Origin of the sequence: Brevundimonas sp., assembly GCF_036677305.1 — a bacterium.
In the GTDB taxonomy this organism is placed as follows: Bacteria; Pseudomonadota; Alphaproteobacteria; order Caulobacterales; family Caulobacteraceae; genus Brevundimonas.
In genome coordinates, this window is record NZ_JAKFEB010000045.1 from 1 (window position 1) to 52628 (window position 52628).

General features: G+C 69.0%; 45 protein-coding genes and 1 tRNA gene. 22 read left to right on the forward strand and 24 right to left on the reverse strand.

Annotated elements, in window-relative coordinates; translation table 11 throughout:
- Positions 1 to 83 precede the first annotated feature (83 nt).
- The 3 genes from V6M42_RS02570 (at position 84) to V6M42_RS02580 (ending at position 3596) form a co-directional block, all read left to right on the forward strand.
- The gene (locus V6M42_RS02570) at positions 84 to 1529 is read left to right on the forward strand and encodes a PQQ-like beta-propeller repeat protein (RefSeq protein ID WP_332660537.1); all 1446 of its coding nucleotides are present in this window, start codon (positions 84 to 86) and stop codon (positions 1527 to 1529) included.
- A 32-nt stretch (positions 1530 to 1561) separates the two neighbouring features.
- Positions 1562 to 3184, forward strand: coding sequence for a ribosome biogenesis GTPase Der (gene der / locus V6M42_RS02575; RefSeq protein WP_332676938.1), 1623 nt, complete (start codon positions 1562 to 1564; stop codon positions 3182 to 3184).
- Between the two features lie 61 nt (positions 3185 to 3245).
- Entirely contained in the window at positions 3246 to 3596 is a 351-nt protein-coding gene (locus V6M42_RS02580; RefSeq protein WP_332676939.1) for a hypothetical protein, read from the forward strand.
- Positions 3597 to 3617: 21 nt separating this feature from the next.
- Here V6M42_RS02580 and V6M42_RS02585 read toward each other — a convergent pair whose 3' ends face one another.
- The 5 genes from V6M42_RS02585 to radA form a co-directional block, all read right to left on the reverse strand.
- On the reverse strand, positions 3618 to 4370 hold the full coding sequence (locus V6M42_RS02585) for an SDR family NAD(P)-dependent oxidoreductase (RefSeq protein WP_332676940.1): 753 nt from the start codon (positions 4368 to 4370) through the stop codon (positions 3618 to 3620).
- Positions 4371 to 4407: 37 nt separating this feature from the next.
- Positions 4408 to 4752 (reverse strand): VOC family protein, encoded by a 345-nt coding sequence (locus V6M42_RS02590; protein WP_332676942.1) that lies wholly within the window; start codon positions 4750 to 4752, stop codon positions 4408 to 4410.
- A 30-nt stretch (positions 4753 to 4782) separates the two neighbouring features.
- The gene (gene purF, locus V6M42_RS02595; RefSeq protein ID WP_332658156.1) at positions 4783 to 6297 is read right to left on the reverse strand and encodes an amidophosphoribosyltransferase; all 1515 of its coding nucleotides are present in this window, start codon (positions 6295 to 6297) and stop codon (positions 4783 to 4785) included.
- 27 nt (positions 6298 to 6324) lie between these two features.
- Positions 6325 to 6921 (reverse strand): CvpA family protein, encoded by a 597-nt coding sequence (locus tag V6M42_RS02600; RefSeq protein WP_332658158.1) that lies wholly within the window; start codon positions 6919 to 6921, stop codon positions 6325 to 6327.
- A 147-nt stretch (positions 6922 to 7068) separates the two neighbouring features.
- On the reverse strand, positions 7069 to 8439 hold the full coding sequence (gene radA, locus V6M42_RS02605) for a DNA repair protein RadA (protein WP_332658160.1): 1371 nt from the start codon (positions 8437 to 8439) through the stop codon (positions 7069 to 7071).
- 619 nt (positions 8440 to 9058) lie between these two features.
- Between radA and V6M42_RS02610 the strand changes: the two genes are divergently transcribed.
- Positions 9059 to 10339, forward strand: coding sequence for a Xaa-Pro dipeptidase (locus V6M42_RS02610; protein ID WP_332676943.1), 1281 nt, complete (start codon positions 9059 to 9061; stop codon positions 10337 to 10339).
- 6 nt (positions 10340 to 10345) lie between these two features.
- On the opposite strand, the gene alr is transcribed toward V6M42_RS02610, so the two are convergent.
- The 4 genes from alr to V6M42_RS02630 all read right to left on the reverse strand — a co-directional run bounded on the left by alr (position 10346) and on the right by V6M42_RS02630 (position 15015).
- A complete protein-coding gene (alr, locus tag V6M42_RS02615; protein WP_332676945.1) occupies positions 10346 to 11383 on the reverse strand; it encodes an alanine racemase in 1038 nt (345 codons plus the stop codon).
- Between the two features lie 46 nt (positions 11384 to 11429).
- The gene (locus tag V6M42_RS02620) at positions 11430 to 12512 is read right to left on the reverse strand and encodes an ABC transporter ATP-binding protein (protein WP_332676947.1); all 1083 of its coding nucleotides are present in this window, start codon (positions 12510 to 12512) and stop codon (positions 11430 to 11432) included.
- An 82-nt stretch (positions 12513 to 12594) separates the two neighbouring features.
- Positions 12595 to 12912, reverse strand: a complete 318-nt coding sequence (locus tag V6M42_RS02625) for a hypothetical protein (RefSeq protein WP_332676949.1) — start codon at positions 12910 to 12912, stop codon at positions 12595 to 12597.
- Between the two features lie 21 nt (positions 12913 to 12933).
- On the reverse strand, positions 12934 to 15015 hold the full coding sequence (locus V6M42_RS02630) for a DEAD/DEAH box helicase (protein ID WP_332676951.1): 2082 nt from the start codon (positions 15013 to 15015) through the stop codon (positions 12934 to 12936).
- A 185-nt stretch (positions 15016 to 15200) separates the two neighbouring features.
- Here V6M42_RS02630 and V6M42_RS02635 point away from each other — a divergent pair, with 185 nt between their 5' ends.
- Positions 15201 to 17222: a caspase family protein gene (locus tag V6M42_RS02635; RefSeq protein WP_332658166.1), complete on the forward strand. Its 2022-nt coding sequence runs from the start codon at positions 15201 to 15203 to the stop codon at positions 17220 to 17222.
- A gap of 43 nt (positions 17223 to 17265) precedes the next feature.
- Here V6M42_RS02635 and V6M42_RS02640 read toward each other — a convergent pair whose 3' ends face one another.
- From V6M42_RS02640 to V6M42_RS02650, 3 genes are all read right to left on the reverse strand, one after another.
- Complete coding sequence (locus V6M42_RS02640; protein WP_332676953.1) at positions 17266 to 18348, reverse strand: hypothetical protein; 1083 nt, start codon at positions 18346 to 18348, stop codon at positions 17266 to 17268.
- 152 nt (positions 18349 to 18500) lie between these two features.
- Positions 18501 to 18575, reverse strand: a tRNA-Val gene (locus V6M42_RS02645).
- A gap of 55 nt (positions 18576 to 18630) precedes the next feature.
- The gene (locus tag V6M42_RS02650) at positions 18631 to 19314 is read right to left on the reverse strand and encodes an HAD hydrolase-like protein (protein ID WP_332658170.1); all 684 of its coding nucleotides are present in this window, start codon (positions 19312 to 19314) and stop codon (positions 18631 to 18633) included.
- 66 nt (positions 19315 to 19380) lie between these two features.
- Here V6M42_RS02650 and glmU point away from each other — a divergent pair, with 66 nt between their 5' ends.
- Both glmU and rpiA read left to right on the forward strand, forming a co-directional pair.
- Complete coding sequence (glmU, locus tag V6M42_RS02655; protein ID WP_332676955.1) at positions 19381 to 20736, forward strand: bifunctional UDP-N-acetylglucosamine diphosphorylase/glucosamine-1-phosphate N-acetyltransferase GlmU; 1356 nt, start codon at positions 19381 to 19383, stop codon at positions 20734 to 20736.
- Entirely contained in the window at positions 20733 to 21419 is a 687-nt protein-coding gene (gene rpiA, locus V6M42_RS02660; protein ID WP_332676956.1) for a ribose-5-phosphate isomerase RpiA, read from the forward strand. Before glmU ends, rpiA begins: the two co-directional genes overlap by 4 nt.
- A 21-nt stretch (positions 21420 to 21440) precedes the next feature.
- Here rpiA and V6M42_RS02665 read toward each other — a convergent pair whose 3' ends face one another.
- A complete protein-coding gene (locus tag V6M42_RS02665; RefSeq protein WP_332676957.1) occupies positions 21441 to 22415 on the reverse strand; it encodes a hypothetical protein in 975 nt (324 codons plus the stop codon).
- A gap of 178 nt (positions 22416 to 22593) precedes the next feature.
- Here V6M42_RS02665 and gor point away from each other — a divergent pair, with 178 nt between their 5' ends.
- The 4 genes from gor to V6M42_RS02685 all read left to right on the forward strand — a co-directional run bounded on the left by gor (position 22594) and on the right by V6M42_RS02685 (position 27001).
- Complete coding sequence (gene gor, locus V6M42_RS02670; protein WP_332676958.1) at positions 22594 to 23976, forward strand: glutathione-disulfide reductase; 1383 nt, start codon at positions 22594 to 22596, stop codon at positions 23974 to 23976.
- Positions 23977 to 24030: 54 nt separating this feature from the next.
- Positions 24031 to 25404 carry a class II 3-deoxy-7-phosphoheptulonate synthase gene (locus V6M42_RS02675; protein ID WP_332658176.1) on the forward strand — a complete coding sequence of 458 codons (1374 nt, stop codon included), beginning with the start codon at positions 24031 to 24033 and terminating at the stop codon, positions 25402 to 25404.
- Positions 25405 to 25406: 2 nt separating this feature from the next.
- The gene (locus V6M42_RS02680; RefSeq protein WP_332676960.1) at positions 25407 to 25988 is read left to right on the forward strand and encodes a prephenate dehydratase domain-containing protein; all 582 of its coding nucleotides are present in this window, start codon (positions 25407 to 25409) and stop codon (positions 25986 to 25988) included.
- 227 nt (positions 25989 to 26215) lie between these two features.
- The gene (locus V6M42_RS02685; protein ID WP_332676961.1) at positions 26216 to 27001 is read left to right on the forward strand and encodes a chorismate mutase; all 786 of its coding nucleotides are present in this window, start codon (positions 26216 to 26218) and stop codon (positions 26999 to 27001) included.
- Here V6M42_RS02685 and V6M42_RS02690 read toward each other — a convergent pair.
- The 3 genes from V6M42_RS02690 to V6M42_RS02700 all read right to left on the reverse strand — a co-directional run bounded on the left by V6M42_RS02690 (position 26998) and on the right by V6M42_RS02700 (position 31918).
- Positions 26998 to 27780 (reverse strand): DsbA family protein, encoded by a 783-nt coding sequence (locus tag V6M42_RS02690; RefSeq protein WP_332658181.1) that lies wholly within the window; start codon positions 27778 to 27780, stop codon positions 26998 to 27000. The genes V6M42_RS02685 and V6M42_RS02690 overlap by 4 nt on opposite strands.
- 20 nt (positions 27781 to 27800) lie before the next feature.
- Positions 27801 to 29216, reverse strand: a complete 1416-nt coding sequence (locus V6M42_RS02695; RefSeq protein ID WP_332658182.1) for a M48 family metalloprotease — start codon at positions 29214 to 29216, stop codon at positions 27801 to 27803.
- A 65-nt stretch (positions 29217 to 29281) separates the two neighbouring features.
- A complete protein-coding gene (locus tag V6M42_RS02700; protein WP_332676962.1) occupies positions 29282 to 31918 on the reverse strand; it encodes an Rne/Rng family ribonuclease in 2637 nt (878 codons plus the stop codon).
- A gap of 435 nt (positions 31919 to 32353) precedes the next feature.
- On the opposite strand from V6M42_RS02700, the gene V6M42_RS02705 reads away from it, so the two are divergent.
- The gene (locus tag V6M42_RS02705; RefSeq protein ID WP_332676964.1) at positions 32354 to 33574 is read left to right on the forward strand and encodes an N-acetylmuramoyl-L-alanine amidase family protein; all 1221 of its coding nucleotides are present in this window, start codon (positions 32354 to 32356) and stop codon (positions 33572 to 33574) included.
- 65 nt (positions 33575 to 33639) lie between these two features.
- Here V6M42_RS02705 and V6M42_RS02710 read toward each other — a convergent pair whose 3' ends face one another.
- On the reverse strand, positions 33640 to 34488 hold the full coding sequence (locus tag V6M42_RS02710) for a prolyl hydroxylase family protein (protein ID WP_332676966.1): 849 nt from the start codon (positions 34486 to 34488) through the stop codon (positions 33640 to 33642).
- Between the two features lie 427 nt (positions 34489 to 34915).
- On the opposite strand from V6M42_RS02710, the gene V6M42_RS02715 reads away from it, so the two are divergent.
- From V6M42_RS02715 to prfB, 4 genes are all read left to right on the forward strand, one after another.
- Positions 34916 to 37159, forward strand: a complete 2244-nt coding sequence (locus tag V6M42_RS02715; protein ID WP_332676968.1) for a TonB-dependent receptor domain-containing protein — start codon at positions 34916 to 34918, stop codon at positions 37157 to 37159.
- 57 nt (positions 37160 to 37216) lie between these two features.
- Complete coding sequence (locus V6M42_RS02720) at positions 37217 to 37942, forward strand: exonuclease domain-containing protein (protein WP_332676970.1); 726 nt, start codon at positions 37217 to 37219, stop codon at positions 37940 to 37942.
- Positions 37943 to 38003: 61 nt separating this feature from the next.
- Complete coding sequence (locus V6M42_RS02725; RefSeq protein WP_332658232.1) at positions 38004 to 40391, forward strand: penicillin-binding protein 1A; 2388 nt, start codon at positions 38004 to 38006, stop codon at positions 40389 to 40391.
- 76 nt (positions 40392 to 40467) lie between these two features.
- Positions 40468 to 41590, forward strand: a protein-coding gene (prfB, locus tag V6M42_RS02730) for a peptide chain release factor 2 (RefSeq protein ID WP_332676972.1) whose coding sequence is annotated in 2 segments (ribosomal slippage) — positions 40468 to 40536 and positions 40538 to 41590 — 1122 coding nt in all. Because the reading frame shifts where the segments join, the coding sequence is not laid out codon by codon here.
- A gap of 12 nt (positions 41591 to 41602) precedes the next feature.
- On the opposite strand, the gene V6M42_RS02735 is transcribed toward prfB, so the two are convergent.
- From V6M42_RS02735 to tyrS, 6 genes are all read right to left on the reverse strand, one after another.
- A complete protein-coding gene (locus tag V6M42_RS02735; protein ID WP_332676975.1) occupies positions 41603 to 41863 on the reverse strand; it encodes a hypothetical protein in 261 nt (86 codons plus the stop codon).
- Between the two features lie 201 nt (positions 41864 to 42064).
- The gene (locus V6M42_RS02740; protein WP_332676977.1) at positions 42065 to 42460 is read right to left on the reverse strand and encodes a hypothetical protein; all 396 of its coding nucleotides are present in this window, start codon (positions 42458 to 42460) and stop codon (positions 42065 to 42067) included.
- A 206-nt stretch (positions 42461 to 42666) separates the two neighbouring features.
- On the reverse strand, positions 42667 to 43194 hold the full coding sequence (locus V6M42_RS02745) for a bactofilin family protein (protein ID WP_332676980.1): 528 nt from the start codon (positions 43192 to 43194) through the stop codon (positions 42667 to 42669).
- Positions 43178 to 44329 carry a M23 family metallopeptidase gene (locus V6M42_RS02750; protein ID WP_332676982.1) on the reverse strand — a complete coding sequence of 384 codons (1152 nt, stop codon included), beginning with the start codon at positions 44327 to 44329 and terminating at the stop codon, positions 43178 to 43180. The genes V6M42_RS02745 and V6M42_RS02750 overlap by 17 nt, the downstream gene beginning before the upstream one ends.
- A gap of 199 nt (positions 44330 to 44528) precedes the next feature.
- Positions 44529 to 44993 carry a peroxiredoxin gene (locus tag V6M42_RS02755; protein ID WP_332658201.1) on the reverse strand — a complete coding sequence of 155 codons (465 nt, stop codon included), beginning with the start codon at positions 44991 to 44993 and terminating at the stop codon, positions 44529 to 44531.
- A gap of 13 nt (positions 44994 to 45006) precedes the next feature.
- Entirely contained in the window at positions 45007 to 46266 is a 1260-nt protein-coding gene (gene tyrS / locus V6M42_RS02760) for a tyrosine--tRNA ligase (protein WP_332676984.1), read from the reverse strand.
- Between the two features lie 94 nt (positions 46267 to 46360).
- On the opposite strand from tyrS, the gene V6M42_RS02765 reads away from it, so the two are divergent.
- Genes V6M42_RS02765 through V6M42_RS02775 form a run of 3 tightly spaced genes read left to right on the forward strand, consistent with a single transcriptional unit; the run spans position 46361 to position 49049 of the window.
- Complete coding sequence (locus V6M42_RS02765; protein WP_332676988.1) at positions 46361 to 46897, forward strand: DOMON-like domain-containing protein; 537 nt, start codon at positions 46361 to 46363, stop codon at positions 46895 to 46897.
- Positions 46894 to 48099, forward strand: a complete 1206-nt coding sequence (locus V6M42_RS02770; protein ID WP_332676990.1) for an exo-beta-N-acetylmuramidase NamZ family protein — start codon at positions 46894 to 46896, stop codon at positions 48097 to 48099. Before V6M42_RS02765 ends, V6M42_RS02770 begins: the two co-directional genes overlap by 4 nt.
- Positions 48096 to 49049: a DMT family transporter gene (locus V6M42_RS02775; RefSeq protein ID WP_332676992.1), complete on the forward strand. Its 954-nt coding sequence runs from the start codon at positions 48096 to 48098 to the stop codon at positions 49047 to 49049. Before V6M42_RS02770 ends, V6M42_RS02775 begins: the two co-directional genes overlap by 4 nt.
- Before the next feature lie 55 nt (positions 49050 to 49104).
- Here the strand turns inward: V6M42_RS02775 and V6M42_RS02780 are convergent, their stop codons facing one another.
- Positions 49105 to 49755: an alpha/beta hydrolase gene (locus V6M42_RS02780; RefSeq protein WP_332658210.1), complete on the reverse strand. Its 651-nt coding sequence runs from the start codon at positions 49753 to 49755 to the stop codon at positions 49105 to 49107.
- Positions 49756 to 49913: 158 nt separating this feature from the next.
- On the opposite strand from V6M42_RS02780, the gene V6M42_RS02785 reads away from it, so the two are divergent.
- From V6M42_RS02785 to sufB, 3 genes are all read left to right on the forward strand, one after another.
- Positions 49914 to 50381, forward strand: a complete 468-nt coding sequence (locus tag V6M42_RS02785) for an Rrf2 family transcriptional regulator (protein WP_332676994.1) — start codon at positions 49914 to 49916, stop codon at positions 50379 to 50381.
- Positions 50378 to 51517, forward strand: coding sequence for a cysteine desulfurase family protein (locus V6M42_RS02790; protein WP_332676996.1), 1140 nt, complete (start codon positions 50378 to 50380; stop codon positions 51515 to 51517). Before V6M42_RS02785 ends, V6M42_RS02790 begins: the two co-directional genes overlap by 4 nt.
- A partial coding sequence (sufB, locus tag V6M42_RS02795) for a Fe-S cluster assembly protein SufB (protein WP_332676998.1) occupies positions 51517 to 52628 on the forward strand: 1112 nt, incomplete at its 3' end. The genes V6M42_RS02790 and sufB, both read left to right, overlap by 1 nt.

A 52628-nucleotide genomic window follows, 5' to 3' on the forward strand; every position in this document is an offset into this window, starting at 1 on the left:
GCGGCGGCCCCGCCGGCCGCTCCGGCCGCCGCCGCTCCCGCCGCCCCGGCCCGCCCGTGATCCCCGTTTCCAGGACGTCCGCCATGAATCGCGTGCTTAAAGTCGCCCTGCTGGGTGGTGTGGCCGTCTCCCTCGCCTCGTGCAGCACGGTGCGGGACGCCCTGCCGTTCGGCCTCGGCGGCGACAAGGAACCCCAGGCTACGGCCACCGAGGGCCAGCGGATCTCGGTTCTGGAGTTCGAACAGCAGCTGGCCCCGTCGGCCGCCCTGTCCGGGCGCGATTTCTTCATCCCGGGCCCCCAGGCCGCGACGGCCTGGACCCAGCCCGGCGGCAACGCCGAGAACTCGGTCGAACACGTCATCGCCGCGCCCGAGTTCAAGGTCGCCTGGCGTCGCGGCGCCGGCGCGGGCTCGTCGCGCACGCGTCAGGTCATGGCCCCGGTCGTGGCCGACAACGGCCGCGTCTTCGTTCTGGACGGCGAGTCCACGGTCTCGGCTCTCGACGCCGGCACGGGCGCCCAGGCCTGGAAGGTCGACATCAAGCCCGAAGAGCGTGAAGGCGGCGGCCGCGGCATCCTGGGTCTCGGCTTCGGCCTCGGCATCAGCGGCGGCGGCACGGCCGGCGGCGGCTTCGGCGGCGGCGTCGCCGTGGGCGGCGGCAAGGTCTTCGTCTCGTCCGGCTATCGCATCATGACGGCGCTCGACCAGGCCACGGGCGCGGTCCTGTGGACGACGCCGGTCGACGTGCCGATCCACGGCGCGCCGACCGTCTCGGGCGGTCGCGTGTTCGTGGTCGACGTCGAGAACCAGATCCAGGCTTTCGACGTCAACACCGGCGCCCAGGTCTGGTCGTATCGCGGCATCCCCGAGCCGGCCCGCATCATGCGCGCCTCCAGCCCGGCGGTCGTCGGCGACACCGTCATCGCGCCCTTCTCCTCGGGCGAGGTCGTGGCCCTGCGCGCGTCCACCGGCCAGGCCGTCTGGCAGCAGGTCCTGTCGCGCACCAGCCGCACCAGCGCCCTGTCGGAAATCCGCGACATCGCCGGCCGTCCGGTCGTCAGCCGCGGCACGGTCTACGCCGTCAGCCACTCGGGCGTCCTGTCGGCCATGGACATCCGTTCCGGCCAGCCCAAATGGGCGCCCCTGCCGATCGCCGGCGTCAATGCGCCCCTGCCGGTCGGCGACGTCATCTATGTCGTCTCCAAGGACGGCGAACTGACCGTCGTCAACCGCGACAGCGGCCAGATCTACTGGAGCCGCGACCTCAACGAGGGCCGCGTCCGCCAGGAAGGCGGCTATTTCGGCATGTGGGACCGCACGGTGCGGCCGGAGTGGTCGGGTCCGCTGCTGGCCTCCAACCGTCTGGTCCTGACCAATTCGGACGGCGAACTGGTCGCCTATGATCCCAAGACCGGCGCCCAGACGGCCTCGATCAAACTGGGCGGCGGCGCCGTCTATCTGGCGCCGGCGGCCTACAACGGCGCGCTGTACGTCCTCACCGACAATGGCGACCTCGTCAGCATTCGCTGACGCCGGACCACAAACTGCGTTAGAAGGCCGACATGGCTCTCAAAGTCGCCATCGTCGGCCGCCCCAACGTGGGCAAGTCGACACTGTTCAATCGTCTTGTCGGCAAGCGCCTTGCGCTGGTCGATGACCGCCCGGGCGTGACCCGGGACCGGCGCTATGCGGACGGCAATATCGGCGACATGGATCTGACGCTGATCGACACCGCCGGCTATGAGGACGTCACCGACGACAGCCTCGAATCCCGGATGCGCGAACAGACCGAGGCGGCGCTGGAAGACGGCGACCTGATCCTGTTCATGATGGACGCCCGCGAAGGCGTGACCTCGCTGGACCGCATCTTCGCCGACCGTCTGCGCAAGCAGCACAAGCCCGTCATCCTGCTGGCCAACAAGTCCGAGAGCCGCGAGAGCGGCGGCGGCATCGGCGAGGCCTACGCCCTGGGCTTCGGCGAGCCGGTCGCCATCTCGGCCGAGCACGGCGAGGGCATGGCCGACCTGTACGCCGCCATCGTCGCCGCCAGCGCCGACATCTTCATCGAAGAGGTCGACGAGCCCGACAAGCCGATCCGCATCGCCATCATCGGCCGCCCCAACGCCGGCAAGTCGACCCTGATCAACCGCCTGATCGGCGAGGACCGCATGCTGACCGGCCCCGAGGCCGGCATCACCCGCGACTCCATCTCGGTCGACTGGGAATACGAAGGCCAGAACATCCGCCTGGTCGACACCGCCGGCATGCGCCGCAAGGCCCGGGTGCAGGAGAAGCTGGAGAAGCTGTCGGTCGCCGACACCATCCGCGCCATCACCTTCGCCGAGGTGGTCGTTCTGGTCATGGACAAGGACGACGCCTTCGACACCCAGGACCTCCAGCTGGCCGATCTGGTCGAGCGCGAGGGCCGGGCGCTGGTCTATGTCGCCGCCAAATGGGACCTCGAGACCGAGCCGCAATCCAGGCTCGCCAAACTGACCCAGATGGCCGAGGACAAGCTGCCCCAGCTGAAGGGCTCGCCCTTCGTGGCCCTGTCGTCGCACAGCGGCCGCGGCGTCGAGCGGCTGATGCCCGCCGTGCTCCAGGCCCACGCCACCTGGTCGGTCAAGGTCAAGACCAAGGACCTGAACACCTGGCTGTCTCTCGCCACCCAGAGGCATCCGCCCCCCGCCGTCGACGGCAAGCGGATCAAGCCCAAATACATGGCCCAGACCAAGGCCCGGCCGCCGACCTTCGTCCTGATGGCCAGCCGCGCCGAGGCCATGCCCGAGCAGTACAAACGCTATCTGGTCAACAACCTGCGCGAATCCTTCGACCTGCCCGGCACGCCGATCCGCCTGATCGTCAAATCGGGCAGCGAGAACCCCTATGCGCCGGGCGGCTCCAAGTCGGGCCCCGAACGCTACAAGGGCGACGCCAAGACGGCGCCGCGCCGGGTGATCAAGAAGGCCGAGCGCGAGGAGATGCTGTCCAACCTGCCCGGCAAGGCGCTGGAGCAGAAGAAGGCCGGCAAGACCAAGCTGAAGCCGCTGGCCGGGCTCAAGGCCAGCGCCAACAAGAAGGCCGGCTCATCCGTGGCGGTCCAGAAGGGCGCCCGCGGCGGGGCCCGTCAGGTTTCCCGTTCGGGCCGCGTGCGGACCGGGCAGAAGCACCTGCCGAAGAAGTAGGCAGGCCGTTGACGGCAAAGGGTTTCGTCGCCGATCCTCTCGCGAAAGTGGAGGGGGATTCGTGGCGTTTTCAACCGGACTCATGGCCGTTCTGGCGCTTCTGACGGCGGGCCTGGCGGCCCAGGAAACCACCTGCGCGGCGCCGGTCGCGCCGGCCGTCGAGCGGCCGGTGAAGCCTACGCGTCCGGCGATGCCGTCCTGTATCGACGAGGCGCGCAACCGCCACACCTGCAATAACCGGACGATCAACGCCTACAATGCCGAGATGGAGCGCTACGGTGCGGCGTTCGACGCCTATGTGGCCGAGATCAATGGCTACGCCGCGAAGCTGGGGGCCTATATGGAGGCCGCGAACGCCTATGCGCAGTGCGAACAGCGCGTGGTCATGCCCCGGACCCTGATCCAGGGCTAGGGGTCGAGCGGCGCCGCGTCCCTAGATCAGCGCCGCCACGTCCGGCCCGCCGCTCCAGTCCCTGAACTTCACCTCCGGCGCCGGCTCCAGATCGCCGCGCGCCAGCTCCACCATCAGGGGGCCGATGGCCGAGGGATGGACGACGTCCTGCGGATCCTCGCCCGGATAGGCCTGGGCCCGCATCGCCGTGCGCATCCGGCCCGGATCGACGATGGAGACCCGCACCGGCGTGGACTCGATCTCGTCGGCCCAGCATTTGACCAGCGCCTCGGCCCCCGCCTTGGAGGCCGCATAGGCGCCCCAGAAGGCCTTGGGCGCGCTCGCCACGCTGGTGGTCACATAGACGGCGCGCCCGGCGTCCGACGCCTTCAGCAGCGGCTCCAGCGAGCGGATCAGCCGGTAGACGGCGGTGAAATTGGTCTTCTCGACCTTGGCCCAGACGCGCGGATCGGCGTGGCTGACCGGCGTCAGGCCCGAGGCGCCCATGGTCGCCGCCGCCTGCACCCACACATCCAGTCGTCCGAACCGCTCGTAGATGGCCCCGCCCAGCCGGTCGATGGCCCCGCCGTCGACCAGGTCGAACGGGATCAGGGTCGCGTGCTTGCCGGTGGCGGCGAAGACGGCGTCGTCCAGTTCCTCCAGCCCGCCCACCGTCCGCGCCGTGGCGATGACGTGCGCGCCCGCCTTCGCCAGCGCCAGGGCGGTCTCATAGCCGATGCCGCGCGAGGCCCCGACGACGAGGGCGATGCGGTCTTTGAGGGGGAGGTCGGTCATGCGGGGCCTGATAGCCCGCCCGCCGGTCCGGCGAAAGTCAGAAGCCGGGGGCGGGTTGCCACAGGCTGAAGCTGACGCCCTGGTCGTCGCTGACCACGGCGGTCCGCCCGCTGGCGCTGTCCGCCGGAACCGCCGCCTTGCCGCCCAGCTCGGTGGCCCGCCTGCACAGGGCGTCCACGTCGTCGACGCGGAAATACAGGTGCGGAAACTGGCCGGCCCGCTCGACCTTGGTGAAGCCGAAGGCCGGATCGCTGCCCGCCACATGGGCGTAGGTCGGCTTGGAGGCGTCCTCGTCGAAGGTCCAGCCGAACAGGGCCGAATAGAAGGCCCTGGCCTTGTCGACGTCCTGGGTGTCGATCGTGAAATAGCCGAGCTGGATCATCCGCCGCCTCTGAAAGGGACCGTATGACCCTTAAGCGCTGACCAGCAGCGAAAGTTGCCGCGCCGCCACCTCGCGTCCGCCTTCCTCGATCTCGCGATCCAGCAGGCGCGTCGGGTATTCGCCGGTGAAATAGTGGTCGGTGAACTGCGGATTGCGCGGATCGCGCGGACCGGCCTCCATGGCGTCGTACAGGCCGTCGACCGACAGGAAGCCGAGGGAGTCGACCTCCAGATGGGCCCGCATCTCCTCCAGCGTCTTGTTGGCGGCGATCAACTGGTCCCGCTCGGGCATGTCGATGCCGTAGAAGTCCGGCCACAGGATCGGCGGCGAGGCCGAACGCAGGTGCACCTCGGTCGCCCCGGCGGCGCGCACGGCGCGGACCAGCTTCACCGAGGTCGTGCCGCGCACGATGGAATCGTCGATCAGCACGACCCGCTTGCCCTCCAGCACCGAGCGGTTGGGGCTGTGCTTCATGCGCACGCCCTTCTGCCGGGCGCCCTGGCTGGGCTGGATGAAGGTGCGGCCCAGATAGTGGCTGCGGATGATCCCCATCTCGTAGGGAATGCCGCTTTCCTGCGCGTATCCCAGCGCCGCCGGCACGCCGGAGTCCGGCACCGGAACCACCACGTCGGCCTCGACCGCATGCTCGCGGGCCAGACGCATGCCCATCCGCTTGCGCACGCCATAGACCGAGCGGCCGTTCACGACGCTGTCGGGGCGCGAGAAATAGACATATTCGAACAGGCACGGGCGCGCCGCGCGGGTCGGGAAGGGCTTCAGCGACTTCAGGCCCTCGTGGTCGATCACGACCACCTCGCCATGCTCGACGTCGCGTTCGAAGGTCGCGCCGATCGTGTCCAGCGCGCAGGTCTCGGACGCCAGCACCCAGGCCTCGCCCAGACGGCCCAGCACCAGCGGACGGATGCCCAGCGGGTCGCGGGCGCCGATCATCTTGGAGCGCGTCTGGCAAACCAGGGCGTAGCCGCCCTCGATCCGGCCGATGGCGTCGATGAAACGGTCGACGATCTTGGCCTTACGGCTCCGCGCGATCAGGTGAAGGATGACCTCCGAGTCCGACGTCGACTGGAAGATGGCGCCTTCGCCGACCAGCTGGTTCCGCAGGTACAGGAAATTGGTCAGGTTGCCGTTGTGGGCGATGGCGATGCCGCCCTGGTCCAGATCGGCGAACATCGGCTGGATGTTGCGCAGGAAACTGCCGCCGGCGGTGGAATAGCGGGTATGGCCGACGGCGGCCGATCCGGGCATCCGCGTCGACAGGTCCGCGCCGCCGAAGGCTTCGCCGACCAGACCCATGTGGCGTTCGGTGTGGAAGCGGGTCTCATGGACGCTGGCCATGCCGCAGGCTTCCTGGCCGCGGTGCTGCAGGGCGTGCAGGCCGAGCGCGACGACCGAGGAGGCGGCGTCCTTTTCCGCGCCCCAGACGCCGCAGACGCCGCATTCCAGACGCGGACGATCGTCGTCGGCGTCGCGATAGTGCTCCCGGTGTACGACCGGGGCGGCGATGGAATGCTCAAGGCGGCTCATCGTGGGGCTCCGATGAAGCGGGGAACGCTAGCGTGCGGCGGACGGCGGCGAGGTATTGCTTGTTTGGGGCGAGGGCAAGGCTTTCTCGTCGGAAAACCCTTTGCTCACGGACGAACTGACGACGGGGGACAGGGCGTCGGCGCCGCGGCCGATGCCGGGCAGGACGATCTGGATCACCCGGGCCGCGCCCGCGGTGACGGGCCGCAGGGCCGCCTCGCTGAGCCAGCGCGGCGTCTTCTCGCCCGGCATGGCGGCGACGATGACCAGGTGGATGGCCCCCAGCAGGACCAGCGACCGCGCCGCGCCGACGAAGACGCCGACGATCCGGTCGATCCCGCCCAGCTGCGGATGAGCCTGCGCCCGCTTCGACAGGATCGAGCCGAAGATGCGGATGCCGAAATAGATCAGCAGGAAGGAGGCGATGGCCGCCGCGATGGTCCCCATCCAGTCAGGATCGACCAGCATCCGCCCCAGCGGCGCGGTCAGCGGCAGGGCGACCAGGGCGATGAAGGCCGCCAGCACGAAGCTCAGCAGGGTGATGACCTCGCGCGTGCCCCCGCGCACCCAGCCGGCCGCGGCGGAGGCGAGGATGACCAGAATGGCGATAACGTCGAAACCGGTCATGCGCGCTCGTTCAATATCTTCCGTCATTCCGGGGCTTCGCGCAGCGAAGAACCCGGAACCCAGGACCGCATCTCGACCCCCTGGGTTCCGGGTTCCGCTGCGCGGCCCCGGAAAGACGGAAATGAGAAGGCGGCCCTGCGTCGGTGTTCAATAGCGGTTTTGCGAGATTCGTTCGACCGCTTCGGTCAATCGCGTGACGGATGTCACCTTGACCCCCTTGTCCTTGACCGTCAGCGGCGGGGTCAGGGCCTGGTCGAAGCCCAGCTTCTGCGCCTCCCGCAGCCGCGCCTCGGCCCGGCCGACGGCGCGAACCTCGCCCGACAGGCTGATTTCGCCGAACACGACGCAGCCCTGGGGCAGGGGGGTGTCGGTCGCCGAACTGATCAGGGCCGCCGCCGCCGCCAGATCCGCCGCCGGCTCGTTGATGCGCAGGCCGCCCGCGACGTTCAGATAGACGTCCTGATCCCCGAAGCCGAAGCCGCAGCGCGCCTCCAGCACGGCCAGCACCATGGCCAGCCGTCCCGTGTCCCAGCCGACCACGGCCCGGCGCGGCGTGCCGTAGGCGGATTTCGACACCAGCGCCTGCATCTCGACCAGCACGGGGCGCGAGCCCTCGATGCCCGCGAACACCGCCGCGCCCGGGGCCCGATCCCGGCCTTCGCCGAGGAACAGGGCCGAGGGGTTGGCGACCTCGCGCAGGCCCGCGTCGCCCATCTCGAACACGCCGATCTCGTCGGTGGCGCCGAAGCGGTTCTTGCCGGCGCGCAGGATGCGGAACGGATAGCCGCGCTCGCCCTCGAAGCTCAGCACGGCGTCGACCATATGCTCGACCACCCGCGGCCCGGCGACCTGGCCGTCCTTGGTGACGTGGCCGACCAGCACCACCGCCACGCCCTGCGACTTGGCCAGCCGCACCATCTCGCCGGCGCAGGCGCGCACCTGGGTCACGGAGCCGGGTCCCGCCTCATGGGCGTCGGACCACAGGGTCTGGATCGAATCGACGATGACGATGTCGAATTTCTCGCGCTTCAGCGTGCCGAGGATGTCGCGCAGGGCGGTGGCCGAGGCCAGTTCGACCGGCGCCTTCTCCAGCCCCATCCGCTTCGCCCGCGCCCGGATCTGCTCGACCGCCTCCTCGCCCGAGATATAGGCCACGCGCCGCCCCGACAGGGCCGCCCGCCCGGCCACGTCCAGCAGCAGGGTCGACTTGCCGACGCCGGGATCGCCGCTCAGCAGGATGGCCGAGCCGGGCACGACCCCGCCGCCGCACACGCGGTCGAACTCGGCCACGCCGGTGATGATGCGCGGCGGCTCCGGCGTCTCGGACTGCAGGCCCTCGAAGGTCACGCCGCGTCCTCGCCCCGCCGCGCTGGTCGCCGGCTTCATCGCCCCGGGGGGCGCGGCGCGGCTTTCCTCGACGATGGAGTTCCACTGGCCGCACGCCCCGCACTGGCCGGACCACTTGCCGTGGACCGCCCCGCAGGACTGACAAACATAGATCGCGCCGTCTCTCGCCATGGGTCCGGCTTACAGGAGTCGCACGCGGCGGGGCAGGGGGTGGTCCGGGGGCTACGTCCAGTTTTGACGTATACCTCGATGCGCGCCCGATGGTCGTTTGTGTTTTCTGATCGAGTTATTTTCCGTGCATCCCCGCGAAGGCGGGGACCCAGGCTTTAGCCTCACCAACGGTGTTTGAATGAGCGTTGGCTAGCTCAACCCGCTTTGCGGCCGCTCAAACCTGGGTCCCCGCCTTCGCGGGGATGAACGGTGGTGTGGAGGGCGGGACAGGGACAGTCATGGTGAGGACTCTCGCCCTTCCGGACTCGAGACTCTCGAGACATTTTTCCGCCCGTTCCGCCCCCCGGATCTCGCGCCCGGACCGCGTGCGTCCGCTTTTGACGCCTCCCCGTGCATACTGGATCAAATCCCCACGGGGCCGGGTCTTTGACAGCAGCAAACCCCGCCCGGAGCCGCTTCAGGCGCCGGCGTACCCGCCCGGCGATCCGGCCCGGTCGTCATGATGATTTTTTCTTGTGAAGATGGAGACTCTCGCCCCTCCGACATATGCGCAGCAGGGGCGCCGGTTGCTCCCCCCACCTCGCCGTGCCAGCCTTGCCGCCTCAGGGGAGTTACCGCCATGTTGAACCGTCTGGCCGCCGCCGCCATCGCCCTCACGCTCGGCCTCGCCGCGCCCGCCCACGCCGAAACCCTGGTGGTCACCGCCGCCCGCATGGTCGATGTCGAGCGCGGCCGCTACGTCGACAATCCCGTCGTCGTGGTCACTGACGGCCGGATCACGGCGGTCGGGACGGCCGTGCCGGCGAACCTGCCCGCCGATGCGCGCCGGCTGGACCTGCCGGGCCTGACCCTGCTGCCCGGCCTGATCGACATGCACGTCCATCTGGCCGGCACCCCCTATGTCTCCGGCTTCAAGGTGCTGGAATACGCCGACGACTTCGAAACGGTGCTGCAGGTGCCGAACGCCCGCGCCAACCTGATGGCCGGCTTCACCACCGTGCGGAACCTCGGAGGCCCCGACTTCGCCGACGTCGCCCTGCGTCAGGCCATCGACGCCGGCTTCATCGAGGGGCCGCGCGTCATCCCCGCGGGCGTGTCCTTCGGCGCCACCGGCGGCCATTGCGACCACACCGGCCTGCCGCGTTCCATGGCCCAGGCCAATGACTACAACGCCGACAGCGTCGACGCCGCCCGCCACAGCGTCCGCGAGGTGCGCAAATACGGGGCCCAGGTGATCAAGGTCTGCGCCACCGGCGGCGTCTTCTCGCGCAACACCGAGCCGGGCCAGCAGCAGATGACCCTGGCCGAACTGACCGCCGTCGCCGACGAGGCGCACATGTGGGGCATCAAGGTCGCCGCCCACGCCCACGGCGCCTCGGGCATCGCCGACGCAATTCGCGCCGGCATCGACACCATCGAACACGCCTCGCTGATCGACGCCGAGGGCATCCGTCTGGCGGTCCAGCACGGAACCTGGCTGTCGATGGACATCTACAACACCGACTTCACCCAGGCGACGGGCACCGAGTTCGGCGTCACCGAGGACAATCTGCGCAAGGACCGCGAGATCGGCCAGCTGCAGCGCGACAATTTCCGCGCCGCCCATCGCGCCGGGGCCCGGATGGTGTTCGGCACCGACGCGGCCATCTATCCGCACGGCCAGAACGCCCGGCAGTTCGCCGTCATGGTCGAATACGGCATGACCCCGGCCGAGGCGATCCGCGCCGCCACCTGGAACGCCGCCCAGGCCCTGGGCCGGGAAGGGGACGTGGGCGCCATCGCGGCGGGCCGCTACGGCGACCTGATCGCGGTGTCCGGCGACCCGCTCGCCGACGTGCGGATGCTGGAGACCGTGCCCGTCGTCATCAAGGGCGGAGCGGTGGTCCGGGACGCGCGCTAGGCCGGATCAGCCGACGTAGATGCGCGGAACCCTTGCGGTGATCGCGCTGAGCAGTTCGTAGCCGATGGTTCCGGCGGCCGCGCCCGCGTCGTCCAGCATCCGGTTGGCGCCGAACAGCTCGACCCGGTCGCCGACGGCCACATCCAGTCCCGTCACGTCCACGGCGCAGGCGTCCATCGACACCCGGCCGACGATCGGCCGCAGTTCGCCCCCGACGAAGACCTGTCCCCGCGGGCTGTAGCTGCGCAGAACGCCGTCGGCGTAGCCTCCGGCGCAGGTGGCGATCCGCCTGGGGGCCGGGGCCGTGAAGGTCCGGGAATAGCCGACGGTCTCGCCGGCCGGAACCTCGAGCAGTTGAAGCACATCCGCCGCCAGAGTCGCCACGGGCCGGATGCGGGCGTCCGGACGGCCTTCCGGTCCGCCGCCATACAGGCATATGCCGGGCCGGGCGGCGTCGAAGGCGTAGCCGGCTCCGAGGAAGACGCCGCCGGAATTGGCGAACGACCTCACGGCGCCGGGATAGCGCGCCGCCGCCGCCGCGAAGGCGTCCCGCTGGCGCCCGTTCATCGGCTCGGCCGGATCGTCAGCGCAGGCCAGATGGCTGAGCACCAGATCCAGCCCTTCGAACGGCTCGGGCGCCGCCTCGGCCCGGAACCCCAGCCGGTTCATGCCGGTGTCGATCTGGATGCCGCAGGCCCCGCCGCCCGCGGCGCGCCATTCGGCCAGCTGCTCGCCGGTGTTCAGCACCGGGCGCAGGTCGGCGGCGCGCAGCCGCGCGGCCCGCCCGGTCGGGCAGCCGTCCAGCACATAGATCGCGGGGACCGGGCCGAGCGCCCGCCGCAGCCCCTCTCCCTCGCTGGTCCGGGCCACGAAGAAGGTCCGGGCCCCCTCGGTCATCAACCGGCCTGAACAGGCCGCGGCGCCAAGGCCGTAGCTGTCCGCCTTGACGACCGGGTGCACGGGCACGCCGCCGACCGCTTCCAGCGTATGGAAATTGGCGGCGAGGGCGCTCAGATCGACGGTCAGGGTGGCCGGTGCGGACATCGCCGTCATCTAGAGGCGATCTGTTGTGCGATGCAACACGCGGCGTCTACAGGCGCGCGAAAGCCTCGCCGTCCGCATCGAACAGGTGCGCCTGGTCCGCCGGGACCTTCAGGCCCAGCGTCTCGCCCGCCGCCGGCCGCGCGTCGCCCGGCAGCAGCACCGTCACCGGCGTCTCCCCGGCGGTCAGATAGGCGTAGGTGGCGTGGCCCAGCGTCTCGACGAAGACGACGTCGGCGCGGATCGTGTCGCCCTTGCCCGCCGTCGTGAGATGCTCGGGCCGCACGCCCAGGGTGACCTTGTCGCCCGCCTTCGCCCGGGCGGCGTCGACCGCCACCTTCAGCGTCTCGCCCGCCGCCGTGCGCACCGTCGCGCCCTTCGCCGTCGCCGTGACGATCTCGGCGGCCAGCAGGTTCATCTTCGGACTGCCGATGAACTCGGCCACGAACAGGTTGCGGGGCCGTTCGTACAGCTCCATCGGCTTGCCGACCTGTTCGATCCGGCCGGCGTTCAGCACCACGATCCGGTCCGCCAGGGTCATGGCCTCGACCTGGTCGTGGGTGACATAGACCATGGTCGTCTTCAGCCGCTCGTGCAGGCTGGCGAACTCGTAGCGCATCCGCACCCGCAGGGCGGCGTCGAGGTTGGACAGCGGCTCGTCGAACAGGAAGACCTGCGGCTCGCGCACGATGGCCCGGCCGATGGCGACGCGCTGCCGCTGGCCGCCGGACAGGGCCTTGGGCTTGCGGTCCAGATAGTCGGTGATGTTCAGCGTTGCGGCCGCGCCGCGCACGCGCCGGTCGATCTCGGCCTTGTCCGCCTTCGCCAACTTCAGCCCGAACGCCATGTTCTCGTAGACGCTCATATGCGGATAGAGGGCGTAGGACTGGAACACCATGGCGATGCCCCGGTCGGACGGGCTCAGGTCGTTGACCGACCGCCCGCCGATGGCGATGTCGCCGCCGGTCTGCTCCTCCAGACCCGCGATGGTCCTCAGCAGGGTGGACTTGCCGCAGCCGGACGGGCCGACGAAGACCACGAACTCGCCGTCGGCGATCTCGAGGTCGATGCCCTTGAGGACCTCGGTGGTTCCGAAGCTCTTGGTCACGCCGGTGAGCCGGACGTCCGCCATATGTTTCCCTGCCCGCAGCTTTCTTGTTTTGCGGTCACCGTAAACGGTTACAGGGACCGATCAATCCTCACCGCCGGAGACTCTAGATCCAGAAACCGTAGACCCGTCGGTTCAAGAACGCGGCGAGGCCACCCAGAATGAACAGGGCCATGAGGACGCCGCCCTCCATCGGATACAGGTCCATGTTCCGACGATGCGCCGCCATCACAAGAGCCGACACCATCGCGACACAGGACAGGGTGGTGAGTACCCGCGAAGCCAGTGGCCGGGGCTTGTGATCGACGGGCGCGCCAGCAGGGGCAGCGCGATCCATTCGTTTCCCTATCCGCGCACCGATGACGGCAGCGAGGGCGATAACGGCGAGTGCGGGAATGGCCAGAACCCAAAAAAAAGCGGTCATTGCGAATCCCCTGGAGTGTCCCTAGCCGCGCGGTCCCTTGCCCTTGTACGGCGCCCTGGCCTCGGCCGGCTTGCCGCGCGCGTCCTTGGCCGCCCACGGACGGTCGCCGCCCTTGGGTTTGCCCTTCCACGGCTTGTCGCCGGCGGCTGCGGCCGGGGCTTCAGCGTCGGAGCGCGGCGTCCAGGGCGTCTTGCCCTCGGCCGGGGGCTTCTTGACCCAGGGCTTCTTGCCCGGAGGCGTCGGATCGTTCGGCGTGCGCTTGACCCAGGGCTTCTTGCCTTCAGCAGCAGGCGCCGCGTCGTCGCGCTTCACCCAAGGCTTCTTCTCGCCCTGCGGACGGTCCTCACGGGCTTTCCATGCGGGCTTGTCGCCGCCTTCCTCGCGCTTGGCCCACGGCTTCTTGTCGGGGCGGTCGCCGCCGGCGGGCTTCTTGTCCCAGCGGCTGACGGGCTTCTCCTGCGGGCCCGGCTTGACGGCCGGATCGATCTTGACGCCTTCCTCAAGGCCCAGGGCGATGGCGGCCTCGAATTTGGCCTTCATCTCCAGGGTGATCTCGAACTTGGTCTCGCGTTCGAAGATCTTGATCGAGCCGATGTCGCGCTTGGTCACGTGACCCAGACGGCAGATGGTCGGCATCAGCCATTTGGGGTCGGCGTTCTTGTCGCGGCCGATGTTGATCCGGTACCAGGCCATGTCGCCGCCGCGGGCGAAGTCCGTGTACGGAACGTCGGCCTGACCCTTGTCGTTCTTGCCGCTCTCCTGCTGACGCTTCATGCGGTCGTCGTCATAGACGTCTTCCGGCGCCGGCAGTTTCGTCTGGTACAGGCGAATCAGGGCCGCCGCGATCTGCTCGGGCGTGCTCTTCTCCAGCAGCTGTTTGCCCAGCGCCAGCGTGTCCTCGTCCTCGACCGGCGCGGTCAGGACCGGATCGGCCAGCATCCGCTTGCGGTCGTTCTCGAGGATCATGTCGGCCGAGGGCGGACCCGACCATTCGGCCTTGATGCCGGCGGAACCCAGCATCAGCTCGACCTTGCGGCGGCGCGTATAGCTGACCAGCAGGACGGAGACGCCCTTCTTGCCGGCGCGGCCCGTACGGCCCGAACGGTGCAGCAGCCCGGCCTTGTTGACCGGGATTTCTGCGTGGATGACCAGACCCAGATCGGGCAGGTCCAGACCGCGCGCCGCCACGTCGGTGGCGACGCAGACGCGGGCGTGGCCGTCGCGCAGGGCCTGGAGCGCTTCCGAGCGCTGGCTCTGGGTCAGTTCGCCGGACAGGCCCACGACCGAGAAGCCGCGTTCACGCAGCGACGAGGTCAGGTGCTTCACCCGTTCGCGCGTGTTGGCGAAGACGAGCGCGCCGGGGGCCTCGAAATAGCGAAGCACGTTGACGACGGCCAGTTCGACCTCGTTCGGGGCGACGCGGATCGCCTTGTATTCGATGTCGGCGTGCGAGCCGGCGCCGGCGACCGTGTCGATCCGCAGCGCGTTCTTCTGATAGGTCTTGGCCAGTTGCACGATGTCGCGCGCCAGGGTCGCCGAGAACAGCAGGGTGCGGCGTTCGGCCGGGGCGGCGTCGAGGATGAAGGTCAGGTCTTCCTGGAAGCCCATGTCCAGCATCTCGTCGGCTTCATCCAGCACCACGGCCTGAAGCGTCGACAGGTCCAGCGAGCCGCGTTCGACGTGGTCGCGCAGGCGGCCGGGGGTGCCGACGACGATGTGGCAGCCGCGATTCAGGGCCTGACGCTCGACCTTGGGGTCCATGCCGCCAACGCAGGAAACGATGCGGGCGCCGGTCTGGGCGTACAGCCATTGCAATTCGTTCGAGACCTGCAGGGCCAGTTCGCGGGTCGGGGCGATGACCAGAGCCACCGGAGCGCCGTATTCGGCGAATTTCTCCGCCTCGCCCAGCAGGGTGGGAGCCAGGGCCAGGCCGAAGGCGACGGTCTTCCCCGAACCCGTCTGGGCGCTGACCAGCAGGTCGCGCCCGGAGCCGTCCTCGTTCAGCGAGGCTTCAAGGACAGCGGACTGGACCGGCGTCGGCTCGGCGTAGCCGCGATCGGCGAGGGCGCGGTCGAGCGCGGGATGACTGGCGGGGAAAGGCATGGGGCAGTCCGTAAGGCGCCAACGCGGCGCGCGCCAGCCTCGCCCCGGGGAGGGGGCGACCGGCGAAGGGCGGGGCATGTGCGCCCGGAACAAGGCCGAAGGGTGGCCCTGCCTGTCCTGAAGCCATGAGAATGACCGCTGACAGACCGATGTTTCGCGGGCACAGTGCAGTTTCGGGGGATCACATGTTCAAATCCATACTTGCCGCCACCACAGCCTTGACGCTCGTCTCCATGGTCGGAGTCGTCTGTGCGCAGGAGCTGACCCCGCCGCAGAGACCGGTGGGCGGACGACCTGCCGCACAGTCTCCGGCTCCGGTCGCGCAGGGAGGGAGCGCCCTCACCAGCGGGCGACCCGTGCGCGGCCAGCTGGCGCGGGGCGACGGCACGCTTCAGAGCGGTGAATACGCCGACGAGTTCACATTCCCGGTCCGGCGCGGGCAGACCTATGAACTGACCCTGTCGTCCTCGGCCTTCGACCCCTATCTGCTCGTGCGCGGTCCCGGCGGGCTCAGCGAGGATAATGACGACGATCCGGCCGCACGCGGCTCGCAGGACAGCCGTCTGCGTTTTACCGCCCCGGCCGACGGCCAGGTCGAGGTGTCGGCGACCAGCTATCAGCCCGGTGAAACGGGCGCCTACACCCTTACGCTGGGCGGAGCCGCGGCCCGGCCCGCCGCATCACCGGCGGCCACAGCGGCCTCTGGAGGGGCGGTTCGCGTCGGCCAGACGCTGGACGGGCGGCTGGGCGCCGGCGACCGTCAGCTCGAGGGCGGCGAATATATGAACAGCTATGTGCTGCGCGGCCGGCGCGGCCAGACGCTGGATCTGCGGCTGACGTCGACGTCCTTCGACCCCTATGTCGCCATCAGCGGTCCCGGCGATTTCTCGGCCTTCAATGACGACGATCCGGCGGTCGCCGACGGGCGCAACAGCCGGCTGGTCGTAACCCTGCCGGCCGACGGCGACTACCGCATCACCGCCACCAGCTACGCCTCGGGCGAGCAGGGCGGCTACCGGCTGGCGGTGCTTGACGGGGCGGGAGCCGCAACGCCGGCGCCGTCTCCGGTGCGTCCGTCCGAACGCGCTTCGGCCGACGGCGGCATCTCGATCGGCCAGACGGTGAGCGGCTCGCTGGCGGCGGGCGATGAAACCCTCGAGTCGGGCGAATACGTCGATCATTTCCGCTTCACTGGCCGGCGCGGTCAGCGGGTGGCGGTGGAACTGACCTCCTCGGCCTTCGACGCCTACACCATCCTGACCACCCCGTCGGGCGAACAGCAGGACAATGACGACGCCCGCGACGGCACGCACGACAGCCGGCTCGACACCGTCCTGGCCGAGGATGGCGAATACGAGGTCATGGTGACCTCCTACGCCCCCGGCGAGACCGGCTCATATCGCTTCAGCGTCAGCCCCAGCCAGGGTTCGCCGCGGCAGGCCTCGGTGCAGGGCGGGGCGCGGGTGTTCGCGGTCATGGTCGGGGTTTCCGACTACGGCGGCGCCCAGTCCCCGCTGGAATTCACCGACGAGGACGCCCGCAAACTGGCCGAGACCCTGCGCGCCGACGGTTCGCTGAACGACGCCAGCCTGGTGCTGACCAACGCCGAGGCCACGGTGGCCGGGGTGCGCCGCGCCTTCGCCCGGGTCGCGGCCCAGGCCGGGCCGCAGGACACCTTCCTGTTCTTCTTCTCGGGACACGGCGACCAGTCGGACGCAGCGGTCAGCGGACTGGAGCCTGACGGCAAGTCCGAATCCATCGTGCTGCGCGACGGCGAAATCACCGACACCGAGATGGCGAGCCTGTTTGACTCGCTGAACACGCGGCTGTCGCTGCTGGTGATCGATTCCTGCTTCTCGGGCGGTTTCGCGCGCAACGTCGTGGACCGGCCGGGCGTCATGGGCCTGTTCAGCTCGGAAGAGGACCTGACCAGCGCCGTGGCCGACAAATTCCAGGCCGGCGGCTATCTGTCCCACTTCCTGCGCACGGGCATGGGCGGCGAGGCCGACGGCGACGGCGACCGGCTGGTCACCGCCGGCGAACTGGCCACCTATCTGCGCCGCCAGTTCCGCGAGCAGGTCGAGAACGTCGAGTCCGAAACCCAGGACGGCCAGCGCAACTACCAGAACCTGGTCGTCGACCGGGGCGGGGTGCAGGTCGACGACGTGATCGTGCGTCTGCCCGCGACGGCCGCCGGCGGACACTGATCCGGAGCGGCGGCGCCGCAGCGCCGCCGATCACAGGCATGGATCACTCGAGCATCGCTCCCAGGCGATAGCGCCCCATCGCCTCCGACGCGCTGCGGGCGCGGATTGAATAGGCCCCCGCATCGGGCAGGCGATAGCCCAGTTCGACCTTGCCCGGTTCCGGGATCATGGCGACGTTGCGGACCTCCCCGTCGCACGTGGCGCCTTGGTGGACGAGCAGCGCGGGCGGGAAGTCGGGGGTAACCAGGACGGCGCGGATAACCTTGCCGGACGCGTTCTGGATCACGAAACAGTCGAACAGTCCGACCTCGGCCGCGCGGTCGCCGACCTCCAGCAGGCCTATGATCATGTCGCCCCCCGACAGGCGGTACGACGCCCCTGCCGCGTTCGCCTCCGAGATGTTGACGAACTGGAGCGAATACTGACCTGCGCTGCTGCTGGCGTTGCCGAGGGCGCGGATGGAATATTTCCCCGACCTGTCGAGCCGCCTGGTGAGGGAGGCCCTTCGATTGATGAAGGACCGTTCGCTCTCGGCGATATCGCTGTACTCGCCGCAGCCTTCCCCCTGGTGGAGCGAAACTCCGGTATTGAAGCTGTCCCCGTCGATGTTCACCATGACGGTCTGGCCGGCCACGCCGTCGAAGACATGGCAGTCGTAGCGGTCATCTTCGTCGATCATATCCCCCGTCTCCCAGCGCCCCCTGATCATCTCTCCCGGGCGAATGGGGGTCGTGGGCCGGCTTGAGATCGCGCTGAGGGTGTAGGTCCCCATTTCGCCCGGCCGATACATCATGGCCCGTACGATGTAGGGACCGGACTGGATCTGGACCGTCAGCCGCGCGTCGCCGTCTCCACCGCCGTCGTCGTCGGTGAAGGTCGCGGGCGACGAGCAGGTCTCGCCCCTCGCGACTTCCAGATAGGTGTCGTACTGGCCGCCCTTGAGGTCGATGGTCACCAGCTGACCCTCGCGGGCGTCCAGCCGGTAGCAGTCGTACGAGCGGCCGTTGATCGTGTATTCGTCGGGCGTCAGCAGGCCGACCTTGCTGTTCCCCTGATACAGCGTGTCCTGGGCGATGGCCGGAGAGGCGGCGAGAAGCACGAGGCCGGCGAAAAGGCGAACAAGCACAACATGGTCTCCCCCTGGTTCGTCCGCATCATGACGAACCGGCCACCCGCGCGCCAGCAAAGCCTGGAGCAGGCGTGGCGCGAGGGCGCGCGCATTCGGGGTTCGGGGCGTCTTGGGGGAGCCCTCGGCGGTTCAGCTGTCTCTGAAAGGAATGGTGGATGCGACAGGGATTGAACCTGTGACCCCCTCGGTGTGAACGAGGTGCTCTCCCGCTGAGCTACGCATCCATCTATCGCGGAGGCGGCGACATAGCTTGCTCCCCCTCGCGGCGCAAGCCGTTCGTCAGCCGATCAGGCGCCCGATCGCGGCCGGAAGCGCGTCGAAATGCGCGATGACGGCGTCCGCGCCCAGATCGGCGGCCGGGGTGTCGGTGTAGCCGAAGGTGGTCAGGATGCAGGGCACGCCGCTCGCGCGCGCGGCGTCCAGATCGGTGATGCTGTCGCCGACCATGATCGCGCGGCCCGGATCGCCGCCGGCCAGAAGCACGGTCTCGCGGATGTGGGCCGCGTCCGGCTTCTTCGCCGACACCGACTGGGGCCCGCAGATGACGGCGAATCGGTCGGTCAGGCCGATGGCGTCGAACAGGGCGACGGCCAGATCGGTCGGCTTGTTGGTCGCCACGCACAGGACGGCCCCGCGCGCCGTCAGTTGATCCAGCGCCTCGACCGAGCCCGGATAGGCCGTGCTGTGGTCGGCGATATGCTCCAGATAGTCGGCGAGAAAGGCCTTGAGCAGGGCGGGGGAGGCCGCCTCATCCCAATGGGCGCCCGCCGCCTCGAACCCTCGCTTCAACAGGGCGACCGCGCCGTGGCCGATCAGGTTGCGGGCCGACTCAAGCGGAACGGGCGGCAGGTCCTGCTGCGCCAGCAGCCGGTTCAGCGTGCCCACCAGATCCGGCGCCGTCTCCACAAGGGTGCCGTCCAGATCGAAGGCGATGGTCCAGCCTTCGAGGTCGCGCATCGTCATTGGCGTCTCCCGTCGGCCGCCGGGATGGGCTAGACCGCTGGCGACGACTAGCCGCCGGACCGATTCATGACCAGCACTGCTCATCCGAGAGCCGCCATCATCCTCGCCGCCGGCCAGGGCACGCGGATGAAATCGGCCCTGCCCAAGGTGCTGCACCCCGTCGGCGGCCGCGCCATGCTGGATCACGCCATCGACGCCGCCGAGGCCCTGGGCTGCGAGCGGATCGTAGTGGTCGTCGGCGCCCATTCGCCGGAGGTCCGCGACCATGTCGCCAAACGGCTGGGCGAGGACGCCATCGCCGTCCAGGACCCGCCGCTCGGCACCGGCCACGCCGTCCGCGCCGCCGAGGCCGTGCTGGGCGACTTCGTCGGCCAGGTGGTCATCACCTATGGCGACGTGCCCCTGTTGCGCGCCGCCGACATCGAGCCCGTCTTCGCCGCGCATGAGGGGGTCACCGTCATCGGCTTCGAGGCGCGCGATCCCGGCGCCTATGGCCGGCTGGTCATGGAGGGCGATGCGCTCGCCGCCATCACCGAGGCCAGGGAGGCCTCGGCCGAGGTCCTCGCCCTGACCGCCTGCAACTCGGGCGTCATGGCCGCGCCGGTCGGTCTGCTGTTTGAACTGCTGGCCGAGGTTCGCAACGACAACGCCAAGGGCGAATTCTATCTGACCGACGTGGTCGAGCTGGCCCGCAGGCGCGGCGCCCCGACCCGCGCCGTCTTCGCCGGCGAGGACGCGGTCATGGGCGTCAACGCCCAGGGCGAGCTGGCCGTGGCCGAGGCCCTGTTCCAGAAGGTCCAGCGCGAGACCTTCCTCGCCGCCGGCGTCACCATGCCCGCGCCCGAGACGGTGCATTTCTCGTTCGACACCGAGGTCGGGGGCGGCGCGACGATCGAGCCCTATGTCGTCTTCGGCCCCGGCGCGAGGATCGCCTCGGGCGCCCGCATCCGCAGCTTCAGCCATATCGAGGGGGCGAGCGTCGCTTCGGGCGCCGAGGTCGGGCCCTACGCCCGCCTGCGTCCCGGCGCCGATCTGGGCGAGGGCGCCAAGGTTGGAAACTTCGTCGAGGTGAAGAACGTCCGCATGGGCAAGGGCGCCAAGGCCAACCACCTGGCCTATCTGGGCGACGGCGAGGTGGGGGCGAAGGCCAACATCGGCGCGGGCACGATCTTCTGCAATTACGACGGCTTCTTCAAACATCGCACGACGGTAGGCGAGGGCGCCTTCGTGGGCTCCAACAGCTCGCTGGTGGCGCCGATCACCATCGGCGCGGGCGCCATGGTGGGTTCAGGCTCGGTGATCACCCGCGACGTCGCGCCGGGCGATCTGGCGCTGGCGCGGGGCGAGCAGCAGGCCAGGGCCGGCTGGGCCGCCCGCTTCATGGAAAAGATGCGGGCGAAGAAGGCGTTGAAAGCGACATGAACGCGGACGATCAGAAGCGCCGGGCGGGCGAAGCCGCCGCCCTCCGGGTCGAGCCCGGCATGGTCGTCGGCCTCGGCACCGGCTCGACCGCGGCATGGTTCGTCAAGGCGCTGGCCGCCCGCAACCTGACCGGCCTGCGCTGCGTGCCGACCTCGGAGGCCACCGCCGAACTGGCGCGCGAACTCGGCCTCCCGCTCTCGACGCTGGAGGACACCCCCCGTATCGACCTGACCGTCGACGGAGCGGACGAGATCGGGCCCGGACTGGCCCTGATCAAGGGCGGCGGGGCCGCCCTGCTGCGTGAGAAGCTGGTGTGGGAGGCGTCGTCGCGCTGCATCGTCATCGCCGACGCCGCCAAGGTGGTGACGACGCTCGGCGCCTTCGCCCTGCCGATCGAGGTGGTCGCCTTCGGGCACAAGACCACCGCCAACCGCATCGCCGACGTGTTGTCAGACCATGACATCGCCATGCCGGCCCGCGTGCGCTCCGCCGAGCGCGGTCTGGTCCGCACCGACGGCGGCAATCTGATCTATGACGCGAAATGCGGCGCGATCCATGATCCGGTGCGGCTCGCCGACGACCTCAAGCTGATCACCGGCGTGGTCGAGCACGGCCTGTTCCTCGATCTGGCGGACGAGGCGATCATCGGCACAGGCGAGGGGACCGAGGTGCTTGCCCCCTGATCGAACGGCGTCGCCGACGATTCAGTCGGTTGCCTGCTCCTGCAGGTCTTCGTGCGCCCGATGGATCGATGAGACGATCTCCGAACGGCCGGCGCGGCCGTTCTTGCGGGTCCGCTCGGCGTCGTAGAGACCCTGCAGATAGGCCGTGTCCCAATCGGTCAGGCCCGCCGCCGCCTCCGGTGTCTCGAACACGTTCAGGATGGACGCGTACTGCCGGGTGTCCGCTTCAGGATCGATCTGGGCCAGGGTGACCATGGCCACATAGTCCGCCAACTGGACCAGCGAGACCTTGTCGACCTGGTTCACATCCAGGATGACGATGGTCCGGAAGATGGTGTCCACGATCTGCGTCGACAGCCGCGAGGCGGCGAAGACGTTGATGATCGGCGCCGAGTCCATCACCGAAGAGCAGGAGCCCTGGCACTCGCCCGGCAGTCGTACGGCCCGTTCGCCTGTCTCGGAGTTGGTCGGCATGCTGACCTGCCACCAGCGCACAGGCGCCTGCGAGGTTTCGAAGGCGCGCAAGGCGACGCCCCCGCGGTCCATGCCCGAGCCGCCCATACGGAAGGCCCGCCTGCGTTCCTCGACCATCTCCTGGGCCAGGGCGGAGGGATTGTCCGACGCCACGACGACGACGTTCGGCGTGCACCCGGGCTGTCCTGCTGTCAGACCGATGTCTTCGGCGACGGTCGAGACCCGATCGGCGATGTACTGCGCCGGCTCGTTCCTGAGGTTGACGACCCCGACGCAAAGCCGCTCGTCCCAACGCGCCAGCCCCCGCCCCCTGTTGGGAGCCGCGACCTCGTTGACGAAATTCCGGATCAGCGAATTCAGGGGCGTTCCGGTGACCTCGACATCCTCGAGTTCGACCGGGTCCTCGCCCGGTCCGGGTTGCGGAACGGCCTGCTGGTTCGCGCCGGCCTGCTGGGCAGCGGGAACGGGGCCCCCTTCGAGGGGGGCCGCGAGCAGCGCGGCGGCGATAGCGAAGACAATCATCGGTTATGTCCCAGGGTACTGTATCGCGCGACGGTATGCGGGGCCCCGGACGGCGTCAATCAGGCCGTTTCCCTTGCCGCAGTCGGTATTTGCCTATCACGCGCCGGGCGCCTAACTGATGGCCTCGCCTTGAACAGGAGCCGTCGTCTTCCCGCCGGCGAAGGCGTGGGAGTCCGAAATGCCGGCATCGTGGGACTACGACCTCTTCGTCATCGGCGCCGGCTCGGGCGGGGTGCGCGCCGCGCGGCTGACGGCGCTGGGCGGCAAGCGGGTGGCGATCGCCGAGGAGTTCAGGGTCGGGGGCACCTGCGTGATCCGCGGCTGCGTGCCCAAGAAATTCATGGTCATGGCCTCGGACTTCTCGCACCAGTTCCAGACGGCCGAGGGCTATGGCTGGACCATCGACGCCAGCTTCGACTGGCCGAAATTCATCCACGCCAAGGATGTCGAAATCGCCCGCCTGTCGGGCATCTACGCCGCCAATCTGGGCAAGGCGGGCGTCGATCTGATCCACGGCCGCGCCGTGCTCAGGGACGCCCACACCGTCGAGATCATCGGCAAGAACCAGACGATCACGGCGGAGAAGATCCTGATCGCCACCGGCGGCCGGCCGTGGATGCCCGAGGACATGCCGGGCATCGAGCACGCCATCACCTCGGAAGAGGCCTTCCATCTGCCCGAGCTGCCGAAACGCATCCTCATCGCGGGCGGCGGCTATATCGCGGTGGAGTTCGCCGGCATCTTCGCCGGCCTCGGGGTCGAGACCACGCTCATCTATCGCGGCCCCAATATCCTGCGCGGTTTCGACGACGACGTGCGCGCCCATCTGGCCGGCGAGATCGAGAAGCGCGGTATCAAGGTCATCCTCGGCTGCCAGCATTCGGCCATCGAGAAGACCGCGACGGGGCTGGTGAACAAGCTCGAGAACGGCATGGAGATCGAGACCGACGTCGTCATGTTCGCCACCGGCCGCGTCCCGCATGTGAAGGATCTCGGGCTGGAGACCGCCGGCGTGGCCCTGAACGACAAGGGCGCGATCGAGGTGGATTCGCTGTCGAAGACCACCGCTGACAACATCTGGGCCATCGGCGACGTCACCGACCGCATGAACCTGACGCCCGTCGCCATCCGCGAGGCGGTCGCCTTCCACGAAACGGTCTTCCGCGACAACCCGCAGCATTTCGACTACGAGGCCGTGGCCACCGCCGTCTTCAGCCAGCCGCCGGTCGGCACCGTGGGCCTGTCCGAGAGCGAGGCGCGCCACTCCTGCCCCGGCGCCGTCGACGTCTACGTCACCCGCTTCCGGCCGATGAAATACGCCTTCACCGGCTCGGACGAGCGGATGCTGATGAAACTGGTCGTCGACGCCGAGAGCCAGAAGGTGGTCGGCGTCCATATCGTCGGCCCCGAGGCGCCCGAGATGATCCAGCTGGCCGCCATCGCCGTGAAGGCCGGCCTGACCAAGGCCCAGTGGGACGCCACCTGCGCGGTCCACCCGACCATGGCCGAGGAGCTGGTCACGCTGAAGGAAAAGCAGTCGACCAATACGTCGGCCGGGTGATCGCGCGACACCGCGTTCATTGTCCCGGGCGGCTCATCCGCCTATCTTGCCGGCATGAGTACGCGCTGGACCCCCGATAGCTGGAGACAAAAGCCCGTCGTGCAGATGCCGACGGACTATCCCGACATGGCCGCCCTGGGCCGCGTGGAGGACGAGCTGCGCGCCCTGCCGCCGCTGGTTTTCGCCGGCGAGGCGCGGCATCTGACCGCCAAACTGGCCCAGGTCGAGGCGGGCAACGCCTTCCTGCTCCAGGGCGGCGACTGCGCCGAGAGCTTCAAGGAGTTCTCGACCGACAACATCCGCGACACCTTCCGCCTGATCCTGCAGATGGCGGTGGTCCTGACCTTCGCGGGCGGCAAGCCGGTGGTGAAGGTCGGCCGCATCGCCGGCCAGTTCGCCAAACCGCGCTCCTCCTCGCTTGAGACCATCGGCGACGAGACCCTGCCCAGCTACCGCGGCGACATCATCAACGGCATGGCCTTCACGCCGGAAGAGCGCGTGCCGGATCCGCAGCGCCTGCTGCGCGCCTACAACCAGTCGGCCTCGACCCTGAACCTGCTGCGCGCCTTCGCCGGCGGCGGCTACGCCGACCTGTACAACATCCACCGCTGGACCATGGGGTTCGCGGCCGACAGCGCCTACGGCCACAAATATCGCGAGCTGGCCGACAAGATCACCGAGGCCCTGACCTTCATGGAGGCCGTCGGCGTCACGCCCGAGAGCCATCCCGATCTGAGCCGGGTCGAGGTCTTCACCAGCCACGAGGCCCTGCTGCTGAACCTCGAGAGCGCCCTGACGCGCCTCGACGGGGCGACGGGCGAATGGTTCGACACCTCGGCCCACATGGTCTGGATCGGCGAACGCACCCGCCAGCTGGACGGCGCCCATGTCGAGTTCGCGCGCGGCATCAGGAATCCGATCGGCGTGAAGTGCGGCCCGACCATGGAGCCCGACGACCTTCTGCCGCTGATCGACGCCCTGAACCCGGACAATACGCCGGGTCGCCTGACCCTGATCGGCCGTTTCGGCGCCGACAAGGTCGGCGACCGCCTGCCGCGCCTGATGAAGGCTGTGAAGGCCGAGGGCCGACGCGTGGTCTGGTCGATCGACCCCATGCACGGCAATACGCTGAAGGCCGGCAACGGCTACAAGACCCGCCCGTTCGAACGCATCCTCGCCGAGGTGCGCGGCTTCATCGACGTCGCCGAGGCCGAGGGCGTTCACCCGGGCGGCGTGCATCTGGAGATGACGGGCCAGAACGTGACCGAATGCCTCGGCGGCGCCCAGGCCCTGACCGAGGACGATCTGTCCAGCCGTTACCACACCCATTGCGATCCGCGCCTGAACGCCGACCAGTCGCTGGAACTGGCCTTCCTTGTCGCCGAGCGGCTGAAGGCCGGACGCCGGTCGCAATCGGCGGCGGCCTAGGCATGGAGGGGGTGGGCAGACCTTCGGGCGACGACGTCGGCGGCCGCTGCGCCTACCAGGGCGCGCCCGGCGCCTTCAGCCATGAAGCCTGTCTCGACCTGCGGCCCTGGGATGAGGCCGTACCCTATGACTCGTTCGAGGCTGCGCTCGACGCCCTGAAGGCCGGCGAAGTCGGCTGCGCCCTGATCCCTGTCGAGAACAGCGCCATCGGCCGCGTCGAGCCGGCGGCTTCGCTGGTCGAGGCGGCGGATCTGGCCGTCGTGTCCGAAATCTGGCGCCCCATCCGGCTGGCCCTGATGGCCCCTCCCGGCGCCAGCCTGCGTAGCGTCAAAACGGCCGAAAGCCACCCCGCCGCCCTGCGGCAGTGCCCCGAAACGCTCGCAGCGCTCGGCCTGACGCCGGTCGAGGCCTTCGATACCGCGGGCGCGGCCCGCGCGGTGGCCGAAGCCGGGGACCTGTCCCGCGCCGCCGTGGCCCCCACCCGCGCCGCCGAGGTCTATGAACTGTCGATCCTGCGCAACGATATCCAGGATTCCGAAGATAACCGGACGCGATTTGTCCTCCTGAGCGCCAATCCGGGTTGACGCCGCACGATCCATGCGGCCTTTGAGGCTCATGGTCCGCTCGCAAGCCACCGCTGCGACTGCATTCGCCCGCGTTTTCGCGGCCGCGGACCTGTATTTCTACGGCTTTCGATACGCCGGCTGAGGCGTCGGGGACATCGTCCTGACGGCCTCGCCGGCGACCGCCCCGCCTGGGGCGGCGGCTCGCAAAACCTCATCGCCGTGATCGAAATCGAAAGTCCTCTCCCGTGCCCCATTCCAGTACCAAGCCCGCCCTCCAGCAAGTCTGGCCGTCGCCCGCCGTTGCGCTCGTGACCGACATCTCGCCCGAAAGCATGGCCCTGGCGGCCCTGCGTCACGAGATCGACCACCTCGACGACGAACTGCTGGCCCTGTTCGAGCGCCGTCTGGCCATCGCCGCCCGCGTCGGCCAGGCCAAGGACGCCCCCGCCGGCCCCCATGTGAAACTGCGACCCGACCGCGAACAGGCGGTGCTGGCCCGTATGCTGGCGAAGGCCAGCCCCGACAACCGCGAGGCCGTCGAATCCCTGTGGCGGCAGATTGTAGGCTGGGGGCTGGCGCGTCAGGGCCGGATCAAGGTCCAGGTCTGGTCGCCGGTCGAGCCGACCCGCGCCTTCGACGGGGCCCGTCTTCGCTTCGGCGCGGCGGCCGACATGCGCGCCGTCCGCGATCCCGAGGCCGCCCTCGCCTGGGCCGCCGAAGGCCATGGCGTGGCCGTGCTGGCGGTCAACGCCGACAGCGCCTGGTGGATCGGCCTGCGCCGCGACTGGTCGATGCTGAGCGTGTTCGACGGTTTCGGCGGCGCGACGCCGACGGCGCTGGCGGTCGGGAAGATCGACCCGGCGGCGCTCCCGACCGGGCGGCGCGTGATCGTGGACGCCGGCGGCGACGCCGGAGACGGCGGCGGCATCCGCCGACGCGGCCTTGCGACCCATCACGGCTGGACCCTGTCCCTCACCGAAGCCGCCCTGCCGGTCGGCGGGGACGAGGGCTGCGTCGGCGCGATCGGCTAGCCTGCTTTCGCGGCCCGGATGGCGCGGTCGATGTCGGCGGGCTGGATGCTGGCGTTGGCGCGGCCGTTGACGAAGAACGTTGGCGTGCCGAGCAGGCCCAGGCCCGTGGCCGAAGTCTGGACGTCCGCCAGATGGCGCGCCGTCTGCGGGCTGGACATCGCCGCCTGCGCCGCAGGGGCCGCTATGCCGTTGGCCGCGAGGATGCGGTCAACGGCCGCCTTGTTCAGCGCGGGTTCGGCCATCAGGGCGCGGAACACGGCCAGATATTTGCCCTCGCGATGCGCGGCCTGGGCGGCGCGCGCGGCGTAGTGCGAGACGTCGTCGGCGCCGCGATCGAGGATGGGCCAGTCCTTGAAGACGAAGCGCACGTCCGGGTGCGCCTCGACCAGTCGCAAGACGTCCGGCGCCGTCGCCTTGCAGCCGGGGCATCGGAAGTCGAAGAACTCGATCACGGTGACCTTGGCGTCGACGGGGCCGAAGGCGGGGTCCTGCGCGCTGACGGCCAGCAGCGAGGGGTTGGCCGCGGCGCGCTGGTTGATCGCATCGGTGCGGGCGCCGTCCTCCTTCGCCTGCAGCGCGGCGCTGACCTCCTGCAGGATTTCCGGGTTCTTCAGCAGGTAGCTGCGCACCTTGGCGTCGAAGCCGCTGCTGCCCTGCGCGTAGGGCGCGGCGGCCAGCCCCAGGGCGACGACGGAGACGGCCATGGAGGCCATCGCCGCGCGGGGGCGATCGAAAAAGCCGCGGTCTCGCGCGGGCGTGGGGTCGGGCGCGTCGGTCATGTCGGTCTCGATGAAAGGGGTCAGCCCGCGGCGGGGATGACGCCGCCGCGGTCGCGGCGGCTGTTGCGGCGGTCGACGGCGTCGACGTCGTCCTGGGTCGCGCCGGAGGCGAAGACGATGTCCATGGCGCGGGTCCATTCCGCCGTGCCGGGGGCCAGCATGTCGCGGGCGCGCAGGGCGAACTGCGTCGCCTGCTGTTGGGCCCCCATGGCGAAATACATCTCCGCCGAGGCGAGGCGAGCCTCGCCTTCCTTGTTCTGGCTGGCGTAGGCCTGGCTCAGCAGCCGCCAGCCCATGGTGTTGTCCTGTTCCAGGGCGGTGGCGCGTTTCAGCTGGTTCACGGCCTCTTCCAGCCTGGCGGGATCGTGGGTTTCGATCAGGGCGTGGCCCAGATTGATGCGCAGGAGCGGGGCGTCGGGTTTCAGTTCCACCGAGCGCTGGTGCGCGCCGATGGCTTCAGCCGGCCGGCCTTCCTCGAACAGGATCTGGCCCTTCAGCTCCCAGAAATAGGGGTTCTCGGGCTGTTCTGTCAGGAAGACGTCAACGGCGGCGAGCGCCCTGTCGGTCTGGCCGTCCCGATACCAGGCGATGGCGCGGGCGTAGCGCGCGGGCAGGGAGGCGTCGCTCTCCGGATAGTCGCGGAGCGTCTGGTTCGGCGCATCCATGAAGGCGTGGATCTTGGCGAGGATCAACGCGTGTTCGGCCATGCGTTCGGGGCTGTCCTGCTTGCCGTAGTTCGATTGCTCGGCGACGAAGCGGCGCAGGTTCTCGATGCGGTCGGACGACAGGGGGTGGCTGCGGAAATACGGATAGCGACGCGCGTCGGAGAAGACTTCCTGCGAGCGGAAATTCTCGAAGAAGGAGACCAGCCCCCGACCGGATTCGCCCGCTCTCTCGAGCGCCCGAGCCCCGGTGTTGTCGGCCTCGCCTTCCTGGTGGGTCATGTAGCGCAAGGCGCTGAGGGTGCCGAAATACTGGCTGTTGCCGAGCAGAACGGCCCCGGCGTCGGGGGCGCCCGCCGCGATGGCCAGCGCGCCCAGCGCCATGGTCATCAGCATGGGCTGCATGCCCGCGCCCTGGGCCCCGTCGCGCAGGGTGTGGCGGTTCTTGATGTGCCCGGCCTCGTGGGCGAGCACGCCGAGAAGTTCGTTGGCGTTGCGGGTCTTCAGGATCAGGCCGGTGTTGACCCCCATGATCCGCCCGCGGGTGGCGAAGGCGTTGAGATCGTTTTCGTTGATCAGCAGGATCTCGACCTCGGACGGCTCCAGCCCCATGGCGACCAGAACCGGGTCCGTCCATTCATGGATGATGCCTTCGATCTCGGTGTCGCGAATCGCACTCTGGGCCGTGGCGGGCGAGGCCGCCGCCAGCACGAGGCCGACGGCGGCGGCAATGCCTGACAGACGGACGGCGGCGCTTCGGGACAGCCAGTTCACAGCGAACTCCTCATACCCACTATACGCCCCCGCCCGGCCGATGGTCACAACCTAATCACGGCGTTTCAGCGGCGCCACCATCCGCGCTTCGGCTTCTCGGGCGGCGCGACGATCTGGTTCGGGTCTTCAGCGATCAGGGCGGCGACGTCGACTTCCGGCTGCGGAGCCGCCACGGGGGCTGTCACGGCCGCAGGTTTCGGTTCGACCGGAGCCGGGGTCTCGACCGCTTCAGCGGGCGTGACGTCCAGCACGGCAGGCGCGGCTTCCGGCTCCGCCTCGTTGGGCTCGACCGGTGCGGTGACGGCTTCGGGCTCGGACTCGGCGGTGGCGCTGGCCGAGACCTTGCGGCGGACGCGCCGGCGCTTGGGCTCCTCGGGGATGGCGACGGGAGCGACCTCGGCCGCATCGTCGATGACCACGGCCATCGGCGTGTCGACCGAACCGTCGGGCGGCATGCCTTCATTGGTGGCGCGGGTCTCGACCTTGGTTTCGTGGGTCAGGCCCTGTTCGCTGCCGCGATCCCGACCGCGACCGCGTCCACGACGACGGCGCGAGCGCGGTCCGCGTTCGCCGCCGATCTCGCCCTCGGGCCGTTCGCCGACGACTTCATCGACATCGCCCGCAGGCGCAGCGTCGGCTTCGGCGCGCGGTTCGACGCGTTCGGGGTTGATCGGATCGAACCAGACGTAGGGATCTTCCAGCGACGGCGTACGGCCGCGCACCCAGTTGAACCCGTCGCGCTCGCCGCCCTCTTCACGCACGCGGCGTCCGCCACGGCGTCCACGCCGGCGGCGACGGCCGCTTTCGCTGTCGTCGTCGTCCTCGCCGGCGGCGGGGGCGGGGACTGCGGCTTCGTCCGTCGAGGCTTCGGCGCCGTCGCGACGTCCCCCGCGACGACGACGGCCACGGCCGCGGCCGTTTTCGCCCTCGGCGCGCTCGGCGCGTTCGCGGGGTTCGTCATCGTCCGTGTCCTCGCGGTCGAGGGCGTCGTCGTCGGCGATGAATTCGTCGTCCTCGCCGTCGTCCTCATCCTCGAAGGCGCTGTCGTCGAAGCCGTCGTCGAGGTCGATGAAGGCTTCGGGGCGCTCGGGAACGAAGTCCTCGTTGGTTTCGGTGCGTTCCAGCGCGTGCTCGCCCTGGCCGAGGGTGTCGTCGATGACGATGACGACGTTCAGGCCGCGCTGGGTCAGCAGGCGCTGAAGGTAATCGCGCTTGTGGTTCAGGATGTAGAGGGCGACGGCGGTGCACAGGCGCAGGTTCACCGAGCCCGCGCCGTTCTTGCCGGCCTCGATGTCCACGGCGCGCAGGGTCATCAGCGCGGCGCTTTCGGCCGAGCGGATGCGTCCGGCGCCCTGGCAGTGCGGGCAAACCTCGGTGGCGCCCTCGATGACGCCGAGGCGGCGGCGCTGGCGGCTGATTTCCATCAGGCCGAAGCCCGAGATGCGGCCCATCTGGATGCGGGCGCGGTCCTTGGCCAGGGCGTCCTTGAGCACCTTCTCGACGGTGCGGTTGTTCTTCGACTCATCCATGTCGATGAAGTCGATGACGATCAGGCCGGCGAGGTCGCGCAGGCGCAGCTGGCGGGCGGCCTCGACGGCGGCTTCCATATTGGTCTTGGTGGCCGTGGCCTCGACGTTGCGTTCCTTGGTCGAACGACCCGAGTTCACGTCGATGGCGACCAGCGCCTCGGTCTGGTTGATGACCAGATAGCCGCCGGACGGCAGCGGCACGACGGGTTGGTGGATCTGGGTCAGCATCTCCTCGATGCCGTTGGTCGCGAACAGCGGGCGGGCGCCCTGGTACAGGTGAACCTTCTTCGATTGCGAGGGCATCAGCACGCGCATGAAGTCGCGCGCCTCCTTGAAGCCCTCGACGCCCTCGACCTGGATGCCGTCGAAATCCTTGTCGAACATGTCGCGCACGGCGCGGCGGACGAGGTTTTCTTCCTCATAGATGATCGAGGGGGCGTTCGATTTCAGCGTGGTTTCGCGGATCGTCTCCCACAGGCGCAGCAGATATTCGTAGTCGCGCTTGATCTCGGCCTTGGTGCGTTTGGCGCCGGCGGTGCGGATGATCAGCCCCATGCCCTGGGGCACGTGCAGGGCGGCCGCGGCGGCCTTCAGGCGCTTGCGGTCTGTGGCCTGGGTGATCTTGCGCGAAATGCCGCCGCCCTTGCCGGTGTTGGGCATGAGGACGCAGTAGCGGCCCGCCAGCGACAGCCAGGTGGTCAGGGCCGCGCCCTTGCCGCCGCGCTCGTCCTTGACGACCTGCACCAGCATGACCTGCCGGCGCTTGATGACGTCCTGGATCTTGTAGCGGCGCATCAGGCGGCGCTTGAGGCGCTCCTCCTCGGCCATGCCGCCTTCGGATTCGTCGTCGGCGTGGTCGCGGGCGTGCTCGTCGTGATCATCATCCTCCGAGTGCGCCTCGGCCATGATGGCTTCGCGGTCGGCGACGGGGATCTGATAATAGTCGGGGTGGATTTCGCTGAAGGCGAGGAAGCCGTGGCGGTTGCCGCCGTATTCCACGAACGCAGCCTGGAGGCTGGGCTCTACGCGAACGACCTTGGCGAGGTAGATGTTGCCGCGAAGCTGGCGCTTCGCGCGGGATTCAAAGTCGAATTCCTCGACCTGACGGCCCTCGACGATGGCTACGCGGGTCTCCTCCGCGTGGGCGGCGTCGATCAACATGGTCTTTGACATGGAAGGTGTCTTTCTGGCGCGCTCGGCCATCCCCGCGAAGGGGGCAGGCGGCTCGCCGAATGGGATTGCGGGCAGGCGCAGACGCAGTCCCGTCGCCGCGGCGAAGGCCGCGGGCGAGGTCGGTTGTTTCAAACCGGAAGGGAGCGCAGGCGATGGGGCCCATGGGGGTTCAGTAAGGTCCTGGGGCCGGACGCGCCGTCTGTAGGGCGTCCCGGTCCCGTCTTCAAACCGGCGGGTGCTACCCCGGCCAGTCCTCGGATCAGTGAAAACACGCCGCGAGGAGGGCGCGCCCGGCCTGAGGTCAGGGGGCGCGATCGTTCGCGGACATTCCAAGCATAGGCATTGCGGCCATGAATTAAAAGCGGCGTCGCTTTAACGCTCTGGCGACCACGTTGAGTCATCATGCGCCCAACCAAGAAGGTGGGTTCCCGTCGAATGCACGGACTGTTGCGTATCAACCTGACGCGTTGGGGCGTTCGCGAGTGGGCGACAGCGGCTTTCGCCGTTGCCGTTTTCTGCGTCGCCGTGTTCGCGGCCGGGCGCGGTCTGGCCTCCGGGGCCATGGGCGAGGTGCTGCGCGTCCGCTTCGGCGGCGACGCCCAACATACGCGCGTGGTGGTCGACCTGGACCGGACGGCGCGCGGACAGGTGATCCAGTCGGGCGACCAGGGGCAGGTGGTGGTGTCGCTGGCGGGCGTCGCGCCGCAGCGCGGGCTGGCCGGCACCGGGACGGGACTGGTCAGGGGCTGGCGCGTCGCCGGCGCGGGCCTCGCCTCGCGGGTCGAGCTCGACCTTGCGACCAGCGCCGAGATCGAGCGCCGCTTCCTGCTGCCGCCCGGCGACGGCATCAACCACTACCGCTATGTGATCGACCTGAAGGCGACCGGACGCGCCCCGACGCGCGCCCCGGCCCGCACCGCGCCTGCGACGCGCCCGGCCGAGCGGCCCCTGATCTACATCGACGCGGGCCACGGCGGCCGCGATCCGGGCGCCAGGGGCGCAAGCACCAATGAGAGCGCCGTGACGCTGGCGGCGGCCCAGGCCCTGAAACAGGAGCTGGAACGCACCGGCCGCTATCGCGTGCGGCTGACGCGGGAGAGCGACGCCTATGTCGACCTGTACCGCCGCGTGGCCATCGCCCGGCAGGCCGACGCCGACCTGTTCATTTCCCTGCACGCCGACGCGGGCGGCGATCCGGCCACGCGCGGCGCCTCCGTCTACACCCTGTCCGAACAGGGGGCGGGGCGGGCCGTGCGCGAGTTCACGCGCGGCGAGAACTGGCAGCGCAGCCTGAACCTGCCCGGCCGTGACGCCTCGGTGGACCGCATCCTGCTGGACATGACCCAGCGCGCCACCCAGAACCGGTCCGCCCAGCTGGCCCGGACGCTGCTGGGCGAGCTGGAAGGCGCCGACCATCCGCTGCTGCGGCGCAGCCACCGTGACGCCGGCCTGGCCGTGCTGCTGGCCCCCGACGTGCCCGCCGTGCTGCTGGAAATGGGCTTCATCACCAATCCCGAGGACGAGCGGCTGCTGAACGACAGCCGCGCCCGGCGCCGCCTGATGCGCGCGGTGGCGCAGGGTATCGACCGCTATTTCCGCGAACCCGCGGGCGCGCTGCAGATGGCGTCAAACGGGGCGACGGGCGGCCAGCCCTGACGACCGCGCTCAATATCGTCTTCCGGGAATCCGGAGACCGGTAGCGTCCCGAACGGTCCGGACCCTCAGGGTCGGGGCATCCGCCAGTTGCCCGGGGGCTGCCAGACCGGAGCCTTGGCCGCCGGCGTCAGGATCGCCAGCGGGGGCTTGGCTCCGGCCGTGGCCAGGGCAGCGACGGACTGGACCGGGAGGGGCGCCGGCGCCGGGGCCGGCGCATACAGCTCCGGATAGATGCGACGGTCAGCCTTGCGTTCGTCGAAGGTGTAGAAGGCGGGCATGGTGATGCGACGGCCCCGCGTCACCTTCAGCACGCCGTGCTCGTGGTGATAGCCGGCGCTGAACGCCACCAGCATGCCGCGCTTCGGCTTCAACACCCGGTCCTGGGCGGTGAAATACAGTTCGCCCCCCTCATAGTCGTCGTTGAGATAGACGATGCTGGAGAAGTCGCGCCAGGGCGTGCTGTGCGCCGAGCCGTCGGGATTGCTGTTGTCGGTATGCGGCGGCAGGCAGGAGCCCTTCTCCCACACGTTGAGCTGCACGGTGTCGGTCCACAGCGGGCGGGTCAGGGCGTAGAATTCGCCCAGCATGGCGGTGGCCCGCTTCTGGAACCCTCCCATGATCGCCGCCGCCGAGGCGTTATGCTCGGCCACATCGTCCATGTAGACGATACGGCCCTCCCAGAAGTCGATGCCGATCCTGCGGTGCTTAACCAGGCCGTGCAGGCGGTCGAACATCGTCGTCAGACGGTCGCATTCCTTCGAGGTCAGGAAGTCCGCGATGATGATGAAGTCCTGCGCGTCGTACTGCGCCGGCGTGATCGGGGCGGTGGCCGCAGACGGGGTCAGAACGCCGTCGACGACCCGTCTCCGGCCGAGGAGGTTTGCTTCGGTCTGACGGAGGTCGATCGACGCCATCCTGCTGTCCGGCGCCCACGCCCTTCGATCAACCATGTCCCCGCCCCAACGCTGATGTCGAAGGCATTGGCTAACACGACCGAGTCGGCGCTGAAAAGGGACGGGGGAGCGCGCGCCAGCCCGCCGCGGGCGGGCGAAGACGAGCGGCGGCTGACGACGCGCGTCGTTTTTCAGCGATTGCTCATCTCTTGCTCATGCCGCTCAGCGGCGGATGAGGCCTTGGTCTCCGCACGACGGCGGAGGCGGACCGGCGCGCTCGCTGTTTTGAGATGAACGAAAAGTAATGATGACCGAACTGTAATGTTGGTGGCGGCCTGATCCTGCCTTGAGCATGACGAAGAAGTAACTGTCTCGATAAACGGCGGCTCGATAGCCGTTACAACTCTAAACGGGGCCGTGTCCCGCAAGCTCACCGGGGGAGCGTCCCATGACTTCATTCAAACTTCTGCTGCTGGCGAGCGCCGCCATCGTCACCTCGGCCGGGCCGGCTCTGGCCCAGACGGCGACGCCGCCCGCCGCGCAGACGCCGCCTCCGACCGCGCAGACGCCGACGCCCGCCCCGGAGGGGGAAGAGGAGGCGACGGCCGTCGAGGACGTGGTCGTCAACGCGCGCCAGACCGACATCCGCAGTTCGATCGATTCGACCAGCTACAGCCTGGCGGACGACCTGCAGGCGCAAACCGGCAGTCTCGCCGACGCGCTGCGCAACATTCCGTCGGTGGATGTGGATCCGCAGGGCAATGTGTCGCTGCGCGGCGACGCCAATGTGACCATTCTGGTGGACGGGCGGCCCTCGGGCGTCCTGACCGGCGAGGGACGGGCGCAGGCCCTGCTGCAGCTGCCGGCCGACCAGTACGCCCGCATCGAGGTGATGACCAACCCGTCGGCCGCCTACAGCCCCGAGGGCTCGGGCGGGGTGATCAATCTGATCACCAAGCCGACGACGGTGCGCGCAGGCGCGGTCACCACGGGCTCGATCCGCGCCAACGTGGGCGACGGCGGGCGATGGAACGCCGGGTTCAGCGGCTCCTGGCAGCAGGACAAGCTGACGCTGTCAGGCGACGCGGGCATGAGGCATGACCTGGCGCTGCAGACGTTCGAGCGTCTGCGCGAGAGCCTGGACGCCGCCGGCGCGGTGACGCAGACGACGGCCCAGACCCAGAACATCGACGGGGAGGTCGACGTCCAGTTCCTGCGCCTGGGAGCCGAATACCGGCTGACCGACCAGATCCAGCTGACCACCGAGGTGCGGGGCAACCTGATCGAGAACGGCGGCGGCGGGCTTGAGACCTATGACACCCGGTCCGCCTCGGGCGCGCCGCTGAGCTTCTACACCCGGGACGGCGCCTTCAATTTCAACGGCGACAATGTCGGCGTCACCGGGCGGGTGCTGCGCCGGTTCGGCGATCAGGGGCATGACTGGACGAACGAGCTGCGGGTCGACCGCAACCGCGGTCATTTTTCGCTGACGTCGGAATATGACTTCGCCCTGCCGGCTTCGCCGCCGGTGTACGAGCAACTGGACAACCGCAACCGGCTGAACCTCGTCGGCTTCACCAGCGCCTATGTGCGGCCGTTGTCGGACGGCGGACGTCTGCGGGCCGGCTATGAGCTGGAGACGCGGGACGCGGCGTTCGACAACGCGGCCAGCCGGGGGCCGGCGCCGGACGCCCTGGTCCCCGATCCCTTCGTGACCAACCGGTTCGAGGTCGATCAGGCGGTGCACGCCGCCTACGCCACCTGGGAGCGGCCGTTCGGCAAGCTGTCGGCCCAGCTGGGCCTGCGGCTGGAATACGCCGACGTCGAGGTAAACCAGGTCACCACGGGCGTTACGGGAGGGCAGGACTATTTCCGCGCCTATCCGACCCTGCATGCGACGTATCAGCTGACGGACACCCAGTCGCTGCGGGGCAGCTACAGCCAGCGAATTCAGCGGCCGATGCCGTTCCAGCTGAACCCCTTCATCAGCTATCAGGACCCGCTGAACCTGCGGTCGGGCAATCCGGACCTGGAGCCGCAGGAGACGGATTCGTTCGAGGCCATGTGGCAGATGCGGGCGGGGCAGACCTTCTACCAGGCGACGGCCTACTACCGCGACACGTCCAAGGCCTTCACCGACGTGGTGACCGATCTGGGCGGCGGCGTGCTGCTGACCCGGCCCGAGAACCTGGGCGCGCGGCGCGACATGGGCGTGGAGCTTGTCGCCAACGGCCGGCTGCATTCGACCCTGCGCTACAACGCCAGCGTCAACGTCTTCCAGCAGGAGATCGACGCGGCGGGCATTCCCGGCGCGCAGGACACCTCGGCCACGGTGGTGAGCGGCCGGGGCAATCTGAACTGGCAGCCGACAGCCGATGACTTCCTGCAGATCGCCGGAGTCTGGCAGGGCGAGACCCTGCAGGCGCAGGGCGCGCGGGAAGCGGGCGGGATCATCAACCTCGGCTATCGCCGCAAGCTGAACGAGAAGCTGGCCTTCCAGGCGACGGTGCGGGACCTGTTCGACAATTTCGGCGACGTCACCACCTATGAGACGCCGACCTTCCGCGACCGGACGGAGCGCACCTTCGGCGGGCGGGCCTGGTATGTGGGCCTGACCTACGCCTTCGGGCAGGGACCGCGGCGCCAGCAGGACCCGCAGTTCGACTTCTCGGCCTCGCCGACGCCCAACTGATCGACAGCCGTGGATCGACGGGATGCGTTCCGGCCGGAGACCGCCTATCTCCGGCCCATGCGTCTGAGAGTCGTCGATCTGGAAACCACCGGGGGAGACCGGACCGCCGAGATCATCGAGGTGGGCATCGTCGATGTCGTGCCGGAAGGGCAGGGCTGGAAGGCCCTGCCGCCGGTGACGCGGCTGTTCCGGCCGCGGGGCGAGATCTCGTTTCACGCCATGGCGGTGCATCACCTGACCCCGGCGCATTTCTGCGACGCCGATCCGCACTGCGACGAATACGCCCTGCGCGAGATGTTCCTGCCGGAGCCCGCCGATGTGATGGTGGCGCATGCGGCGCGGTTCGAGCGGGGCTTCATCGCCGATACGGCGCACGGCGGTTTGCCGTGGATCTGCACGGTGCGCTCGGCCAAGGCGGTGTGGCCGCAGGCGCCGGGGCATTCCAACCAGGTGTTGCGCTACTGGCGCGGCCTGGACCTCGATCCGGCCCTGGCCAATCCGGCGCACCGGGCCGGGCCCGACGCCTGGGTGACAGCGCATCTGCTGATCGACCTGCTGAAGGAGGCGACCCTCGAGCAGATGATCGCCTGGACGGCCGAGCGGCGGCCCGTGGACCGTATTCCGTTCGGCAAGCATCGCGGCAAGGCCTGGTCCGAACCGCCCGACGACTATCTGCGCTGGATGGCGGGGCAGGGGGATATGGACGCCGATGTCGTGGCCGCCGCGCGACAGGAACTGGAACGTCGCAAAGGGCCTATGGCGGACGCCGACGACGCAAGCTAAACCCGTTCGCTGGGCGCGCCTTTCGGAGACTGCGGTGAAGATTGCCGAACGCTGGTTCGTAATGGCGGGTGTCGCCCTGCTGGGCGCGATCGCCCTGGCGGGGCTGATCGTCGCCGTCTATGCGGCCTGGCTGTTCCATGACCTGCCGGACGCCTCCGAACTGGCCGACTACCGGCCGGCGACGGCGACGCGGGTCTATGCGGGCGACGGCACCCTGATCGGCGAGTTCTCGGACGAGCGGCGCATCTATGTGCCCTATGAGCAGATCCCGCTGCCGGTGGTGCAGGCCTTCCTCGCAGCCGAGGACCGCAATTTCTTCAACCACGGCGGCATCGACGTGGGCGGCCTGGGCCGGGCCATGTTCAAGAACGTGTTCAACGCGGCCACCGGGCGGCGGCTGGAAGGCGGCTCGACGATCACCCAACAGGTGGCCAAGAACGTCCTGCTGACCAACGAGAGCAGCATCAACCGCAAGGTCAAGGAAGCCATCCTCGCCAACCGGCTCGAGGCGACGCTGACCAAGCAGCAGATCCTCGAGCTGTATCTGAACGAAATCTTCCTCGGCTATCGCTCGTACGGCGTGGCGGCGGCGGCCTACAACTATTTCGGCAAGTCGCTGAGCCAGCTGACGCCGGACGAGGCGGCCTTCCTGGCGGCCCTGCCCAAGGGGCCGAACAACTACCATCCCAAACGCCACCCCGGCGCCGCCAAGGGCCGCCGCGACTGGGTGCTGGGCGAGATGAACCAGAGCGGCTGGCTGAGCGACGAACAGCTGGCGCAGGCCCGCGCCCGCCCGCTGACGACCCAGGACGCGCCGCGGCGGGCCCAGTACGCCGACGCCGACTTCTTCGTCGAGGAGGCGCGCCGTCAGGCCATCGCCCGCTTCGGCAAGGAGGAGGTCAACCGCGGCGGCTACTATATGCGCACCACGCTGGACCCCGAGCTGCAGTCGGCGGCGCGCGACGCCCTGATGAAGGGGCTCGAGAACTACGACCGCCGCCACGGCTGGCGCGGGGCGTGGGGCACGACCGACTTCGCGGCAGGCTGGCGCGAAAGCGTCCGCGGGCAGCGTCCGCCCGAGCGCCGCGCCTGGGAGGCCGCCGCCGTCGAGAGCGCCTCGGGCAACAGCGTGCGCATCCGCACCGCCCGCGACGACCTGACGGGCTATCTGATCACCGAGGACGCGGCCTGGGCCAACGCCAACCGCCCGCTGAAGCGCGGCGACCTGATCTTCGTCGAGGCCAAGGGCGGCCAGTACGCCCTGAAGCAGGTGCCGCGGGTCAACGGGGCGCTGGTGGCCATCGAGCCCCAGTCGGGCCGGGTGCTGGCCATGGTCGGCGGATATTCCTACGCCCTGTCCAGCTTCAACCGCGCGACCCAGGCGGAACGCCAGCCGGGCTCGGCCTTCAAGCCGTTCGTCTATGCGACGGCGCTGGAGGGGGACTATACGCCCGCCTCGATCGTGCTGGACGCGCCGATCAGCTTCGCCGGCGGCCCGAACGGCACGCGCTGGAGCCCCGAGAACTACAGCCGCGAATACTACGGCCCGCAGACCCTGCGGCGCGGCCTGGAGCTGTCGCGCAACGTCATGACCGTGCGGCTGGCCCAGGCCATCGGCATGCGCAACGTCGTCGACCTGTCGAAGAAGATGGGCGTGTCGGACAATCTGCAGCCCAATCTGTCGGTGTCGCTGGGCGCCGGCGAGACGACGCCGTACCGGCTGACGGCCGCCTACGCCGCCTTCGTCAACGGCGGGCGCCGGGTCGACCCCTATCTGATCGAAATGGTCCAGGACCGCGACGGCGAGACCATCTTCAGCGCCGACCGGCGCCGCTGCCGTGACTGCGGACGGCCGTTCACGGGCCAGGAGTCGCCGCGTCTCGAACAGCGCGGGACCCAGGTCATCGACCCGATCACCGCCTATCAGATGAGCTCGATGCTGATGGGCGTGGTCCAGCGCGGCACCGCCGCCAGCGCCAGCGTGCTGGGGCCGAACATCGGCGGCAAGACGGGCACGACCAACGAATACCGTTCGGCCTGGTTCGTCGGCTTCTCGTCCGACATCGTGGTCGGGGTCTTCATCGGCTTCGACGACAACCGGCCGCTGGGCTCGGGCGAGACGGGGGCGACGGGGCCGGTGCCGGTGTTCACCGACTTCATGCGGGTGGCCTTGCGCGAGCGTCCGGCCCGGCCGCTGGTCCGGCCGCGCAACGCCGTCTTCCGCACGGTGAACGGCATCGAGGAAGCCTTCCGCCCCGGCACGGAACGCCGGCGGGAAGAAGAGCGCCGCGCGCCCGTCGAGCAGATCCCGACGGGACCGCAGAACTACAACGAGGTCATCCGTCGCGAAATCGAGGGGCCTGACGCGCCGCCCGCCGCGACCGCCCCGCCGCCGACCACGACGCCCCCGCCGCCGAAGAAGGACGAGGATCTGACCGGCCTGTACTAGGGTCTGCCGGTTCCTCTTCCCCTTTGCCCCGGCGCGCTCTATGTCCGCGCCTCACCTTGTATCGCCGGAGAATGCGATGAGACCGGATGTCGAGGCCATGAAGGCCGACATCGAGCAGAGCATCGCTCTGCTCAGGAGGCGTCTTTGACTGGGATGTCGCACTCAGGAAGCTCGATGAGCTGAACGCGCGGGTCGAGGACCCGACGCTGTGGAACGACCCCGAGGCCGCACAGGCCGTGTCGCGAGACCGTTCGCGCCTCGAGGCCCAGATCAACACCGTCCGCGAGATGGAAACCGGTCTGGAAGAGGGCGTGATGCTCTCCGAAATGGCCGACGAGGAAGGCGATGAGGCGACGCTGGAAGAGGCGCGCGCCCAGCTTAAGGGCATCAAGGACCGTGCGGGCCGCGCGGAGCTGGAGGCCCTGCTGTCCGGTGAGGCCGACGGCAACGACGCCTATCTGGAAGTGAACTCCGGCGCCGGCGGCACCGAGTCCTGCGACTGGGCCGGGATGCTGCTGCGGATGTATTCGCGCTGGGCCAGGGCGCACGGCTATGAGGTCGAGCTGGAGGCCGAGGAATCGGGCGACCAGGCGGGCATCAAGTCGGCCACCATCCTGATCACGGGGCCTAACGCCTATGGCTGGCTGAAGTCGGAATCGGGCGTGCACCGGCTGGTGCGCATCAGCCCGTATGATGCGGCGGCCAAACGGCACACCTCGTTCGCCTCGGTCGGGGTGTCGCCGGTGGTGGACGACGCCATCGAGATCGACATCAATCCGTCGGACGTGCGCACCGACACCTATCGCGCCTCGGGCTCGGGCGGCCAGCACATCAACAAGACCGACTCGGCGGTGCGTCTGACGCACATTCCGACCAACACCGTGGTGGCCTGTCAGGCCGGCCGGTCGCAGCACCAGAACCGCGAACAGGCGTGGAAGATGCTGCGGGCGCGGCTGTACGAACTGGAGCTGCAGCGGCGCGAGGCCGCGGCCCAGGCCGTGGCCGACGCCAAGACCGACATCGGCTGGGGCCACCAGATCCGGTCCTACGTCCTGCAGCCGTACCAGATGGTCAAGGACCTGCGGACCAACGTCGAGACCTCGGACACCCAGGGGGTCCTGGACGGGGATCTGGACGCCTTCATGGGGGCGGCGCTGGCGGCCCGGGTGGGCGAGACGCGCGGATCGACGGTGGAATAGGAAGCCGGGGGCCTAATAGAGGTTCGCGAGAATGGTATCGAGCCGGCTCACCGCAGCGGGGTCGTTGGAACGGGCTTGTCGCATGGCGCGCACCTCGGCCACCAGCGGATCCTCGCACCGGTGCTTGTCTATCTGCGTGCTGAGGTACTGCTCCCGCTCGGGAACTTCACTGCCGACCTCGCCGCTGAGGTGCGCGCAAATGACCGCGCGGTACTCCAGCGCTTCCAGAGGGTCGGTCGGCTCGACCTCGATCAGCCGATAATGGTCCTGCATGGCCTCCCAGGACATCGGCCCGGGGGGGCGGGGAGGGCTCGCCGACGCAGCCTGCGACGGCGCCGGGGCTGACGCTGGCGCAGCGGTTTCAGCGGTCGGGGTCTGATCCGCAGGCCCGCAGGCGGCGAGGATCAGGACGGTCAGTCCAATAACGACAGTCCGAGACATGCGGCGCCCTCCCCGGGCATGTGACAGTGCGGCTCAGGTCGCTTCGCGGATCGCGAGAACGGCCGGGAAGTTATCGTCCATGACCGTGCCCTCATTATCGAGCTGATCGACGGCGCCCATCTGAACTTCCCAGGTCTTGTCGCTGACCCCGACCGGCAGAGCCTGGCTTTCGAACCAGGGCGTGCAGAGGTCGGCGGAGCACATCACCTCATTCGCCTCGCCGCCGTCGATCGGCTGGATCTGGAGATAGCAGTTGTCGCCACAGGTGAGACCGGTGATCCTGATCTTTGTCCAGGCGCCCTCAGGAGTGCTGGCGGGCGCTGCAGCCGCCGGCGCCGGCGCGGCGGCTTCAGGGGGCGGCGGCTGATCCGCAGGCCCGCAAGACGCGAGGATCAGGCTGGTCAGTCCAATGAAGACAAAGCGAGACATGGTCCCTCCCCGGGGCATGTGAAATGTGGGTGGAGCGGCGAAGTCATCGAGATCGGGCGCGCCCGTGAACGACCGCCGATATGCACGCTACCCCGGCGTGTCAGGAATCGGAAATGGGCAGCCGGGACCGTCCCGCGCAGCCGGGCATGGCCATGAAAAAAGGCCCCGGATCGCTCCGGGGCCTTTTGTCTTTCAGACCGAGAGGATCAGACCTGCGGCTTCATGTCGATGACCTGCGGCGCGGGCTCGGGCGCGGCCGGACGCGGGGCGGCGGTCGGGGCGGGAGCCTCGCGGCGGCCCTGCAGGACACGGCCCTGGAAATAGGCGCCGATGTCGATCGACATCTGTTCGGCGGTGATGTCGCCGTCGACATAGGCGGTGGCGATCAGCTTGACCTGCTTGCCCGAGATGGCGCCGACGACGCGGCCGCGGATCTCGACATAGTCGCCCGAGACATTGCCCTCGATGGCGCCGGTCTCGCCGACGATCAGGCGGCCGACGCGGACATCGCCCTTGATCGAGCCGTCGATCTGCAGGTCGCCGGAGCCGGTGATGGTCCCGTCGAACTGGAGGTCGGCCGACAGGGTCGACAGGCCGCGCTGGCTGGTCGGCGCAGGCGCGGCGGGACGCGGCGCGGCGCCGGGCGCCGGCAGATCGGGCAGCGGCGGAATAGCCGCGCCGGCGTTGGCGCGCGGCTCGGCGGGCGGGACGGGGGATTTAGTCTTGTTGAACAAGTTGGTCTCCGGCTCTCATGAAGCGGGCTGGGTTTTGCGGGCGGCCGTTCATCCACACCTCGTAGTGCAGGTGAACGCCGGTTGAGCGTCCTGTGGTTCCCATGGCGCCGACACGCTGTCCCAATGCAATTCTCTGGCCAGCCGCGACCGAGGTCGCGTTCAGGTGGGCGTAGCGGGTCTTGAACCCCCGGCCATGGTCCACCTCTACGGTGTTGCCATAGCCGGATCGCACGCCGACGAAAGACACGATTCCGGGAGCGGGGGCGTAGATGGGCGTGTTCAGCGGCGCGGCGAAATCCTGTCCCTGATGGAGCGCAGGACGGCCGTTGAACGGGTCAAAACGGACGCCGAATCCCGAAGTGGTACGGGCCTGGGTCGGACGGCGGAAAGGCATGCCCTCGGCGGCGTTGGCCAGTGTGCGCATTTCGGACAGGTTGTCGGCGGCGTGGCGGATGCGGACGGCGAAGGCCTCGTCCACGTCCAGAACGGCGGCCAGCGCGCGCGGATCGCGGGCCTCGACCAGCGGTCCGCCCAGGGCCGTGTCGTGCGGCGCATAGGCGGCGGGGTTCAGCCCGGCGAGACGGAAGGCGAGGCGCAGGCGCTCGGCCCGTGTGTGGGCCTCGTTCTCGGCGCGCGAGATCAGCCGCTCCTGATCCATGCGCACGGCGATCATGCGCTGGACGGGAGAGGATCTGGCGGGATCGAGGGCGATGGCGGGGCGCAGGGCGGTCTGGGCGCCCTCGACGCCGCGGAACATGCCCATGACCTGGGTCAGGGCGGCGTGGCGGCGCTCGACCATCTGGGCCATTTCGTCGAGCGAGCCGGTGGTGGCGCTCATGCGCACGACGGCGCTGTCCAGACGGGCCTGAAGGTCGGCGTTCATTCGCTCGGAGGCGGCGCGGGCGCGGGCGACCGTGCGGTCGGACTGGCTCTGGGCCGCCATGTCGAGGATCAGGCTGCCCGAGGCGGCGAGGGTCCAGCCGCCGATCAGGACGGCGGCGGCGGCGGCGAGGATCTGTTTGGCGGGCGTGAGGGCCCAGGCGCGGACGGCGTCGCCGTCGCGCAGATACAGATATCGGGTCGGAAACCATTTTCCGACCAGAGACCGCCTGCCGGTCGGCTCATGTTCGGTCATCACGCAACGCCCCCACGTACGAGCGGGGTTTATGCGCCCGGCATTGCGGAGGCGGCAAGTCTCTTCACGCTTTGTTAACCACGATAACGCGGTTTCGCGGGAATGAAGACGGTATTCGGGCCGCAAATTCGCCTGCTAGGCGAGTGCGAGAATCTGTGAAACGGGCGTTACATCTCTGGTTGTAGAGAAACGTCCGTATTCAGAGTGATTGCGTCGCCGCCAAGACTTCGGCCGCGTGGCCCTTGACTGACACCTTGCGCCAGACCCGGCGGACCACGCCGGCTCCGTCGATCAGGAAGGTCGCGCGCTCGATACCCATGTATTCGCGGCCATAGAGCTTCTTCTGCACCCAGACGCCCCACGCATTGGTCACGTCCTCGGGCTCGTCGGAGGCGAGGACGACCTTCAGATCGTGTTTGGCCTTGAACCGGTCGAGCTTTTTGACCGGGTCGCGGGAGACGCCGATGACCACGGCGCCGGCGGCGGCGAACGCATCGGCGAGGGCCGAGAAGTCCCTGGCCTCATTGGTGCAGGTCGGAGTGTCGGCCTTGGGGTAGAAGAAGATGACGATCTTCCGCCCGTTCAGATCGGCCAGCGACACGCGGCCGCCGTTGTCGGCGGCCATGTCGAAGGCGGGGGCTTTCTGACCTTCGGTGATTTCCAACGCTCTTCTCCCGTCAGACCGGCCGCACCAGAACGATCTTCTTCTTCCCGGCCGCCAGTTTCAGGACCCCGTCGGCATTGACGTCGCCGGCCTCGATCAGGCGGGCGCCGTCGGCGATAGCCTCGTCGTTGAGACGCAGGCCGCCGCCCTGGGCGAGGCGGCGGGCCTCGCCGTTGGAGGCGGTCAGGCCGGCCTTGGTCGTGACGGCCGCAATCATGGCGCCGATGACCTCGGCGGACGGGATTTCAACGGTCGGCAGGTCGGCGGAGAGCGTGCCGCGTTCGAAGGCGCCCTCGGCCGCGGCGCGGGCTGTGGCGGCGGCGTCAGGGCCGTGCAGCATCGTCGTCGCGGCGTCGGCGAGCGTCTTCTTGGCGTCGTTGATGCCGGCGCCTTCAAGGGCTTCCAGCCGCGCGATCTCGTCCAGCGGCAGGTCGGTGAACAGCCGCAGGAATTTGCCCACGTCCGCGTCGTCGACGTTCCGCCAGAACTGCCAGTAGTCGTAGGGAGAAAGCTGTTGGGCGTTCAGCCAGACCGCGCCCTGGGCCGTCTTGCCCATCTTGCCGCCCGAGGCGGTGGTCAGCAGCGGCGTGGTCAGGCCGAAGGCGGCCTTGTGGTCGACGCGGCGCACCAGATCGACGCCCGAGACGATGTTGCCCCACTGGTCCGAGCCGCCCATCTGCAGGGTGCAGTTCCGGGCGCGGTTCAGCTCGAGGAAGTCCACCGACTGCATCAGCATGTAGTTGAACTCGAGGAAGGTCATCGGCTGTTCGCGTTCCAGCCGCAGCTTGACCGAGTCGAAGGCCAGCATCCGGTTGACGGTGAAATGCGTGCCGAAGTCGCGCAGGAACTGGATGTAGCCGTAGCCGGACAGCCAGGCGTCATTGTCCAGCATGATCGCGTCGGTCGGGCCGTCGCCGAAGGTGAGGAATTTCTCGAACACGGTGCGGATCGAGGCGATGTTCGACCGGATGGTCTCGTCGGTCAGCTGCGGCCGCGAGGCGTCCTTGCCGGTCGGGTCGCCGACCTTGGTCGTGCCGCCGCCCATCAGGACGATGGGCTTGCCGCCGGCCTGCTGGAGGCGACGCAGCATCATGATCTGGATCAGGCTGCCGACGTGCAGCGACGGGGCGGTGGCGTCGAAGCCGATGTAGCCGGTGACCACGCCGGAGGCTGCGGCGGCGTCCAGCTCGGCCGGGTGGGTGATCTGATGGATGTAGCCGCGCGCCTGAAGGGTTTTCAGGAAGTCGGACTTGAAGGCGGTCTCGGCGGTCATGAGTCGGGGATCAGGCTTGGCTTGGGAGGGAAGGGGCGTGTAGCACGGGCGTATGGAAGCGCGAACCGCCGGAGCGTCCGGACAGAGACTGTCTTTGCTGCGCCACCCGGCGTCCACGGGCGAGGCGGCGTCGCGGGTGGAGGTGACGGCCTGGCGTCCCCAGCACGGGCGGCTGGCCCTGCGGTATGTGATTCACGCCCCGACGGACGAGCTGAAACTGCCGCCGATGACGGAGTCCGTCCGGGTTGATCATCTGTGGCGGCATACGTGCCTCGAGGCCTTCATCCGGCCGACGGCGGGCGAGGTCTATTACGAGCTCAACCTGTCGCCCTCGACGCGCTGGGCGGCCTACTGCTTTGACGGCTACCGCGCAGAGATGGCGGATCTGGACGTTCCGCCGCCGCAGATCGAGAGCCGGGCATATCCGGACCGTCACGAACTCGAGGCGCTGGTGGACCTGAGCGGCATTCCGGCGTTCGGGGGATCCGACTGGCGGCTGGCGCTTTCGGCCGTCGTCGAGGATGCGGACGGCGCCCTGGCCTGGTGGGCCCTGACGCATCCGGGCGAGCAGCCCGACTTCCACAACGCCGCCTCCTTCATCTTCGACCTGCCCGCCGTGGAGCCCGCATGAAATTCGGCATCGACCGCCTGCTGTCCGAGCCCGAACTGAGGGCCGCGCTGAAGGGGCGCAGGGTCGCCTTGCTGGGGCATCCGGCCTCGGTCACGGCGGACCTGACGCATTCGCTGGATGCGCTGATGGCGTGCGACGACCTGGACGTCACGGCGGCGTTCGGGCCCCAGCACGGCATGCGGGGCGACCTGCAGGACAATATGATGGAGAGCCCGGACTTCACCGACCCGCGGCACGGCATTCCGGTGTTCAGCCTTTACGGCGAGGTGCGCCGGCCGAGCGGACAGGCGATGGGGACGTTCGATGTCCTGCTGGTCGACATGCAGGACCTGGGCTGCCGCATCTACACCTTCGTGACGACCCTGCTGTACGTGCTGGAAGAGTCGGCGAAACACGGCAAGGCGGTGTGGGTGCTGGATCGCCCCAACCCGGCAGGACGGCCGGTCGAGGGGACGACCCTGTTGCCGGGCTGGGAGAGCTTCGTCGGGGCCGGGCCCATGCCGATGCGGCACGGGATGACGCTGGGCGAGATGGGCCGCTGGTTCATCGACCACTTCAAGCTGGATGTAGAGTACCGGGTTATCGAGATGCAGGGCTGGGCCCCCGATCAGGGGCCGGGCTACGGCTGGCCGATCGGCGAGCGCAGCTGGATCAATCCGAGTCCCAATGCGGCAAACCTGTCGATGGCGCGGGCCTATGCGGGCACGGTGATGCTTGAGGGCACGACCCTGTCGGAGGGCCGGGGCACGACGCGGCCGCTGGAGCTGTTCGGGGCGCCGGACATCGATGCGCGGGCCGTGATCGCCGGGATGCAGGCGTTCGCGCCGGAGTGGCTGGAAGGCTGCCGGCTGCGCGATTGCTGGTTCGAGCCGACCTTCCACAAGCACGTGCACCAGCTGTGCAACGGGGTGCAGATCCACGTCGACGACCCGGCCTACGACCATGCGGCGTTCAGGCCGTGGCGGCTGCAGGCGCTGGGGTTCAAGGCGATCCGGCGGCTGTATCCGGACTACGCCCTGTGGCGGGACTTCCCGTACGAATACGTCTTCGACAAACTGGCCATCGATGTGATCAACGGCGGGCCTGGGCTGCGCGAATGGGTCGACGATGCGGCCTCGACGCCCGCCGATCTGGAGGCGCTGGCCGGCCCCGATGAGGCGGCCTGGGCGGAGATCCGCCGTCCCTACCTGCTCTATCCGTGACCCAACCGGGCGACCGTTGGCTGGGGGTCGCCTGCGGCCTCGGGGCCGGGGCGATGTGGGGCCTGGTCTTTCTCGCCCCGAAGATGGCGCCGGACGCCTCGCCGCTGCTGATGAGCGTGGGACGGTACCTCGCCTACGGCCTGATCGCCGCCGCCCTGCTGGCTCCCCGCTGGCGAAGGGTTGCGGCGGCGCTCGACGTCCGCGCATGGCGCGCCCTGGCCTGGCTGAGTCTGGCGGGGAACATCGTCTACTATCTGTTCCTCGTGGTCAGCGTGCATTTCGCGGGGGTGGCCGCCTCGGCCCTGATCGTGGGCATGGTGCCGGTCGTGGTCGCCGTCTGGGGGCTGAAGGATCCCGACGCCCCGCCGCTGCGCCGGATCGGTCCGCCGATCCTGCTGGCCGCCCTGGCCGTGGTCCTGATCGGCCGGGAGAGTCTGGCGCGCGAGGCGCTGGAACGGGACGCGGGGCAGGTGCTGATCGGTCTCGTCTGCGCCGTGGCGGCGCTGTTGAGCTGGTCGGCCTATGCGGTGGGAAACAGCCGCTGGATGGCGCGCCTGCCAAGGATCAGCGCCCATGACTGGTCGCTGCTGACCGGCGTGGTGACGGGAGGCTTCGCCCTGCTGCTGGTGGTTCCCGCCATGTTCAGCCTGGGTGGAACAACCGCGGAGGGCTGGGCGCGGCTGGCCGGCGTCAGCCTCGGCGTGGCCGTGCTGGCTTCGATCGTCGGCAACGCCTTCTGGAACCAGGCGAGCCGGCTGCTGCCCCTGTCGATGCTGGGCCAGATGATCGTGTTCGAGACGCTGTTCGCCTTCCTGTACGGCTATCTCTGGGAGCAGCGCGGGCCGACGGCGATCGAGATCGTCGCCATCGCCATGATGATCGCCAGCGTGATCTGGTGCGTCCGGGCGCACCGGCCGTCCGCCCTGGCGGCGGTCGAGGGCGACCACTGAAACGAAAACGCCGCCGGGGAGGTCCCGGCGGCGCCTGTGTCCGGAGACGGGTGCGTCAGGCCGGCTTTTCGGCCAGCCGCTTGTCCAGATAGGCCCCGACGCGGGTTTCGACGGCGCCGATGTGGTCCTGCCAGAAGTGGGTCGCGCCCTCTTCCAGTTCGTAGTCGATGATGATGCCCTTCTGGGTGCGCAGCTTGTTGACCACGCGCTCGACCTCGACCGGGGGGACGACGGTGTCGTTGGTGCCGTGCAGGAACAGGCCCGAGGCCGGGCAGGGGGCCAGGAAGCTGAAGTCGTACATGTTCGAGGGCGGCGAGACCGAGATGAAGCCGTCCGTTTCGGGGCGGCGCATCAGCAGCTGCATGCCGATGTAGGCGCCGAACTGGTAGCCGGCGACCCAGGTCTGGGAGGCGCCGGGGTTGTTGGCCTGCAGCCAATCAAGGGCCGTTGCCGCGTCGGCCAGTTCGCCGATGCCGCTGTCGAACTCGCCCTGCGACTTGCCCACGCCGCGGCTGTTGTAGCGCAGCGTCGCGAAGCCGCGCTTCTGGAACAGCTGGTACAGGGTCACGGTGACCGGGTTGTTCATGTGACCCGCCGCCTTGGGGTGCGGGTGCAGGATCAGGGCGATCGGAGCGTTCGGGCGCTTGCCCGGCGAATAGCGGCCTTCGATACGACCAGAGGCGCCGGGCAGGATGACTTCAGGCATAGGCGGCGAAATCCGTGTTCAAATGTCATTTCGCATCTGCGTAATACTTGACCACAGCAGTAGGACTTTCTAAGTCCCGCTTGCGCGCCGACGCCTTTGCGAAGGCGCGGGTTCTAGCACAGGACCCTCGAAAAGCGCGCGATTTTTGAAGGTGCTCGATGCGTCTGTCGACCAAGGGACGATACGCCGTGATGGCGATGGCCGATCTGGCCAAGAACGGGCACGCCGACGGCGTGGTCCGGGCCGTGTCGCTGGCCGAAATCGCGACGCGTCAGGAGATTTCGCTGAGCTATCTGGAGCAGCTGTTCGCGCGGCTGCGGAAAAGCGGCCTGGTGCAGAGCGTGCGCGGGCCCGGCGGCGGCTACCGGCTGGCCAAGGGGGCGCAGGAGACGGTGATCGCCGAGATCGTTCTGGCGGTCGACGAACCCATCCGGGCGACCCGCTGCATCGGCCATTCGTCGCCCAAGGGCTGCATGATGGCCGGCGAGCGCTGCATCACCCACAATCTGTGGGAGGATCTGGGCGACGAGATCCACCGCTATCTGGCCGGAGTCTCGCTGGAAGACGTGGTGATGAACCGCACCGGCGCCCGCCGCCGCACCGCCGAGGTTGGAGTAGCCGCGTGAACCCCGTGTACCTTGACTACAACGCCTCGGGCCTGGTGCGTCCCGAGGTCCAGGACGTGATGGCGAAAGCGCTCGCGGACAACGGCAATCCGTCGGCCGTGCATGCGGCGGGACGGCGGGCGCGGGCGCGGATCGAGACGGCGCGGGCCCAGATCGCCGAACTGGTCGGGGCTGATGCGCAGTCGGTGATCCTCTCCAGCGGCGGGACCGAGTCCAACGCCCAGGCGATCATCAGCGCCATCGCGGCCGGCTGCGACCGGCTGATCGTCGGCGCGACCGAACATCCGTGCGTGGCCGAGGCGGCGACGGCTTCGGGCAAGCCGGTCAAGATGCTGCCGGTCGACGCGCGGGGCGTCGTCGACCTGAACAAGCTGCGCCAGCTGCTGGGCCAGCCGGGCAAGGCGGTGGTGGCCATCCACCATGCGAACAACGAGAGCGGCGTCATCCAGCCCATCGTCGAGGCGGCGCGGCTGGTGCGTTCAGCGGGCGGCTGGCTGCACGTCGACGCCATCCAGTCGGCCGGCAAGATCCCGGTCGACATCCGCGAACTCATGGCCGACAGCCTGACCCTGTCCGCGCACAAGCTGGGCGGGCCGCAGGGCGTCGGGGCCCTGATCATGGGCGAGGGACGGGAGGCCGTGCGCATCCTGCACGGCGCCGGGCAGGAACGCGGCCTGCGGGCCGGCACCGAGAATGTGCCGGGGATCGCCGGCTTCGGCATGAGCGCCGTCTGCGCCGCGCGCGACCTGCCGGCTGCGATGGCCCATGCGGCCTGGCGCGACGCCGCCGAGGCGGTGGTGAAGGCCGCCGGCGCCACCATCATCGGCGAGGGCGCCGAACGGCTGCCCAACACCCTGTTCATGGCCGTGTCGGACTGGGAGAGCCCGCAACAGCTGATCACCCTGGACCTGATGGGGCTGATGGTCTCGGCCGGCTCGGCCTGTTCGTCGGGCAAGACCAAGCCGTCGCGCGCCATCCTGGCCACGGGGATGATCGACAAGGCCACCGGCGGCATCCGCATCTCGGGCGGCTGGGGCACGACGGAGGACGACTGGAAGCGGTTCGCCGCGGCCTGGGTCGAGGCCTATGCGAAGCATCGCCAGCGGGCGGCCGCGCGGTCGAGGGAAGACGCCTGATGGCCGCCGTCCAGCAAACCATCGACGCGGTCGCGGCCCTCGAGAAATACGAGCACGGCTTCACGTCCGATATCGACACCGAGTTCGCACCCAAGGGACTGAACGCCGACATCGTGCGCTTCATCTCGGAGAAGAAGGGCGAGCCGGAATGGATGCTGGAATGGCGTCTGGCCGCCTATGAGCGCTGGCTGGCGATGGAGGAGCCGACCTGGGCGTCGGTGAAATACACGCCGGTCGACTATCAGGACCTGCACTACTACGCCGCGCCGAAGAAGAAAGACGGGCCGAAGTCGCTGGACGAGGTCGATCCCGAGCTGCTGGCCGTCTACGCCAAGCTCGGCATCCCGCTGAAGGAGCAGGAGGTCCTCGCGGGGGTTGAGGGCGCGCCCAAATACGCCGTGGACGCGGTGTTCGACAGTGTGTCGGTGGTGACGACCTTCAAGGCCGAGCTGGCCAAGGTCGGGGTGATCTTCCTGCCGATGAGCGAGGCGGTCCGCGAACACCCGGAGCTGGTGCGGAAATATCTGGGATCGGTGGTGCCGGTCTCGGACAACTATTTCGCAGCCCTGAACAGCGCGGTCTTTTCGGACGGATCGTTCGTCTACATCCCGCCGGGCGTGCGCTGCCCGATGGAGCTGTCGACCTATTTCCGCATCAATGCCTCGAACACCGGCCAGTTCGAGCGGACGCTGATCATCGCCGACAAGGGCAGCTACTGCTCCTATCTGGAGGGCTGCACCGCGCCGATGCGCGACGAGAACCAGCTGCATGCGGCGGTGGTCGAACTGGTCGCGCTGGATGACGCCGAGATCAAATATTCGACCGTGCAGAACTGGTACCCCGGCGACGCCGAGGGCAAGGGCGGCATCTACAATTTCGTCACCAAGCGCGCCGACTGCCGCGGCGACCGGTCGAAGGTGAGCTGGACCCAGGTCGAGACGGGGTCTGCGGTGACGTGGAAATACCCGTCCTGCATCCTCAAGGGCGAGGACAGCTCGGGCGAATTCTATTCCATCGCCATCACCAACGGACATCAGCAGGCCGACACCGGCACCAAGATGATCCATCTGGGCAAGAATTCGAAGAGCCGGATCATCGCCAAGGCGGTGTC

What these genes read in the sequence shown, in the direction of transcription:
- V6M42_RS02570 (WP_332660537.1), top strand. Translation starts at nt 84, where the DNA reads ATGAATCGCGTGCTTAAAGTCGCCCTGCTGGGTGGTGTGGCCGTCTCC.
- der (WP_332676938.1), top strand. Translation starts at nt 1,562, where the DNA reads ATGGCTCTCAAAGTCGCCATCGTCGGCCGCCCCAACGTGGGCAAGTCG.
- V6M42_RS02585 (WP_332676940.1), bottom strand. Translation starts at nt 4,370, where the DNA reads ATGACCGACCTCCCCCTCAAAGACCGCATCGCCCTCGTCGTCGGGGCC.
- V6M42_RS02590 (WP_332676942.1), bottom strand. Translation starts at nt 4,752, where the DNA reads ATGATCCAGCTCGGCTATTTCACGATCGACACCCAGGACGTCGACAAG.
- purF (WP_332658156.1), bottom strand. Translation starts at nt 6,297, where the DNA reads ATGAGCCGCCTTGAGCATTCCATCGCCGCCCCGGTCGTACACCGGGAG.
- V6M42_RS02600 (WP_332658158.1), bottom strand. Translation starts at nt 6,921, where the DNA reads ATGACCGGTTTCGACGTTATCGCCATTCTGGTCATCCTCGCCTCCGCC.
- radA (WP_332658160.1), bottom strand. Translation starts at nt 8,439, where the DNA reads ATGGCGAGAGACGGCGCGATCTATGTTTGTCAGTCCTGCGGGGCGGTC.
- V6M42_RS02610 (WP_332676943.1), top strand. Translation starts at nt 9,059, where the DNA reads ATGTTGAACCGTCTGGCCGCCGCCGCCATCGCCCTCACGCTCGGCCTC.
- alr (WP_332676945.1), bottom strand. Translation starts at nt 11,383, where the DNA reads ATGTCCGCACCGGCCACCCTGACCGTCGATCTGAGCGCCCTCGCCGCC.
- V6M42_RS02620 (WP_332676947.1), bottom strand. Translation starts at nt 12,512, where the DNA reads ATGGCGGACGTCCGGCTCACCGGCGTGACCAAGAGCTTCGGAACCACC.
- V6M42_RS02625 (WP_332676949.1), bottom strand. Translation starts at nt 12,912, where the DNA reads ATGACCGCTTTTTTTTGGGTTCTGGCCATTCCCGCACTCGCCGTTATC.
- V6M42_RS02630 (WP_332676951.1), bottom strand. Translation starts at nt 15,015, where the DNA reads ATGCCTTTCCCCGCCAGTCATCCCGCGCTCGACCGCGCCCTCGCCGAT.
- V6M42_RS02635 (WP_332658166.1), top strand. Translation starts at nt 15,201, where the DNA reads ATGTTCAAATCCATACTTGCCGCCACCACAGCCTTGACGCTCGTCTCC.
- V6M42_RS02650 (WP_332658170.1), bottom strand. Translation starts at nt 19,314, where the DNA reads ATGACGATGCGCGACCTCGAAGGCTGGACCATCGCCTTCGATCTGGAC.
- glmU (WP_332676955.1), top strand. Translation starts at nt 19,381, where the DNA reads ATGACCAGCACTGCTCATCCGAGAGCCGCCATCATCCTCGCCGCCGGC.
- rpiA (WP_332676956.1), top strand. Translation starts at nt 20,733, where the DNA reads ATGAACGCGGACGATCAGAAGCGCCGGGCGGGCGAAGCCGCCGCCCTC.
- V6M42_RS02665 (WP_332676957.1), bottom strand. Translation starts at nt 22,415, where the DNA reads ATGATTGTCTTCGCTATCGCCGCCGCGCTGCTCGCGGCCCCCCTCGAA.
- gor (WP_332676958.1), top strand. Translation starts at nt 22,594, where the DNA reads ATGCCGGCATCGTGGGACTACGACCTCTTCGTCATCGGCGCCGGCTCG.
- V6M42_RS02675 (WP_332658176.1), top strand. Translation starts at nt 24,031, where the DNA reads ATGAGTACGCGCTGGACCCCCGATAGCTGGAGACAAAAGCCCGTCGTG.
- V6M42_RS02680 (WP_332676960.1), top strand. Translation starts at nt 25,407, where the DNA reads ATGGAGGGGGTGGGCAGACCTTCGGGCGACGACGTCGGCGGCCGCTGC.
- V6M42_RS02690 (WP_332658181.1), bottom strand. Translation starts at nt 27,780, where the DNA reads ATGACCGACGCGCCCGACCCCACGCCCGCGCGAGACCGCGGCTTTTTC.
- V6M42_RS02700 (WP_332676962.1), bottom strand. Translation starts at nt 31,918, where the DNA reads ATGTCAAAGACCATGTTGATCGACGCCGCCCACGCGGAGGAGACCCGC.
- V6M42_RS02705 (WP_332676964.1), top strand. Translation starts at nt 32,354, where the DNA reads ATGCACGGACTGTTGCGTATCAACCTGACGCGTTGGGGCGTTCGCGAG.
- V6M42_RS02710 (WP_332676966.1), bottom strand. Translation starts at nt 34,488, where the DNA reads ATGGCGTCGATCGACCTCCGTCAGACCGAAGCAAACCTCCTCGGCCGG.
- V6M42_RS02715 (WP_332676968.1), top strand. Translation starts at nt 34,916, where the DNA reads ATGACTTCATTCAAACTTCTGCTGCTGGCGAGCGCCGCCATCGTCACC.
- V6M42_RS02720 (WP_332676970.1), top strand. Translation starts at nt 37,217, where the DNA reads ATGCGTCTGAGAGTCGTCGATCTGGAAACCACCGGGGGAGACCGGACC.
- V6M42_RS02725 (WP_332658232.1), top strand. Translation starts at nt 38,004, where the DNA reads ATGGCGGGTGTCGCCCTGCTGGGCGCGATCGCCCTGGCGGGGCTGATC.
- V6M42_RS02735 (WP_332676975.1), bottom strand. Translation starts at nt 41,863, where the DNA reads ATGCAGGACCATTATCGGCTGATCGAGGTCGAGCCGACCGACCCTCTG.
- V6M42_RS02740 (WP_332676977.1), bottom strand. Translation starts at nt 42,460, where the DNA reads ATGTCTCGCTTTGTCTTCATTGGACTGACCAGCCTGATCCTCGCGTCT.
- V6M42_RS02750 (WP_332676982.1), bottom strand. Translation starts at nt 44,329, where the DNA reads ATGACCGAACATGAGCCGACCGGCAGGCGGTCTCTGGTCGGAAAATGG.
- tyrS (WP_332676984.1), bottom strand. Translation starts at nt 46,266, where the DNA reads ATGACCGCCGAGACCGCCTTCAAGTCCGACTTCCTGAAAACCCTTCAG.
- V6M42_RS02770 (WP_332676990.1), top strand. Translation starts at nt 46,894, where the DNA reads ATGAAATTCGGCATCGACCGCCTGCTGTCCGAGCCCGAACTGAGGGCC.
- V6M42_RS02780 (WP_332658210.1), bottom strand. Translation starts at nt 49,755, where the DNA reads ATGCCTGAAGTCATCCTGCCCGGCGCCTCTGGTCGTATCGAAGGCCGC.
- V6M42_RS02785 (WP_332676994.1), top strand. Translation starts at nt 49,914, where the DNA reads ATGCGTCTGTCGACCAAGGGACGATACGCCGTGATGGCGATGGCCGAT.